Source organism: Sphingomonas sp. UV9 (assembly GCF_004101245.1).
Taxonomy (GTDB): Bacteria; Pseudomonadota; Alphaproteobacteria; order Sphingomonadales; family Sphingomonadaceae; genus Sphingomonas.
Map to the genome: position 1 here is coordinate 771,154 of NZ_SCIN01000001.1, position 56,301 is coordinate 827,454.

Sequence of the window (56,301 nt, forward strand, 5' to 3'; positions counted from 1 at the left end):
GCGTTCCAGCCCGCATCCCCTGCGTCACCAGCAACCGCGCACCACTATCCGCCAGAATATGCGCGACCTGAGCCCGCCGCAGCAGCGGGTTCACCGGCACATGCACGAGCCCCGCGCGCGCCACGGCCAGCGGCATCAGGCAGGCGATGCGCGTCTTGGGCAACCACGTCGCCACCCGGTCTCCCGCCGACAGCCCCCGCCCCGCCAGCCACCCGGCCAGCGCCGCGACCCCGTCCTCGATCTCGGCAAACGTCATCGCGCCCGCCTTGTCGATCAGTGCCACGTCCTCCGCGGCACCGCGCAAGGCGACATGGTCGATAGGGTACGGAACGGGGTCTAGAGCGATCATCCGCCCCTAATAGCGCCAAGCGATTGCCGAATTCACCCCCACACGCTAGCGGGGCCCGGTTCGTAACGGTTCAGGCGATGCTCGTGATCTTCGAAGGTACCTCTCAAGTCGAAACGACGGTACGCGCCGTCCTTGCCGATATCCTTGGCCTGAGCGCCGACCGTGTCGCCACCTTCACCGCCGACACCCCGCTGTTCGGCGCGCTGCCCGAACTCGATTCGATGGCGGTGGCGAGCGTGCTGACCGAACTCGAAGACCGGCTCGGCATCCTGATCGAGGACGACGAGATCGACGGCGAAATGCTCGAGACGTTCGGCGCGTTGGTCGCGTTCGCTGCGAGCAAGGCACTGGTCTAGATGGCGTCGGGGGCTTAGCTTCCGCCGGGATGACTGGCCTTCGCTTCGATACCTATGACTGGAGCGGCGGCCGCGAGACGATGCTGCGCTTCGGCCCCGATGGCGGCCCGATCGTCATCGCCGCCTTGCCCCTGTTCGAGGAAGCGAACCGGACACGGCGGTTCGCCTGCACGATCTTGCGCGCGCTTGCGGAGAGCGGGATCGGCAGCGTGCTCCCCGACTTTCCCGGCGCCGGTGAAAGCAGCGTCGCGACGGTGGACGCGAAACTGTCCGATCAACGCCAAGCCTATATCGCGCTGGCACAACAACTTGGCGCCCGTAGCTATGCACTGTCGATAAGAAGCGGCGCGCTGCTCGATATCGATGTGGCTTTAGCCGGGCGCTGGCACCTCGCCCCGCAACCCGGTGAAGATCTCGTCCGCGAGCTGGAGCGCACGCGCGCCGCCGCGGGAAAGTCCGATGGTGAATATGCAGGCAATCTCCTGTCTCCCACTATGCTTGCCGAGTTGCAGGACGCCGTGCCGCACGCTGGCGGGCGACGCCGGATCGTGCGTCTCGAAACCGATCCCCGCCCCGCCGACGCGACCTACATCGGCGCGCCACTCTGGCGTCGATCGGAGCCGGGAAATGATATCGTTCTAGCCCAGCATCTTGCGGCCGATATCTCGCACTGGATCGCATCATGCGAAAGCTGATCGCATTCGCTTGCGAAGGCGAAACGCTTGCTGCCACGCTGGACGAAGCCGCCGGCACGACCGGATTGCTGATCGTATCCGGCGGCAACGAGATCCGCAGCGGTGCGCATCGCGGGATGGCACTGCTAGCGCAACGGCTGGCCGCAACCGGCACGCCCGTGTTCCGCTACGACCGGCGCGGCGTGGGGGATTCGACCGGCGACAATGACGGGTTCCTGAGCGCGCAACCCGACCTGATCGCGGCCGCCGCTGCGTTCCGGCAGGCAGCGCCGCACGTTACGCGCTTGATCGGCTTCGGCAATTGCGACGCGGCCAGCACGCTGGCGCTGTTCGGGCGATCGGCGGGGATCGATCGGGTCGTCCTCGCCAACCCCTGGGTGGTCGAGCCGATCGACGAGCTCCCCCCCGCCGCCGCGATCCGCGCCCGCTATCACGCCGCGCTCCGCGACCCCGCAACGTGGCGCAGAGCCGTCATGGGAAAGATAGACTTTGCCAATTTTATCAGAGGTTTGAAAAAGCTATCTCACCCGAAAAATCAGGAAAAGAACTCGCTTTCCGCCCGCGTTCTGACCGCTCTCGCCGCCTGGAAAAGCGATGCTACGGTTATCCTGGCCAGCGGCGACGCAACCGCGATCGCCTTCGCAGCAGCAGCCGGCAAGGCCGTCGCCGTCGAAACGATCGAGACCGCCTCGCACAGCTTCACCGGCGAGGCCGGCACCGCGCTAGAGACCGCGATCAGGCGCACCCTAGCCTAACCCGCTTTTGCTATTCGGCGGCCTCGGCCATTTCCGCGAACTCGGCCGCCGCGAGGAAGCGCTCTGCATCCAGTGCCGCCATGCAGCCCGTCCCCGCCGCGGTCACCGCCTGGCGATAGATCTTGTCCGCGACGTCGCCGCACGCGAACACGCCCTCGACATTGGTGCGGGTCGAGCCCGTCTCGACCGCGATATAGCCGTCCGAATCGAGTTCGAGGTGACCGCGGAACAGCTCGGTCGCCGGATGATGGCCGATCGCCACGAACCCGCCATCGACATCGAGCCGCGACCGCTCGCCGGTCACCGTGTCCTCGAGTTCGAGCGCGACCAGCCCGGCATTGCCACCACCGTCGACGAATTCGCGGACTTCCTTGTTCCACAGCACCGTCACGCCCTTGTGCGCGAACAGCCGCTCCTGGAGAATCTTCTCCGACCGCAGCGAATCGCGGCGGTGGATGAGCGTCACGTCGGGCGAATGGTTGGTAAGGTACAGCGCTTCCTCGACCGCGGTGTTGCCGCCGCCGATGACCGCGACCTTCTTGCCGCGGTAGAAGAAGCCGTCGCAGGTCGCGCAGGCGCTGACGCCCTTGCCCTTCATCGGCTCCTCGCTGTCGATGCCGAGCCATTTCGCTTGCGCGCCGGTCGCGATCACCAGCGTGTCGCCCTCGTACACGTCGCCGCTGTCGCCGATCAGGCGGAACGGGCGGCTGGTCAGGTCGACCTGCGTAATCGTGTCCCACATCATCCGCGTGCCGACATGCTCGGCCTGCGCGGTCATCTGCTCCATAAGCCACGGGCCCTGGATCACGTCCTTGAAGCCGGGATAGTTCTCGACATCGGTGGTGGTGGTCAGCTGGCCGCCGGGCTGGATGCCCTGCACGACGATCGGCGCCATCCCGGCACGCGCGCCATAGATCGCGGCGGAGAGCCCGGCGGGGCCCGAACCGAGGATAAGCATGCGGGTCGTGTGCGTCGTCATCGGAGTTCCTTGGAGATTCGGGATTGCATCTAGGGGATGCGCGCCCGGATTTGAACCGTCGGTAAATCTGTGCCGCCTGCATCGAAAGCTTTGCCGCTTCGTTGGGGTATGAAAGCGGAGATGAGCATGAGCGACGACCGGACCGTAGAGATCGAGGACTACACGGCACCAGCAGGCGGCTGGGGCTCGATGAAGTCACTCGTCGAGATATCGGTGCGCGAGAAGGTAGGCCCCGAAGTGGTCCGCGAACTCGCGCGCCAGAACAAGCCGGACGGCTTTGCGTGCGTGAGCTGCGCATGGGGCAAGCCCGCGCATCCGCATGTCGCCGAGTTCTGCGAGAATGGGGCCAAAGCGACCGCGTGGGAGCTGACCTCGTTCCGCGTGACCCCAGCGTTTTTCGAAGCGCATACGGTCACCGAACTGCTCGGATGGAAGGATTACGACCTCGAACAGGCCGGGCGCCTCACGCACCCGCTGAAATACGATGCCGCGACCGACAAATATGCGGCGTGCAGCTGGGACGAGGCGTTCGCCGGCATCGGCGCCAAGCTGAAGACGTACGATCCGACCAAGGTGATCTTCTACGCCTCGGGACGCGCGAGCCTCGAAACCTCGTACATGTATAGCCTGCTCGCGCGGATGTATGGCAGCCAGAACCTGCCCGACAGCTCGAACATGTGCCACGAGACCACGTCGGTGGGCCTCAAGTCGGCGATAGGCTCGGCGGTCGGGACGATCCACCTGTCCGACTATGAGAAATGCGATGCGATCTTCTATTTCGGGCAGAATCCGGGAGTGAACAGCCCGCGGTTCCTGCATCCGCTGCGCGATTGCGCCAAACGGGGCGTCGAGATCGTCGTCTTCAACCCGCTCAAGGAGCGCGGGCTGGAGAAATTCCAGGATCCGCAGAACCCGATCGAGATGGTGACGGGCAAGTCGACGCCGATCGCCTCGCAATATCACCAGGTGAAGACCGGCGGCGACGTCGGGGCGATCATGGGGATGTGCAAATATCTGATCGAGGCCGACGACCACGCCCAGCGGATCGACGGCCTGCGGGTGCTGGATCATGCATTCCTCGCTGAGCACACGACCGGTTTCGAGGCGTTCGCGGACGTCGCACGCAAGACCGAATGGTCGACGATCGAGCATGAGAGCGGCCTCGCCCGTAGCGAGATCGAGGCGGCCGCGAAGGTCTATGCGAAATCGAAGGCGGTGATCGCGGTCTACGGCATGGGGCTGACCCAGCATGTCGGCGGGATCGACAACGTGCATATGGTCGTAAACCTGATGCTGCTGCGCGGCAACATCGGCAAGCCCGGCGCCGGCATGGGGCCGGTGCGTGGTCATTCGAACGTGCAGGGCCAGCGGACTGTCGGCATCACCGAGAAGCCCGAGCTCGCACCACTCGACAAGCTTGCCGAGCAATACGGGTTCGAGCCGCCGCGCGAGCTTGGCTGGGATACGGTTGCGTCGTGCGAGGCGGTTCTCGACGGTAGTGCGCAGGCGTTCATCGGGCTCGGCGGGAATTTCGTCCGCGCGATCCCCGATCACACGCTGATGGAGCCGAAGTGGCGCGGGCTCGACCTGACCGTCCACATCGCGACCAAGCTCAATCGCTCGCATCTTCTGCCCGGCGAGACGTCGTACCTGCTGCCATGCCTCGGCCGGATCGAGACCGACATGCAGGGCACCGGGCCACAGAGCGTGTCGATCGAGGATTCGTTCAGCCAGATCTACGGATCGAAGGGCAAGGCGACGCCCGCCGCTGAGACGTTGCTGTCCGAGCCTGCGATCGTCGCGGGGATCGCCAAGGCGACGCTCGCGCGCAATCCGAAGCTCGATTGGGATGCCTGGGTGCGCGATTATGCGCGCGTTCGCGATGCGATCGAGGTGACGTATCCGGAGATGTTCAAGGACTTCAACGCGCAGATGTTCACGCCCGGCGGATTCTGGAAGGGTGTCCCTGCCGCGCACCGCGAGTGGCTGACGGAGAGCGGCAAGGCCGAAATCAACGTGCCGCAGGCGCTCAACGTAACCGGGTTCGAAGAGGCGGAGGGCCGCTTCCGACTGATGACTCTGCGGTCGAACGACCAGTTCAACACGACGGTCTATGGCTATCACGATCGTTTCCGCGGCGTGAAAGGCACGCGCGACATCGTGTTCATGAACAAGACCGACATGGCCCGGATGGGCATCGCGGACGGCGAAGACGTCGATCTGGTCGGTGACGCCGGCGGCAATTCGGACCGCCGGTTGAACAAGCTGCGGGTGGTCGAATATTCGATCCCCGAGGGGTGCATCGGTGCCTATTACCCAGAGTGCAACCTGCTCATGCCGGTCGCGCACCACGCGCGCGAAAGCCATGTTCCGGCGGCGAAATCGGTGCCGGTGCGGATCGAGAAGACGCGCTGACCGAAGCACGCATCCTCGGCGTCGTGCTGGCGGGTGGGCGATCGTCGCGATTCGGTTCGGACAAGGCGCAGGCTCTCTTCCGGGGTCGCTCGCTGGCCGAACACGCGCGCGACCTGCTCTCGCCCTATGTCGAGACGGCGGTGATCGTTGGCCGGGACAGTCCAATCGTGGACCTGCCCCGGTCCGATCTCGGCCCGCTCGGGGGTATTGCCGGGGCGCTGTCGTATGGCGCGACCCGGGGTTTCGCGTCGGTCGTGACGATCGCGTGCGACATGCCGTCCTTGCCTGATGGGCTGTTAACGGCGCTTTCGCGTCAGGCGCCCTCTTACTGTCCCGATGCGCCGGTTCTCGGACACTGGGAAACCGCATCGTTGGCGGCGTTGCTGGCGCATATCGAGGCATCGCCTCGCCGATCCGTCCGCGGCTGGGCGGAGGCGATCGGCGCCTTGCCGATCCCGGCGAATACGCCGATCCCGAACGTCAACACGCCGGAAGACATCGCCGCCTTATGACGACTTCGAAAACGCTGCCGATCAAGATCCTGCGGCCCGACGCGATAACCTCCGGGGAGCGCGCGATCGCGGTCGAGGTACCCGTCGCGATCGAGATCGACGGGCTCGGCTATGCGGTGATGATGATGACGCCTGCCGACCTGCCCGAATTCACCACCGGCTTCCTGCTGACCGAGCGGCTGGCCGACAGTGCCGAGGACGTGCGCGACATCGATGTCTTCGAGGCGGATTCGGGCTGGATCGTCCGCGTGGGTCTGTCCGACCGGTGCAAGGGCCGCATCCACGACCGCGTCCGCCACCGCACCAGCGATACGAGCTGCGGGCTGTGCGGGATCTCCGGGCTCGAGCAGTTGCGGAAACCCGTCCCGATGGTGCCGCCGAAGCCCGCCACGCCTGTCACTGCCCTGTTTGGGGCTCTGGCTGGCTTACGTGCTCATCAGCCGCTCAACGCCGCTACAGGCGCGATCCATGCCGCCGCGGCGTGCGATCGTGAGGGTCGGATTATTGCGGCGTTCGAGGACGTCGGTCGCCACAACGCGCTCGACAAGCTCGTCGGCGGTCTGGCGATCGAGGCACAGCCGATCGGCGGCTTCATCCTCGTCACGTCGCGGATCAGCTTCGAAATGGTCGACAAGGCGCTGATCGCGGGCACCCCGATGCTGGTCGGGATCTCCGCGCCGACCAGTCTGGCGATCGATCACGCGCGCACGCATGGCCTGACGCTGCTCGCCCTTGCGCGCAGTGATGCGATCCTCGTGGTCAACGATCCCTGGAAGATCTTCGACTAGCCGCGGACGATGCGGCTAGTCGAAGCGCCTCACTTGGTGGCGGTCACGACGTCGGTCTTGGCGGCGGCAAGATAACCGCCAACGACAAACACCAGCCCGCCGATGATGTTGCCGACGCTGACGATCGCGAGATTGCGGACCATGCCGGCGAGATCGATCGACGGGTTGGGCGCCAGCAGCCCGAGCGTCAGCGCGGTCATGTTGGCGACCGAATGCTCGAAGCCAGCCGCGACGAAGGCCAGCAGGATCCAGGCCATCGCGATGCACTTGGCGGCGTCGCCGGTCATCCGCGCCGCGGTCCAGATCGCCAGGCAGACCAGCCAATTGCACAGGATCGCACGGGCCATCAGGGCCACCGCGCTTGCCTCGACCTTGTGTTGGACATAGGCGTGGAACATCGTGTCCGCGTTGGCGAACACGGCGCCGCCGCCGCCGGCCGCGAACACCGCCGACAGGACCAGCCCGCCGACAAGGTTACCGACCCAGACAACGATGGTCAGCTTCACGGCGTCCGCGACGGTGATGGTCCGCTTGGCCAGACCGAAGCCGAGATACATCACATAGCCCGTGAACAGTTCGGCACCGGCGAACACCGTCAGGATCAGCCCGAGCCCGAAGGTCGCGCCCATCACCAGCGGGCGCACACCCGGTTCGAGCCCCGCCGCCGTGCTGATCGCCAGGATCATCGCGATGCCGATATAGGTGCCGGCGAGGATCGCGCCCGCGAAGAACCCCGCGGGAGAGCGCCGCAATGCCTCCGCCTTGGTCGCGGCTATCGTGGCGTAGGTGTCGATCGTCGCGGTGTAACCGGTACTCATGCGTCGATCGTGCTCTTCTGGCCGACGATACCCGCGCGCACCACGCCACGATCCGAACCCAGATCGGCCGCCGCGGGACGGACGGTCACCGGAATGGATTTGTAGGACGGCGTGAAGCTCTGCGGATCGTGATCCTCCAGCGCGATCAGCGGCTGCGTCTCGGGGTAATAGGAGGCGACGCACCCGTCCGGCAGCGCATAGCGGACGATCATGAGCTTCTGCACGACGCGGTCGGGGCGGGCGAACTGGAGCGCGGTGGCGATATCGACGACATCGCCCTCCTTGTGCCCGAGCCGCGCCATGTCGCGCTCGTTCATGAATAGGATATCGCGGCGACCGAACACGCCGCGATAGCGGTCGTCGAGGCTGTAGACGGTCGTGTTATACTGGTCGTGCGCGCGCAGCGTGGTGAGCCGGAGCACGTTGGGATCGCCCGCGGTCTCGTCCTGCTCGATTCCGGCGGTGACGATGAAGTTCGCCTTGCCGCTGTCCGTATTCCACTCCCGCATCGCCGCCGAGTTGGGGAGATGGAAGCCGCCCGGCTTGCGGATCCGCGCGTTGTAATCGGCAAAGGCAGGGAAGACCGCCTCGATCTTGTCGCGGATCAGGCTGTAGTCGCCGACATAGGCGTCCCAGTCGACGTCGATCGGCGCACGGCCCTTGGCGGCGAACGTCGCCTTGGCGATCTCGCCGACGATCCAGATTTCCGACTTCACGTTCTCGCCGGGCGGCATCAGGAAGCCGCGCGAGGCGTGGACCATCGACATCGAATCCTCGACCGTCACGGACTGCTGGCCGGTCGCCTGCATGTCGAGTTCGGTCCGGCCGAGACACGGCAGGACGTAGGTCGCCTTGGCCATCAGCAACTGGGTGCGGTTGAGCTTGGTGGTGATGTGGACCGCGAGATCGAGATTGCGGAACCCCTCCGCGCACGCCTGCGGGTCGGACGACGCGATGGCGAGGTTGCCGCCGAGGCAGACGATCGCCTTGGCCTTGCCGTCACGCATCGCGGCGATGCTCTCGACCACCGAATGGCCATGCTCGCGCGGCGGCTCGAAGCCGAACACGTCGCGCATATTGTCGAGCAGCATCGTCATCGGCCGCTCGGTGATGCCGACGGTTCGGTCGCCCTGCACGTTGCTATGACCGCGAAGTGGACAGATGCCGGCGCCGGGGCGACCCATGTTCCCGCGCAGGAGCAGGAGGTTGGCGATCTGCTGCACGTTGCTGGTGCCCGTGCGGTGCTGCGTCACGCCCATGCCGTAGCAGCAGATCGTCGCCTTGGACGCGGCATAGACGCGCGCGATGTCTTCGAGATCGCTGCGCAGAAGACCACTCGCCTGCTCGATATCGGCCCATTCGCTGGTCGCGAGATCGGCGATATAGGCATCGAGCCCGGCGGTATGCTCGGCAATGAAATCATGGTCGAACGCGGGTGCGTCACCCGACGTCTTGGCCGCCTCGTCGAGTGCGAGCAGCGCCTTGGCGATGCCCTTCAGCGCGGCCGCGTCGCCGCCGACCTTCACCTGATAATAGCTGCTGGCGATCGGCGTCGCCGACATCGTCGCCATCTCGACCACCGACTGCGGCGATTCGAAGCGCTCGAGCGAGCGTTCCTTGAGCGGGTTGAGAACGATGATCTTGCCGCCGCGCTTCGACACTTCGCGCAGGGTCGCCATCATCCGCGGATGGTTGGTGCCGGGGTTGTGACCGATCGAGAGGATCATGTCGGCGTGATCGAAATCCTCGAGGCTGACGGTGCCCTTGCCGATCCCGATCGACTTGGGGAGGCCGACCGAGGTCGCCTCGTGGCACATGTTCGAACAGTCGGGGAAGTTGTTCGTGCCGTACATCCGGACGAACAACTGGAACAGGAACGCCGCCTCGTTCGAGCAGCGCCCCGAGGTGTAGAATTCGGCCTGGTTGGGGTCGGGCACGGCGGCAAGGCCTGCGCCGATCTCGCGCATCGCGTCTTCCCAGCTCACCACCTCGTAGTGATCGGTGGCGGCGTTGTAGCGAAGCGGCTCGGTGACGCGGCCCTGGTCCTCGATCCAGTGATCGCTCTGTTGCCAAATGTCGGACACGCTGTGCTTGGCGAAGAAATCCGCACCGATCGTCTTCGCGGTCGACTCCCACGCCACGGCCTTCGCGCCGTTTTCGCAGAATTCGAACGAGGACGTGTGCTTCGGATCGGGCCATGCGCAGCTCGGGCAATCGAAGCCATCGGGCTGGTTCGATTTCAGCAGCGTCTGTCCGCCGCGCACGACGATCTGCTGTGCCTTCAGCGAAACGGCGACCGCCTTCAGCGCGCCCCAGCCGCCAGCCGGCCCGGTGTAATCGGCGATCCCCTCGGGACGTTTCTCACGCATACTCGTATCTCCGGTGGAGCCAGACCCGCGCGTGCGCCGAAAATGCGTCATGCAGGCTGACCAGTAACCTGAGGCAATAGAAGCACATTTTGCGATTGCGAAAACGAGTTTCCCGCAGTTGGTGATCGGTTGCGTCTGTCGGCGGGATGAGGACCGCGAGCGCCGCGCGCCGGGTCCGAAATGGTAGCGAAGGAGGGACTTGAACCCCCGACCCCAGGATTATGATTCCCGTGCTCTAACCAACTGAGCTACTTCGCCGTACCGTCCGTCAGGGAAGCATTCTTCCCTGCGAGGCGCGGCCTATAGGAAGCGGTTTCGAGACGGTCAAGCGAACATGTGACGGGAAATCGCTTCCCAGGGTCCGCCGCGATACCACCACGCGCCCAGACCAGCGATTTCGACATCCTTCGGCGTGAAGTCGCGCTGCAGATTGCCGAGCAGGATCTTCGCCACCGAGGGGCTCACCTTGTTCTGGATCGTGACGTGCGGACGCCAACCACCCGCGTCCTGCGGCGTCAGCATGCCCGTGAACGCGTCGGCAAGGCGCGCACGGATGCCGACAAGGTCCGGGGACTCGATCCGGTAGGCGACGCCGCGACCGAGCGACATGAGCCCGCCGATCCGCGCTTGCGGGGCTCGGATGCCGCGCGTCTCCTGGTTGAGGCGGTGCTTCAGCTCGTCGAGGCCCGACGGCGGAAGGTGGTGGAACAGAGTCAGGTGCGCGTCGAGCTGGTTGCGCTCGGGCGGGAAATGCTCGCGGCGCATCGCGTCGAAGAACGCGGTGTCCTGCCGGCCGAACAGCGCGGTGACGATGATCGGGGCTACTTCGGTCGTGCCCGCCGTCATAATGACACACCCCCGGCGAAGGCCGGGGTCCAATTGGGAAACGTCGATGGCGAAAGCTGCGCTCCGTTACTGGAACCTCTCCAATTGGGCCCCTGCCTCCGCCGGGGTGGTACGACCGAAGGAGAGGTAGAACTGCCCAACCTGCTGAGCGGAACGGGGTGGACCAAATAAGCCATCAAATCTCGATCTGGCTGCCGAGTTCGACGACGCGGTTGGTCGGCAGGCGGAAGAACTCCATCGCGCTTTCGGCGTTGCGCAGCATCCAGGCGAACAGCTTTTCGCGCCAGAGCATCATCCCGGGGTTGTCGGACGCGAGCAGCGTCTGGCGCGACAGGAAGAAGCTGGTGTCCATCATTTTGAAGTCCGCCCCGCAACTATGGACCTGGCGGAGCGCCGCGGGCACGTCGGCGTCCTCCATGAACCCGTAGCGCAGGATCAGCCGGTGGAAGCCGTCGCCGAGCTCCTCGCGCACCGCGCGGTCGTTGGCGGGCCAATAGGGCTGGCCGACGATCTTCACGGTCAGCAGGATGACGCGCTCGTGCAGCACCTTGTTGTGCTTGAGGTTGTGGAGCAGCGCGTGCGGCACGCCGTCCGCGGTCGAGGTCATGAACACCGCCGTTCCCGGCACGCGCGACGCGGAGCCGGCCGCCGAGCCGATGAACACCTTGATCGGCATCGCCGCCTCATGCATCCGGTCGATCATCAACTGCCGCCCCTTCGACCAGGTCGTCAGGAAGGTGAAGATGATGAAGCCGACCAGCAGCGGGAACCAGCCGCCAGCGGGAACCTTGGTCAGGTTCGCCGCGAAATAGGCGCCATCGACGGTAAAGAAGATCGCCAGCAGCGGGATCGCCGCGATCTTTGGCCAGTTCCACAAGCGGAACAGCACTACGCCGAGCAGGCAGGTATCGATGAACATCGCGCCGGTCACCGCGATCCCGTACGCGCTCGTCAGGTTCGACGACGTACGGAAGAACAGCACGAGCAGGATTACCATCACCATGAGCGCGCCGTTGACGAGCGGGATGTAGATTTGGCCCGCGGTCGAGGCGCTGGTGTGCTCGATCCGGAGGCGCGGGATGAAGCCGAGCTGGATCGCCTGCTGCGTCACCGAGAACGCGCCGGAGATCACCGCCTGCGATGCGATCACCGCGGCCATCGTCGCGAGGATCACGAGCGGGAGCTGGAGGCTTTCGGGCGCGAGGTTGTAGAACGGGCTGACGAGCGCCGCCTGCCCGTCGCGGAACAGCAGCGCGCCCTGCCCCATGTAGTTCAGGATCAGCGCGGGGAGCACGAAGAACAGCCACGAGATGCCGATCGGCTTGCGCCCGAAATGGCCCATATCGGCATAGAGCGCCTCGGCGCCGGTGACCGCGAGGACGACCGAGCCGAGCGCGAGAAACGCACGCTCGGGATCGATCAGGAAGAACTGGACCGCATAGTGCGGCGAGAATGCCCAGAGCACTTGCGGAGTCTGGACGATGCTGAGGATGCCGAGCACCGCGATGACGCTGAAATAGACCAGCATCACCGGGCCGAACACAAGCCCGATCCGTGCGGTGCCGCTCTTCTGGACCCAGAACAGCGCGATCAGGATGACGATGACGATCGGCAGGACGAGCCCCCCGAACGCGGGCGCGGCGACCGCCAGGCCTTCGACCGCAGACAGCACCGACACGGCGGGCGTGATCATGCTGTCACCGTAGAACAGCGCGGTTGCAAAGACGCCGAGCAGGATGATCCCCTTGCTCCAGCGCCTGGTCTTGGTCTTGCCGGACACGAGCGCGAGGAGGGCGAGACTGCCGCCCTCGCCCTTGTTGTCGGCGCGCATGATGATGATGACGTATTTGACCGTCACGACGATCATCATCGACCAGAACATCAGGCTGATGACGCCCATGATGTGCGCCGCGTCGAGCGCGAGCTTGTGATGGCCGGCGAAGGTCTCGCGGAAGGCGTAGAGCGGGCTGGTACCGATATCGCCGAAGACGATGCCGATCGCGCCGAATGCGAGCTTCAGCATGCCGTCGGAATGGTGGTGGCCGGTTTCCGGATCGAGGCCGGCGGGGGGCACGGTCGAAGCCGCGGCGGTCTGGTCGACGCTCACTGGACGGTGAATCGACCCGGAAGTGCAGCAATTTTCATCGAATTTCCGATTTCACCCTGTGCCCCAAGCCGGCGCATTTAGCATGAGGGGTAGAGGGCGGCAACGGGATGGCTGGCAACGTGGATTAACTGGGGCTGATCGGTAGGGAGCGTAGAGGGCAGAACACTCCCGCAACTCCGTTCTCCTGCGCACGCAGGAGCCCAGGGTAACGGGGGATATCGCACTCGATCCTGGTTTCCTGCGGTCGCAGGAAAACGCTAGCGTGTGACGACCTCGCGGATCACGAAGTGCGACGCCAGCCGCGTCACGCCCGGCAGTTGCGACAGCGTCTCGCGGTGGATGCGTTCGAAGGTCTCGCCGTGGCGAATTTCGACGTGGAGCATGTAATCCGCCTCGCCGCTCATCAGGAAGCATTGCACGACCTGCGGGCAGTCGACGATCTCCGCCTCGAACGCCGCCATCGTCTCCTTGCGCTGGTCGCGGAGCGTGACGTTGACCAGGACGATGCTCGGATCACCGCGCGCCGCGCGCGACAGCACGGCGCGGTAGCCGGTGATCGCGCCGCTTTCCTGCAATTGCGCGACCCGCCGATGCGCCGCGCTCGCCGACAGCCCGACCGCGTCGCCGAGTTCGGCGCTGGTCAGGTCGGAATTGGCGGCGAGCAGGTCCAGAATCCGGCGTTCGATCGTCATGCTCAAGATTTTCTCATTTATGGCGGACATACTGCAAAGAACTTGCAGCTGCGCTATCGTCATAGGACGAGTTTGCGAACCCTTCCCGTTCAAGGCGCGCTACAATCGCGCAAACGATAATGGAGTGGAATCAATGCGCGTCGGTGTCCCCAAGGAAATCAAGAACCACGAATATCGCGTCGGCCTGACCCCGCCCTCGGTCGCCGAACTGGTCGCCGCAGGCCATGAGGTCGTCGTCGAGACGCTCGCCGGCTCGGGCATCGACTTCGAGGACCAGGACTATATCGACGCAGGCGCGACGATCCTGCCGACCGCTGCCGCCGTATTCGCCGGTGCAGACATGATCGTGAAGGTGAAGGAGCCGCAGCCGAGCGAGATCGCGATGCTCGAACCGCGCCATCTGCTGTTCACCTATCTCCACCTTGCCGCCGACAAGCCGCAGGCCGAGGGGCTGATGAAGTCGGGCGCGACCTGCATCGCCTACGAGACCGTCACCGACAACCGCCGCGGACTGCCGTTGCTGAAACCCATGTCCGAGGTTGCAGGCCGCATGTCCGTCCAGGTCGGCGCGCATTACCTGGAGAAGGAACAGGGCGGCCGCGGTGTCCTGCTCGGTGGCGTGCCCGGTGTCGCCCCGGCCAAGGTCGCGATCCTCGGTGGCGGCGTCTCGGGCGTCAACGCCGCGCAGATGGCGGTCGGCATGCGCGCCGACGTGACGATCTACGACATCTCGAACGACCGGCTCGCCGAACTCGACATGTTCTTCTCGAGCCAGATCAAGACCGCCTACGCGTCGAAGGCGGCGATCGCCGCGGCGGTGAAGAACGCGCATCTTGTCATCGGCGCGGTGCTGGTGCCGGGGGCCGCTGCGCCCAAGCTCGTCACGCGCGAGATGCTCAAGACGATGAAGCGCGGATCGGTGCTGGTCGACATCGCGATCGATCAGGGCGGCTGCTTCGAGACGAGCCACGCTACCACGCATGAGGATCCGGTGTTCGAAGTCGACGGCGTGATCCATTACTGCGTCGCCAACATGCCCGGCGCAGTCGCGCGCACCTCAGCGTTCGCGCTCAACAATGCGACCCTGCCGTTCGCACTGAAGCTCGCCAACCTGGGCGCCGAGGCAGCGATGAAGGCGGACCCGCACCTCGCCAACGGGCTGAACGTCTACAAGGGCAAGATCGCGTACAAGGCGGTCGCAGATGATCTAGGTTTACCTTACGAAGCATGGGCCGGCTGATCGGGAACGGATGCGGAACACGGGTGTTGGACACGGGAAAGGAATTTCCGATGTCCGACACCCCGAACCCCAAGTCCGAGCCATTCTCCAACGCCGAGAAGGACCCGCACGACTGGACGACCGGCGACGAGAAGATGACCGGCGCACAGGCGAGCTACCTCAAGACGCTGTCCGAAGAGGCGCACGAGGAATTCGACGAGACGCTGACGAAGGCCGATGCATCGCTGAAGATCGACGAACTTCAGGGAAAGACTGGTCGGGGCCAGTAAGCGAGGCGTCGGCTGACGCCCACCTCCGCGACCTTATCGATACCGTCATCCCCGCCCGCGCGGGGATGACTGATTCAGGGCCTAGCCGGAACGTCCTGCGCGATCAGCAATTGATCGAGCAGTGCGAGTCGAATTGCGATCTCGCCACGATATGAGATGTCGGCGGGTGTCAGTGCCAACGCCTTCGCCCAATAGGGCCGCGCGGTAGCGAACTCACCGGCCCGCACATATGCCAAGCCCAGAAAGAACGGCGGCGCTGGATGCTTGGGCGCCAGTCGCATCGCCTGCTGATAGGCGAACAGCGCTGGCGGTGACACCTGGTTGCCGTCATGCGCCGCCAGCGCATTGGCCAAGCCCGTCCACAGCACGAGGCTTTTCGGCGCAACGCGGATACCGCCAAGCAGTACCTGCACCGCGGCGCGCCGATCGCCGATCCGGGTCATCGCGTCTGCGGCCACCAGGTACGCTGCCGCACCCGTATAGCGCTCCAGCATCTGATCGCGCAGTTCTAGCATCGCGCCATCGTCGGGCGTCGCTGCCAGACCGGTCGTGACCGGGTGCCCGACGAGCCCCGGCTGCCCCTGCAACGCGTACCCCGCCGCGCCCAGCATCAACGCCGACGCGACCATCGTCCACAACAGCCGATCGACCTTCAGCACTGCGAGCAGCGCGAAGACGCCCGCACCGATCGCGGCAAGCCATACCCAGCCCATCAGCGCGTCCTCCGCCGGAAACTCGATCGCGCGATCCAGCCGCCGACGCCCAGCAGCAGGATCGGCGCGAGCCACAGTGGCCAGGTCAGCCCCGACAGCGGCGGATCATAGGTCACATAGTCGCCGTAGCGCGCGATCAGCCAGTCGCGGATCGACGCGGGCTTTTCGCCGCGTTCGATCCGCTCTCGGACGAGGGCGCGCATGTCCGCGGCCATGTCGGCATCGCTGTCCGCGATCGACTGGCCCTGGCAGACGAGGCAGCGCAACGTCTCCATGAGCGCGCGCGCGGAGGCCTCCTTGGTTGGGTCGGCGAGTTGGACGTTGGCGTAGTGCGCTGGCGGCGTGACGGGTTGGGCAACGGCCGGCACGGCCAGCACCATCGCCAAAATCCACATCGCCATCCCGGACGTGCTCCGGGATCCACGATGCCGCGCACTCATCGACCGAGGATCAAGCCCTACGGTGGATGCCGGAACCAGTCCGGCATGACGGAGGCGCGAAATCTTCACCGCGCATCCTTCACGGCTTGCGCGATCTCGGCCACATTCTCCGGGCGAATGTCGCCGATGATCTGCTTCACGACGATCCCGCGGCCGTCGATCACGAACGTCTCCGGTACGCCCGACGAGCCCAGCGCAAGCTGCACCTGGCTCGCCTTGTCGCTGCCGATCCGATCGTAGGGATCGCCGTTGCGGCGCAGGAACCCGGCGATCGCGGGGGCGGTATCGCGGATCGCGATCGCGTCGATCGGTATGCCCATCGCCTTCAGCCGCATCAGTTGCGGGGCCTCGGCGATGCACGGGATGCACCAGCTCGCGAACACGTTGAGCAACCGCGGCTTGCCCTGCCGGAACGAGGCGCTGGTCAAGCCCGGTTTACCCGAGACCATCGCCGGCAGTGCGAAGTCGGGCAGAGGTTTGCCGACCATTGCCGAGCGAACCACCTTTTCCGCCGGCCGAAACAGCCCGCTCGCCACCACCGCGAACAGCAGCGCGAAGATCGCCAGCGGTGCCCAGAGTGCGAAACGCTTCATGCCCATTGATTCCGCATCGTCGTCCGACGCTCTCGCCGCACGCGACCTAGCAGCGACAGCATCCCGCCGAGCGCGATCAGCACGCCACCGAACCAGATGAGCGTCACGAACGGCTTCCACCACAGGCGAAGCTGCCACCGCCCCTGCCCGTCCGGCTGGCCGAGCACGGTGTAGAGCTGCCCGTCGAGCACTGTCAGGATCGCGGACTCGTTGGTGCTGGTCGGCGGATTGGCGAAGAAGCGGAGCTGCGGGCGGAGAATGCGCGCGTTGCCGCCGCGCGTCGCGGTCAGCCGCGCTTCGAGGGCGGACCAGTTTTCGCCGATTACCGGCGAGATGCCGTCGAGCGTCACGGTGTACGGCCCGACGCGCGCCGGCTCGCCCGTCCGTACCGCGACCAGCGTTTCCTGCGTGAAGGCACTGTCCGATGCCATGCCGGCGAGGCTGACCGCGATGCCGAGATGCGCGAGGACCATGCCGTAGGTGAACAGCGGCGTGCGCCTGAGGTTGCGCTTCCACAGCGGCGCGACGCTGGCGACGGCAAGACCGGCGGCGAGCGACAGCCCGGCCCAGGGAAGCCAACCCGGCCACACGAGCAGCAAGGCGATCGCTGCCACCAGCGTCGCGCCGATCGGGAGCCTGACGCGCGCGAGCACCGCCCTCGCATCGTCGCGCCGCCAGCGCAGCAACGGCCCGACCGCCATCACCGCGACCAGCAGCAACGCGATCGGCCCCGCCGCCTTGTTGAAGAACGGCGGCCCGACCGACAGCTGCACGCCGAAGCTCGCCGCGACGATCGGGTACAGCGTGCCGATCAGGACGATGCCGAGGATCACCGACAACAGCAGGTTGTTCGCGACCAGCCCGCCCTCGCGGCTGACCGGATCGAACGTCGTACCGGCCCGCACAGTGCCGATCCGCGCGGCGAACAACGCGAGCGCGCCGCCGATGTAGATCGCGAGCAGCGCCAGGATGAACGCGCCGCGCTCCGGGTCGACGGCAAATGCATGCACGCTCGTCAGGATGCCCGAGCGCACCAGGAACGTGCCGATCATCGACATCGAGAACGCGACCACCGCCAGCATGATCGTCCACGCGCGCAGACCGTCGCGCGTCGCCAGCACGGTCACCGAATGGAGCAACGCGGTCGCGGCGAGCCACGGCATCAGCGAGGCGTTCTCGACCGGATCCCAGAACCACCAGCCGCCCCAGCCAAGCTCGTAATACGCCCAGTAACTGCCCGCAGTGATGCCGAGCGTCAGGAATATCCACGCGATCAGCACCCAGGGCCGCATCGCCTTGGCGAACGCTGGCCCCACATCGCGCGTGACGAGCGCGCCGACCGCGAACGAGAACGCGACCGACAGGCCGACATAGCCGATGTACAGTGTCGGCGGATGGAACGCCAAGCCGGGGTCCTGCAACAGCGGGTTGAGGCCGAGGCCGTCGGGTGCCGCGGGGTTGAGCCTCGCGAACGGATTCGAGGAGAACAGCAGGAACCCGTAGAAACCGAGTGCGATCGTCGCCTGCGCGCCTAGAGTCGCAGTGAGTGTGCGTTCGGGCAACGAGCGTTCGAAGATCGCGACGGCGCCGCCTGCGAGCCCGAGGATCGTCACCCAGAGTAGCATCGAGCCTTCGTGATTGCCCCACGCGCCGGCGAACTTGTAGAGCCAGGGCTTGGCGGAATGGCTGTTCTCGACGACCAGCTTCACCGACATGTCGGAGTCTAGGAACAGCTCGATCAATAGCGCCATCGCGAGGAGCGCGAGCACACCCTGGACTATCGCCACCGGCCGAACCGCCGCCGCCACGTCGTCACGACCGCGCAAAATGCCGATTGCCGCCATCGCCAGCTGCAACGCCGCCAGCGCGCCCGCGAACCAGAGCGCGGCGAGGCCTGCTTCGGCGATCACTGTTTCGCGTCCGGTTCGAGGGTCTTGGTCTCGTGCATCTTGCCGGCCAGTTCCGGTGGCATGTATTTTTCGTCGTGCTTGGCGAGCAGGTTCGACGCGATGAAGCTACCGTTCGGCTGGAACTGGCCCTCGGCGACGACGCCCGATTTCTCGCGGAACAGGTCGGGGACGATGCCGGCGAAGACGACGGGGGTGGTCGCCAGCCCGTCGGTGACGACGAAATGCACGGTGATGCCGTCCGCGGCGCGCTTGATCGAACCGCCCTCGACCATCCCGCCGAGCCGGACCGCGCGACCGAGCGGCAGGCCGTCGCGGCGCACGTCGGACGGCGCGTAGAAGAACGCGGCCTGGTCCTTGAGCGCCGACAGCGCGAGCAGCCCCGCGACGACGACCGCGCCGAGCGCCAGCAGCGCCAGCGTGAGGCGTTGATGCTTGGCCTTCACTTCTCGGCCCTCCGCATCGCGAGGTAGCTCAGCAGCGCGAGGATCGCGCCGCCGCCGAGCGTCACGAAGTACGCGGCCGTCACGAATGGCCAGGGGTTCATGCTCTAGCCATCCTGCGCATGCGGGCTTCGGTCTTCGCAACGGCGAGCATCGTCCGCATCCGCATCAGGACGATTCCCGCGAATACGAAGGTGAAGCCGGCCAGCATGATCGGCAGCGGCCACAGGATCGAGCCGTCTATGGTCGACTTGGTCAGCCCGATGCTCGGCCCCTGGTGCAGCGTGTTCCACCACACCACCGAATAGCGGATGATCGGCAGCAGCACCGATCCGGCGATCCCGTACAGCGCCGGCACGCGTCCGTCGCCGCCACGATCCGCATCGGCCTTCGCCAGCGCCATGTAGCCGAGATAGACGAAGAACAGCAGCAGCATCGAGGTCAGCCGACCGTCCCATTGCCACCACGTCCCCCAGGTCGGGCGCCCCCAGATCGAGCCGGTCATCAGGCAGAGCGCGGCGAACACCGCGCCCGGCAGCGCGATCGCGCGCGCCGCGACGCTGGCGAGCGGATGGCGCCAGACGAGGAACATGATGCTGGAGATCGCGATCCCGCTCCACCCGCCCATGCCGAGCCAGGCGGCGGGGACGTGGATGTAGAGGATGCGGACCGTCTCGCCCTGGAGATAATCGGGCGGGGTTTGCGTCAGCCCAGCCCAGCAGCCGAGCACGATGAACGCGACGCCGAGCCAAAAAAATGCTGGCGTCAACGGCTTGGCGATCTTCAGGAAGAGCGCGGGATTTGCGAAGGCGTGTAGGGTGGCCACTGGGTGTAGTCTTATTGGCTTAATTCGCTGACGTCACGCGAGAGTTAGGCCCTCTCTCCCGTGGGGGCGCGCGCCTTTCCCCGTACGCCGTCGTCCTGACGGAAGTCGGTCCGCAGAGGGCGTCGCTTCGTTACGTCGTCATCCTGACTTTCGTCAGGATGACGACGTAGGTAGCGCGCGCCCTCAGCAGGCCAAACAATCGCCTGAATTCAGCGACCGATCAGGCGCTTGGCGATGCTGTCCGCGACATCCGACGACGGCTCGCCCGAGCGATCGCTTTCGTCCCAGACCTGGATCAGCCGCTCGGGAATACGGGCGATCCGTGCCTTCACCTCGGCCTCGTCGCCCTGCCCGAGATATTCGAGCCCGACGTTGATGATCCCGCCGGCGTTGATGACATAGTCCGGCGCGTACAGGATGCCGCGGGCATGCAGGCGCGCGCCGTCTTCACGGACGCTCAGCTGGTTGTTCGCGCCACCGGCGACGACCTTTGCCTTCAAGGACGCGATCGACATCTCGGTCAGGATTGCGCCGAGTGCGTTCGGGCTGAAGATATCCGCGTCGGTCGTCAGGATCGCCTCGGCCGCCACCGCGGTCGCACCGAGTTCGCCGGCCAGCTTCTGCGCGCGGCCCTCGTCGACATCGGCGAGCGTCAGCACCGCGCCATCCTTGGCGAGCAGTCGCGCGAGACCGCCGCCGACCGAGCCGACGCCCTGGATCGCGACGCGAACGCCCTTCATGTCGGTCGCGCCGAGGCCGCGCTGCGCCGCCGCCTTCACGCCGAGATAGATGCCGAGCGCGGTGTACGGTCCGGGATCGCCGCCCGCCGCACCGCTCGCGACCGGCAGGCCGGAGACGTAGCGCGTCTGCGTCGCGATCACCTTCATCCGCTCTTCGGACATGCCGACGTCTTCCGCCGTCACGTAACGACCGCCGAGCGAATCAACCGCGCGACCGAACGCCTCGAGCTGTGCGGTCGTGATGACGTCGCCGGGCTTGGCCGCGAGGACCACGCCCTTGCCGCCGCCGAGTTCGAGTCCGGCCATCGCGTTCTTGAAGCTCATGCCGCGCGACAGGCGCAGCGCGTCGGTCACCGCGCGACCGTTATCGGCATAATGCCAGAAGCGCGTGCCACCCGCGGCAGGCCCGAGCTTGGTCGAGTGCAACGCGATTACCGCGCGCAGGCCCGATTCGGGATCGGTGAAGGCATGAACGCCCTCGTGGTCGTCGAAATCGGGAAGGTCCCAAACCGCTGTCATCGCCGGCTCCTGAAGAGGAATAAAATTACCGGGAGACGAAATATTATTTTCCGGCCGGTTTTACCAGCCCAAAGCGCCCACATCGGGGAGGCTCAGGAAAATAACGAAAAAATGGGGCGACCGACGGGACTTGAACCCGCAACATCCGGCATCACAAGCCGACGCTCTAACCAATTGAACTACGACCGCCGCGTAGGCGTCGCCCCCTAGCGGGGGTCGGCGCTATCCGTCAACCGCCGACTTTCAAAAACGTGTCAAAAACGTCCCTCGATGGCGAGCCGATAGCCGTTCGGCCCGCGCACGAAGCCCGACTGTTCGAGCTTCTGGACGGCCAGCGGGTCGGACGGGCGCAGCGACAGTTCGGCGCGGTAGGTGCCAGCACCTTCGATCCTGAGCGCAATGCTCTCGGTCCCGGCCTGGCTCGCCAATGGCAGCAGCAAGGCGGTGCCGTCGCACCGTGCGGTGCCGCTCACCGATTGCGGCAAAGCGATGCCACCGACGTCGCCCGCCAGCGTCGCCCTTACGCGGCCCTCGGCGGCTTCGCACTGGCCGTCGCGGAAGCGGACCGACACGTCGTCGAGATCGAGCGCGGAGACGGGTACGGGCGCGAACAACCGACCGGTCGCGACGCTGGCGGTCATGTGATCGACGCCGAAGCCGTGGCGACTGACGCTTGCCGATCCTCGGAGAGGTTTGGCGGATACCGATTCGGGACCGGCGAAGACGATCGTCGCGCGACCGACCAGCAGCGGCAGGGGCGACAGCCGTGCGTGCAGGTTACCGAGCGCAAGATCCCCGAACCGTGCGTCGGTCAGCGTCGCGCCCCAGATCGTGCCCGACACGCGCCGCGCGACCAGCCCTTCGTCGCCGACACCGACCCAGCCGAGCACCGCCCGCATCGGCAGGAAGACGATCAGCGCGATCAGCAGCATGCCGCCGAACAGCGCCGCGGGGCCGGTCCGCAGTCGAATCCGCCTCATGCCGCGCGCGCCTTCAAGGTGAGTGCGACGCCGACGGTCTTGTCGCCCTTGTCGGTCATCGTCACCGAATCGACGAGGATGCCGAGCCGTTCGAGCCGCGCGAGCCACGCGGTCAGCGCGGCGGGTCGCGCCGACTGAATGCCGACACGGACGCGGTCCGCGCCGTCCTGATCGAGCGACGCGAGCGCGAAACCCGCCTGGTCCGCATCGGCACGCACCACGTCCGCGAGTGCCCCGGTCAGCGGGGTCGCGCGGGTCCGCTGGATGTCGCGCAACGTGGCGACCTGCGCGCGGGTCTCGCCAAGTCGCGTCACGGCATCGGCGTGGCGTTCGCGCGCGCTCGACAGGCCATCGCCGACCGGCCGGATGATCACCGCCCACAGCAACGTCAGCACCGCGAGCGCGGCCATTACGAGCAACAGGCGCCGCTCCCTGAGCGAGCGTCCCTCGAACCATGTCTTCAGGCCGGTCATCGTGCAGCTCCCGATGCTGGGCTAACCGTGAGCTCGCCCGTCACGCGACCGGCGGCGGCCTGGAACACGCCGGCGCGGACGGTGAAGCCTGTAGCCTCCAGCGCGCGCTTGAGATCGGTGGCCAACGCCTCACGCTCGACCGCGACCGACAGTCGGAGATCGCCGTTCGCCTGGAAATCGAGCCCGGTGACTTCGGTCCCGGGTGTGGCGCGTACCGCCGCGAACGCCGCCGCGGTCGTATTGGTGAAGCCGAGCCCCGGCCCGCGCACGCGCGACAGCCGCTCGTCGAGCTGGCGGGCGGCATCGACCACCGTCTCGCCGCGCGGCAGGCCGGCGACCGCCACCGTGTTGGCCTCCGCCTCCAGCGCATCCGCGCCGAAGCTGTATTTGGCGATACGGACGAGCGAGATGGCGAGCGTCACCGCGAGGATCGTCAGCGACAGGAGCGCGAGCCGCCGGATCAGCCGCCAGTCGATCGCGAACCGGCGGCGCCGCGCGAACGGGCCCTGGCGGAGATCGAGCGTGGGCGATGCGGCGGCGGCAACGATCGCCGCCTCCAGCGTGTCGCGGTCGATCGTGGCCGGCGCGCTGCCGCCGGTCACGAGCTCGGTCAGCCGCGCCTCGTCCGCAAACCCGCTGGAGGTGCCGCGCACCACGCCGCTGCCGGCGAGTTCGGCGCGCGCATACCCCTCTTCGGGTCGCGGCAGGAGCATCGGCGCGGGAATGACGGCGACCGGATCGACGCCCACCTCGGCGAGCATCCGCAGCCAGTCGCGCATCGCCGCCGCCCCGACGACACCGATCGGACGGTCGCTTGCGCCCTCGTCCCCGACCGCGACATGAAGTTCGACGAGCGGCGATGCGCTCGCCTCGGCCGCCAGTATCCGCGCGGCGGCGGTCGCCTGGGCCGTCGAGCGCGAGGGTAATTCCGCCCAATGCAGCGTCACCGCATCGGCCGGCGCGACAGCGATCGTCTCGTCGTCGATCGCTTCGGGAATGCCTTCCCCCTCGCCGACCACGCGCGCGTCCACGACGCGCATCCAGCGATATCCGGTCTCGCCGGCGGGAAGGAACAATAGCGTCGTCATGATGGCTCGCCCCATTGCCGCGATACGAGCTGCGCGGGAACCCTGTTCGCATCGATCAGCGCACGTTCCTGCATTTGCGTTGTCCCGAGCGTCACGTCGATATCGAGCGTGAACCATTTCGAGACGACGGTGGCTTCCGCGCCTGGCCCGATCGTCGAAGCCCCGAGCAGCGACAGGCTCGTCTGCATCTGGCCGATCTCGGCATAGCCCTGCACCGGCCGCCGCAGCAGCGCCTGCTGCGCGTTGCCGATCGACAGCGTATCGGGATACATCATCGCCAGCAGCACGGCCTGTTCGGGCAGCAGCGTATTGACGTTGATCGGCGATGGTTTCGCGATCGGCAGCGTGCAGATCCACGGCCGCAGCCTGGCGTAGATGTCCGGCGTCATGCCGAGCACCGTCCTGAGTTCGCTCGGATCGGTCATCAACGTACCAGCGGTACGATACGGCGTCTCGCGGCCGAGATAGGCGCCGTCCTCCGCCCCCATCTGTTGCTGATCCTGATCGGTGTCGATCCAGTCCGCCGCGCCCGCTGCAACCTGTTCGGCGACCTGAACCGGCACGTCGAGGAGCCGCATCAGGCGGACGAACTGCGGGCGGGTCTCGCGTTGCGTCATATACACGCCCGGTTCGGTCATCCGAACCAGGCTATTGAGGTTGAAGCAGTTCGCACCGTCGCGCACGCGCGCCGTCGCAAAGCCGCCGGGCACGGGCAGGCCGAACGGCGTATTGCTCCACCCGCCGGCCAGCGTGACGCGCTTGGGACTTTGCCCGAGCAGGTTGGAGATACGGGTGAGCGCCATCGTCTCCGCTGCCAGCGCATAGGCGCGCGCCTGCTCGCCGGTCGCGGCATTCCCCGCCAATCGAGTCGACAGCCGCAGCTTTTCGAGCGCGGCGCCCGCCATCACGGCGATGATCGCGACGAGCATCAGGACGGTCAGCAACGCTGCCCCCCGCTCCGACCCCCGCTCCGGCCCCCGCTGTGCGCCATGCGATGGCGCTGGATCAGTTTCGCGCACCCGACGCCCCCTGTTGCGATCCCGCGGGCGGCGTAACCGGCGCATCGCTGATGTCGGCCGGCATCGGTGTGTAGCCCGTGCCGACCAGGAACATCTGGCGAAACTGCGTCCCGTCGTCGCGTTGGACACGCAATTCCATCGCGTCGGGCAAGGGCACACTGCCTGCCCCGTCCCAGCGATCGCTCCAGGCGCCGGCGATCCGGTAGCGAAGCCCGACCTGGCGGACACGCGTCAGAAGCGCGGCCGGGGGCAGAGGCTGGGCACCATCGATCATCGGGTAGGCGATCCGCTGCAAAACGCCCGCATCGACGCGGTAGGCGACCTTTTGCAGGTTGGACCGCGCGGTACCGTCGATATTGCTCCAGCCGGCGCGCACGAGGCGGAGCATCGGCGTCACCCCGGATCCGCTCTCGCCGACGAACGCCGGCACGCGCGTCCCGGCTTCGTCGCGCGTGACGCGATTCGAGGCCTGGGCAAGATCCGCGGACAGGATCGACATCGTCCGGGTAAGCGCGCTGATATCGTCGAGCTTGGCGCCGGTCGAACTCTGCGCCCTCACGCTGAACGACAGGATGGCGACGCCCGCGGCGGCAATCATCCCGAATATCATCAGCGAGACCATGACCTCGATCAGCGTAAAGCCCGACTCCCCCGGCCGCCGATCGACGCTCATGTCGCCGACCGCGGCGCGGGGCGCACCATCGTCAGACGGCCGAGTTGGGTACCGGTACGGTCGGCGACCACCACATCGACACGCAGCACGCGGGAACCGCCGAGCGCGCTCACCTGCCGGGTCCAGGTCCAGGCCTGGCCGCCATTCGTCTCGACGCCGGTGACGCGGCCCGCGGTCGGCGGTTGCGCATCGGTTACCGCCTCGATCGCGACGTTGCGCGCGACCATCTGCGCAACGAAGGTTTCGTCGAGGATCGAGGCGCCGCGGATCGTCGCGCTTTCCAGACGCACGAGCGCCATCGCCGCGAGGCTGAAGACGGCCAGCGCGACCATGATTTCGATGAGCGTGAAGCCGTGTTCGGCGTAACGCCCGCAAGGATTGAAGCCGCGCTCAGCCTGCATCGGCGCGCACGCTGCCGTCGGCGTCGATATGCACGGTGGCCGCAACCCCGCCGCGGTCGAGCCGGATTTCCGCGGGGCGATCGACCAGTCCGGTCGGGTCGAAGGTCACGCGCATGCGACCGCTCGCGTCGCCTATACTGGCCCTGGTGCCGTCGTTCCAGCGGTCGACGCGCATCGGTTTCTCGGCGATCGGGGTCCAGCCCCCCGCGAGCCGTTGGTCGAAGCCATAGCCGCCGCCGGTGATCCAGACGCTGACCGGACGCGCGTCGACGATCGCCGAATCATGCGCAGCGCGGGTGCGCAGGGCAAAGCGCGTCGCCTCGTCGAGCACGCGGCCGCGCGGGTCCGGCATCACGAGCACGGCCACCGCCGATGCGAGACCGATGATCGTCACGACGACCATCAGCTCGACCAATGTGAAGCCGAGTTCGGCGGAACGCCTCACAGGCGTAAAACCGGCTTCGCGCTTATTGCCAGCTGCCGATATCGGCATCGATCCCCTCGCCGCCTTCCTTGCCGTCCGCCCCGAAGGTCCAGACGTCGGCCTCGCCGTGCGTGCCGGGTGACGCGTAGAGATACGGGCGACCCCAGGGATCATTCGGCAGCTTCTTGAGATAGCCGCCGCGCTGGTAGCGCGAAGGATCGGTCAGACCTGCGGGTGCGGTGACCAGCGCGTTCAGGCCCTGCGATGTGTTGGGGAAGGTCATGTTCTGGAGCTTGTAAAGCTCCAGCCCGCCCTCGATCTGGGCGATGTCGGCCTTTGCCTTCTGGATCCGCGCGGTGTCGCCGGACGGCAGCACGTTGAGCGCGACGATCGTCGCGAGCAGGCCGATGATGACGATCACCACCATCAGCTCGACAAGGGTGAAGCCGGCTTCGCGGCGACGCTTTTTGACTTCGGGACGCATGTACAACCTCATTGTCCGGCCAGCGTGTTGAGCTGAAGGATCGGGAGCAGGATGGATAGCACGATCGTCGCGACGATACCGCCCATCACGACGATGATCAGCGGTTCGAGCAGCGACAATGCGGTGGCGGTGAAGCGGTCGAACTCGCGTTCGAGATAGTCGGCCGCGCGCTCGAGCATCTCGTCGAGCCGGCCCGCCGCTTCTCCGCTCGCCGCGAGATAGGTGAGCAGCGGGGGGAAGACGCCGGCCCGGCGCATCGCGGCCGACAGCGAGCCGCCGCCGCGGATCGCCTCGACGATCTGGTCGGAGGCAAGGCGCAGGCGGCGATTGTGGATCGTGCTGGCGGTGAGGTTGAGGCCGTCGAGCAGCGGCAGGCGGCTCGCGACCATCGTCCCGAGCGTACGCGCCATGCGGGCCGCGTGGAGGTCGCGGAGCAGCCTGCCGAGCAGCGGAATGCGAAGCAGCCAGCCATCGAATGCCAGGCGGATCGACGGGTCCTTGAGTGCCCGCCACCCGATCAGGCCGCCGCCGACGACGATCAGCAGCATTACCCACCAATAGCCGACGAGGAACGCCGAGAACGCCATCACCATGCGTGTGAGCAACGGCAATTGCTGGCCGACCGTGTCGAATTGCTCGACCACCTGGGGGACGACGAACATCATCAGCGCGGTGACGACGCCGAAGGCGACGAGGGCAAGGATCGCGGGATACGCGAGCGCGGTGATGAGCTTGCCGCGGATTTCGGCCTGGCGTTCGAGAAGGGCGGCGAGGCGGTCGAGGATCGTCGGCAACGAACCCGAGCTTTCGCCGGCGGAGACCATCGCGCGGTAGAGCGGTGGGAAGCTCTTGGGCTCGCGGGCCATCGCGTCGGCGAGCCTACGGCCTTCGACGACACCCGCGTGGACATGCTGGACGATCGTGCGGACGCTGTCCTGCTCGGTCTGGCGGGTGATCGTGCGGAGCGATTCCTCAAGCGGCGACACGCGGTTGAGGGTGGCGAGCTGGCGGGTGAAGAGGGTCAGGTTCTTGCCCGACATTTTCGGCGTGCCAAGCTGGAGGCCGAACAGCGGGCGGCCCTTCTGGGCCTGGGGCGGTGCGCCGGGCGTGATCTTGACGACGTAGAATTTGCGTGCGTCGAGCGTGGCGCGCGCCACGTCGATGTCGGGCGCAGCGACGTGGCCGCGGCGTTCGGCGCCCTTCGTGTCGATGGCGATGTAATCGAAGTCAGCCATGTGGATGACCTGATGGACCAGATATCCCGTTCGTTGCGAGCGAAGTCGAGAAACCACTGTCCCCGCGCCTGGCCCCGGGTTCTCGACTACGCTCGCAACGAACGGAAATTTGCCGCGGCATCATGCTTCCGCCACTTCGGGTGCGACTTCGGTGGTGTCGCGGCGCGATACGCGGACGGCTTCTTCGGCGGTCGTCTGGCCCGACAGCACGAGCTCGCGCGCCGACTGCGCCAAATTCGGGGACTTGGCGAAGGCGTGTGCGGTGATCTCGGATTCGTGGCCGTCGGTGTTGATCAAGCGGCGGATCGTGTCGTCGATGCGGACCGCTTCGAACACGCCGATGCGCCCCTTGTAGCCAGTCTGGTTGCAATCCTCGCAGCCTTGCGCGACGTAGACGATCGCATCGGGGGCGATACCGAGCAACGGTGCAACCGTGTCCGAGGCGGGCACCGCCTTGCGGCAGGTCGGGCAGAGACGGCGAACGAGACGCTGGGCGATCACCGCGCGCAACGTCGAGGCGAGCAGGAAGCTCTCCACCTTCATGTCGCGCATCCGGGTGATCGCGCCGATCGCGTCGTTGGTGTGGACGGTCGACAGCACGAGATGGCCGGTGAGCGACGCCTGCACCGCGATCTCGGCAGTCTCGCGGTCGCGGATTTCGCCAACCATGACGACGTCGGGATCCTGGCGCAGAATCGCGCGAAGACCCGCCGCAAACGTCAGCCCAACCTTCGGGTTCACCTGTGTCTGGCCAACCCCGTCAACGGCGTACTCGACCGGGTCCTCGACCGTCAGGATGTTGCGGCTGCCGTCGTTGAGCAGGCGCAGCGCGGCGTAGAGCGAGGTGGTCTTGCCCGAGCCGGTCGGGCCGGTGACGAGGATGATGCCATTCGGCTCGCTCAGTGCTTCGTTGAGCAGCGCGAACAGCGCGGGCGGGAGGCCGAGCGCCTCCAGATCGATGCCGGCGTTTTCCTTGTCGAGGATACGCAGCACCACGCGTTCTCCCGCACGGCTCGGCAGCGTCGAGACGCGGACGTCGAGCAGCTTGCCGCCCAGCGTCAGCCCCATGCGACCGTCCTGCGGCACGCGGCGCTCGGCGATGTCGAGGCGCGCCATCACCTTGATGCGGCTGACGACGACGGGCGCGACGTTGGGCGGCATCCGCAGCGTCTCGCGCAGCACGCCGTCGATCCGCATGCGGACGACAAGGCCGGTCTCGTAGGGCTCGATGTGGATATCGGACACGCCGTTGCGTGCGGCGTCCGCGATGATGCCGTTGATGAGCCGGATCGCGGGCGCGTCGTCTGCGGTGTCGAGCAGATCCTCGGCGGTCGGCATGTCGCCGGCGAGAAGGTCGAGTTCGTCGCCCATGCCGACCGCGGCGAGCGCATTGGCCTGGCCGTCCATCGCGTAGACGTTGGACAGCAGGCGGTCGAAGGCGACCTGTTCGACGAAGGTCACGTCGAACGGGCGGGCGAGGTAGCGGCGGAGTTCGAGCAGGACCTTCGGGTCGGCGCCGGCACGCATCGCGATCGTGAGGTGCGAGTCGGTGTCGGTGTGGTCGATCACGACGCCGAACTTGCGGGCGAAGGCGTAGGGGATGGTGATCTGGGGGAAGTCTGCCTCACTCCCCTCCCGCTCGCGGGAGGGGTCGGGGGAGGGAATGACATATCCCCCAATCGCGTCGTCCGTGAGTAAGGCAGCCCCTCCCCCGACCCCTCCCGCAGGCGGGAGGGGAGCAGAGGAGTCGATCTCATGGCCTTCGCGGATGATCACTTCCTGGGCCGCACGACCATCGTCGAGGTTCGCACCGGCACCGCGACGCGGGGATCCTCGATGTTGCCGGGGATCGGCGCGCTCGGGATCGGGGGCGCCGCGCCCATATAGTCGCGAACGAGCTGGTCGATCGACGGCTCGGCGCCCGGCTCCTGCAGGCCCTGTTGCAGGCGGACATAGCCGTAGCGCTGCTCGGTCAGCTTGCGGCTGTCTTCCGCGGTGCGCAGGATCGTCGGGCGGATGAAGATCATCAGGTTGGTCTTCGACCGCTGCTTGGCCTTCGACGTGAACAAGCGGCCGAGGACGGGAATGTCGCCGAGCAGCGGGATCTTCTCGATCGTCCGCCGCTCGTTATCGTCGAGCAGACCGCTGATCACCGCGATCTGGCCATCGTCGACGGTGCGGACGGTTTCGACCTCGCGCTTGTTGAGGATCAGGTCGCTATTGTCGCTCGACACCGGTCCGGCGATCGAGCTGACCTCGAGGCGGAGGTTGAGCTTGACCGTGCCGCTCGAATTGACCTGCGGCCGGACGGTCAGTTCGATACCGACATTCTGCCGCTGCGTGGTGCGGAAGGCGTTGTCGAAATTGGTGCTGAGCGCCTGGCCCGTGGTGATCGGGATTTCCTGCCCAACGAGGCTGTGCGCCTCCTGATTGTCGAGCGTGACGAGGTGCGGGACCTGGAGCAGGTTCGACGTCGTGTCGCTCTTCACCGCGTTGATGATCGCGCCGAAGAAGGTGCTGCCGATCTTCCCACCGAACCCGCCAAAGCCGCCGGTCGCGGCGAGGATCGACGCGATCGCCGACTGTTGCAGCGCGTCCGCCGCGGCATTGGGCGTGTCCGTTTCGGTGCGCGTGCCATCGGGCGCGATGACCGTGGTGCCGTTACCGGTGATCGAGCGCGCACCGATCGCGCCGGCGATCTGGAGGATGTTGGGCGCGGAGTTGGAGAAGGTCGACGCGCCGAACGCGCCACCGCTAGGGTCGCCGACGATAAACTGCGCGCCGAGCGTGCGGGCGGTCGAATCGGAGACTTCGGCGACGATCGCCTCGACCAGCACCTGTTCGCGGCGTGTGTCGAGCTGGCGGACGACGTCGTTCAACTGGCGCTGGATCTCGGCGGGCGCGGCGATGACGATCGCGTTCGCGCCGGCAAAGCGCGTGACGACGGCGGCGGTCTTGCCGCCGGCCGCGGTGATCGCGGGCTGGCCCGAACCTGACCCGCCGCCGGACGTGGGACCGGACTGCGGGATCTGGGGTTGCGAGATGTTCGACTGCCCGCCCGCGCTGCCATTAGTGCTGCTCGATCCGAAATTGGAGCGGGAGAGCGCAGTCTGCACGGGCTGGGTCGGGGTCTGGCCGACGAGTTCCTGCAACACCGGCAGCAGCTGCTCGGCATCGGCGTTCTCGAGGAAGACGACCCTGATCTCGGTGCCGTTGCGCGCCTTCTGGTCGAGGTCGGCGGCGACCTGCGCGAGGCGGGCGACGGTGGTCGGATCGCCGCGGAGCGCGACCGCGTTCGAGCCTTCGACGGCGACCACCGAGGCGCTTGGCCCGGTCGCGGCCGCACCGCCCTGCCCTCCACCCGTTCCCGCGCCGATCAGGCCCTGGAGCGCGGTGGCGATCTCCTTCGCGCTCGCGTTCTTGAGCGCCACGACGCGGGTCGACGAAGTGTCGGTGTCGATCCGGCGGAGGACTTCGCGGATGCGGCGAATGTTGTCGGCGAAATCGACCACGACGAGGCTGTTGCCGCCGCGGTTCGCGCTGACCGAGCCTTGCGCGCTGACGAGTGGGCGGACCGTCTCGACCGCGGATTGCGCGTCGATCGCGCGGAGGCGGACGATCTCGGTGACGTAGCTGTTGCGCGCGGCGCCCGCGACACCGATCCGGCTCGGCTGCGAGGCGGCGTTGTCGAGCGGCTGGACGCGGAACGCCCCGTTCGAGGTCGGCACCGCGATGAGGCCGTTGGCGCGCAGGGTCGAGAGGAAGACCTCGAAATATTCGGAGCGCGACAGCGGGCGATCGGTGACGACGGTCACCTTCCCGGCGACGCGGTTGTCGATGATGAAGGTCCGCCCGGTGACCTTGGCGGCGTCTGCGATGAACGCGCGGATATCGGCGTCGCGGACGTTGAGCGTGGTCTGCGCGTGGACGCTTGCCGCAAGCGCAAGCGCGACGACCGGACCGAGAATGAGCTTTTTCATGTGGCCGTTTTCATTGGGGGGGCGCGATCGTGATGGCGAGCGGCAGGGTATCCTGGCCGCGTTCTACGGTGATGGGGACGTTGCCGCCGCCCGCGAAATCCTTGGCGATCCGGTCGAGATCGCCGGGACCGGAGACGGGGCGTCCGCCGATCGAGGTGACGACGTCGCCGTTCTTGAGCCCGGCCGAGCGGAACGCGTTGCCTGATCCCTGCGCGCGGACGGTGAGCCCGCTGATGCGGCCGCCGTCGATGCGCGGGATGAAACCGATCTCGCTGCGGAGTTGCGCGATCGGGATGCCGGCTGCGGGAGGCACCGCTCCGACCGCAGGAGCGCCGGGTGCGACCGGGGTGACGGCGCCGGACTGATCGAGGAACAGGTCTTCGTCGGCGCCGCCACGGTCGATCGTGACGTGATCGAACGCGACCGCCTTGAGGCGCACGCCGGGCTGGATCTCGTCACCGACCGCGACGCTTTGCTGCACGCCGTCGGGGCCGGCGATGATCGCCGAACTGCGGCCCATCGCCTCGTCCATCCGCGTGCCGAACAGCGTCAGTTGCAACGAGGTCACGGTGGAAGGCTGGCCGCTCGCACCACCGAGACGGAAGAACGGATCGAAGCCGCGCAGGATGTCGGCGGGCGATCCGACGACCATCGGCGCGGCGGGACGCCAGTCGCCGAGCGGCGTGATCGGCGTGACCACCGTCCACGCCAGCCGCGCGCACTGCACCGCCAGCCCGGCCAGCAGCGCGAGTTCGACGACACTATAGACATTCACGACTGGCATACGCCGTAAGATACGGCGCGCCCGCGCGTCCAGCTTCAATCGCATGCGCGACCCACCCCAATTTCCCGCATCTCGTCGCGTAGGCATGCCATGTTACAATTCCGCGTCAATGGCTTGTGCGTCGATAGCATGCGTTCCGCGGGGATAGCATGCGTTCCGCGGGGGGTAGCGGACGTTCCGCGGGGTAGCGCATCGCGCGCGGGGTTGGCAGAAGACGCGGATGTCTGAGCATCTCCCCTCCAGCGGCTCCGGCCTGCCCCCCGAACCGGTCGTCGCGCGGCTGTCGGTACCCGGCGTGCAGCGGGTGCCGAGCGCGAAGCTCGATCTGTTCGTGCGGAAGGACTTCCTGCCGCCCGAACTGTGCGCGACGCTGATCGAGCGGATCGATGCGGTGCGGCGACCGTCGACGATCTCCGATTCGAACGGCGATGCGAGCTACCGGACGAGCGAGACGGGCGACCTGTCGGCAGACGATCCGGCGGTCATCGAGGTCGAGCGTCGGATCCTCGCGCTGACCGGGCTGGACCCCGCGCACGGCGAGCCGTTGCAGGGGCAGCGCTATGCCGTCGGACAGGAGTTCAAGGGTCACACCGATTATTTCGAGCCGAACGGCGTCGATTATCAGCGCTATTGCGGCGTTGCGGGGAATCGGACGTGGACGGTCATGATCTACCTCAACCGACCCGAGGCGGGCGGCGCGACGCGGTTCAAGGCGATCGACAAGATCGTCCAGCCGGAGACGGGCAAGCTGCTCGCGTGGAACAACCGGCGTGCGGACGGCAGCCTGAACGCGGCGACGCTGCATCACGGGATGAGGGTGCGCGCAGGGGTCAAATACGTGATCACGAAATGGTTTCGGGAAAAGGAATGGCGCTAGGAGGGGCGACGGGCCGCACCTGATCCTCCCCCGCCAGGGGGAGGTGGCTGGCACTTTTGCCAGACGGAGGGGGCGGAAAGGATCGCCTCTGTTGCGTGTCCTCCCCCTCCGTCACCTTCGGTGCCACCTTCCCCTGGCGGGGGAGAATTGTAGAGTGGAACCCGAACGCCGTTAGAACTGGACGCTTGCCCCCAGTGTGAAGACGCGGCCCAGCCTGTAGCGGTTGATGTCGACTTCGTTGCCGTTCGAGAAGGTCTGGTACTCGCGGTAGCCGGTGCCGGTCAGGTTGCGCGCCTCGAACTTCACCTCGATCTGCTTGCCCGCCACGGGGATGCCCTGCCGCGCGACGACGTCGAAGCGGATGCCCGGCTTCTCGATCAGGTCGGGCAGGCGAACACCGCCGCCGCCGCCGACCGGACCACGGTTGGTCACGCGGTCGCTGGCGTAGTTGAACAGGAACGTCAGCTGCGACAGGCTCGCCTTGTCCTCGATCCCGAGCTGCAGATTGACCAGGTGATCCGACTGCCCGGTCAGCGCCGCGCCGTCCTGGAACAGCACGTTCGCCGGACGCAGGCTGGCGGTCGAGCCGTTGGACTGGATCGGGCTGGCGATCAGTTCGTCGCCGACTTCGAGCGCCGAGTGCGTGTAGGTGTAATTGGCGATCGCGACGAGGCGACGGGTTGCGAAGAAATCCCCGCCCAGGCCGTCGAGCGGGATATATTTCTGAAGCTCGACCTCGCCGCCGTACAGGTTCGCGCGCGGGGCGTTGGCAAAGCCGGTCTGGAGCGTATCGCTGCCCGCCGGGAAGAACGCGACCGCCTCGATCGGATTGTCGATGCGCTTGTAGAAGCCGGCCAGATTGAACTTCTGGTCACGCGCGAAATACCATTCGTAGCGCAGCTCGCCATTGTAGAGCTGCGAATCGGTCAGGAACGGGTTGCCGAAGAACAGGCGATCGCTCTCGAAATCCTGGTACAGCTGGGGTGCGAGTTCGCGGAACTGCGGGCGGGCCAGCGTCTTCGACATATGCCCGCGGATCTGCATGTCTGCAGCGAAGTTCCAGGTGACCGTCACCGCCGGCAGCCAGTAGGACCGCGCAAGATTGGTCTGCGCGAACGATACGCCTGCGCCACCACCCGGCAGCACCGTCTCCAGTGCGTCCTCGTAGCGGATGCCGACATTGGCGCGCAGGCCGTCGGTTATCTCGCCCTCGACCTGGGCATAGGCACCGTGGATCCGCAGCGATGCGTCATAGGTCGGTGCGCAGGTCGGTGCGACGCAGGTGTTGGCAAGGCCGATCCCGTAGGTCTGCAGATTGAAGTCCGACAGCAGGAAGTCGGGGCGTTCCTGCGCGACCGCATCGTTGAGCGCGACGTTGCCCGCGGTCTGGTAGCGGAAGGTGTAGCGGCTCGAGGTGCGATCGGTGTCGCTATAGGCATAGCCGACCGACAGCGCGAACGGGCGATCGAACGGCACGTTCCAGGTGAGGTTCGCCTGCCCCGACCACAAGGTCTCGTCGAGTTCGCTGAACGCCACGGTCGCGCTCTGCAGGCCGCTGAGGTTGTTGGTGTAGTCGCCGACGTTCGCATTGTACTGATAGGTGAACTGGCGCTCGTAGGGCGAGTTGCGCTGGGTCTCGGCATAGCTGCCGCGGGTATCGAGCGCGAAGTCGCCGAACTTGAACTCGCCGACCAGCTGCGTGTCGATCAGCTGGCGTTCGAACCAGCTGGTGTTCTGGACGATGAACGGCTGGATGCCGTCGACGTCGCCGATGTTCGAGGTCGATCCGGTGCTGAGACGTCCCTGCTTCAGCGTGTCGTGGATGTAGAGGTTGGTCCAGCGGATCTTGTTCTCGCCGAACTCCGCGCCGAAGCCGAGCAGGCCGTTGATGATCGAACGATTGTCGGTCAGCACCGTGCGGAAGTCGCGTGTCAGGATGCCTCCGACGTCGTCGGTCGACTGCTGGATCGTGTCGCGCGTCCGCCACGTGTTGCTGATCCCCGCGGCGGCGATCACGCCGACCCGGGTGCTGCCGATATCGGCCGAGGTGCCGAAGCTTGTCTCGCCCGACAGATTGGCCGGGATCTGGTTGTTCTGTTGGAGCAAGGTCGTCTTGGCGTTCGACAGCGCGGTGATCTGCGGGCCGGTCAGCGACGTACCGTCCGCGCCCGCCGTCTTGATGAAGCCCGGCACCTTGCGCTCGCCGCTGTCGAAACCGGTCCAGTCATGCTTGCCGCCATCATAGACATAACCGAGCTCGCTGGTCGTGACGGTGTCCGCCCCGACCGAGCCGCCGAACTGGAAGAACGTCTTTTCGGGGACCGCCTTGGTCGTCAGGTTGATGACGCCGCCGCCGAATTCGCCCGAATAATTGACCGAATAGCTCTTCTGGACGACCGCCGAGGCGATCACGTTGGTCGGGAAGATGTCGAGCGGGACCACGCGGCGCAGCGGCTCCGGCGACGGCAGCGGCGATCCGTTGAGCAGCGACGACGAGTAGCGATCGCCGAGACCTCGGACATAGACCAGGCCGTTGCCGACGACCGACAGGCCGGTCACGCGTTGCAGGGCGCCGGCGATATCGCCTTCGCCGGTCCGCGCGATGTCGGCGGACGACAGCACGTTGACGACTTCGGCGGTGGCGCGCACCGCGTTGGGCACGTTGCGCCCGATGACGACGATGTCTTCACCGCCGGAATTGCCGCCGGGGGTCGAAATCTCGACCTGCTCCTGCGCCTGCGCGGCCTGTGCCGTCGGGTCGACGCGGTCTTCGACCGGCGTACCCGCCTGGGGCGAAACGATGCTGCCGGCTGGAGCGCTTTGCGCGAACGACTGCGCCGGGACGAGCGTCGTCGTCGCGAGCAGGACGGAGACGAGAACGGATGACTTCATGGCTGCCCCGGCAACAAGAGGAATTCGGTAGGTAAAAGGCTGCGCGGCGGGCCCCCGCCCGTCGCGCAGCCTCAGGCTTGCGTCGGTATCAGCTGGTCGGCAGCGCGGTGCAGGCGGTGCTGGTCGTACCGAAGCTCGCGCGGTTCGAGTTGCAGGTCCAGCCGCGATACCAGGTGTCGGTGGTGCCGTTGACCGCACCGACATAGCTCGTGTTCACGAGGAACGAGCTGCCCGACGGGTTGAGCGTCGCCGCGTTGAACGCGGTGGTCGTGGTCGACACGCCGGCCGGGAGGAACGTTCCCGTGACGGCCGAACCGACGGCGGCGCTCTCGGTGTTGTTGCTGCCCGCGCGGAAGAGTGCCTGCTGCTCTTCGGTCGTCACGGTGATGCCGTTGACGGTGGTCGTCGCATACGGCGTCGCGCAGCTGAACACGACCGAGTTGAACACCGGCGGGCCCTTGTCTTCCAGCGTCGTGCTGGCGGGACGGATGGTCGTCTTGCCGCCGGCATCGGCGCCGGCGATGACGTTCAGGCAAGCGCTGCTCGGGTTGCTGACGATACCGTTGACGAAGGTCGCATCGGCACCACCGCGCAGACGGATCGCCGCGTTGGTCGCGGTCGAGGTCTCGATGAAGGTGAAGTTGGCGAGATTGTAGGACTGGCGCGGCAGCGCGTCTTCCGAACCGTTCGAATCGATCTCGGTCGAATAGTTGTCGGTCTGCGTGTTGGACGGCTTCTGGATCGCGAGCACGAACTGCACGAAACCCTGCCAGCCGACATCGGTATCCAGGCCGTCATCGTCCGAGCCGGTCAGCGCCAGATAGCGCAGGTTGCTGCGGCCGCCGAAGATCTCGATGCCGTCGTCCGAGCTGTTGTGGATCTGGATGTGATCGAGCGTCGTGCCCGAGCCGGTGCCGCCGAGCGTCAGGCCCTGCAACTCGTTGTTGGGGCTGATGACGGTGCCCGAATAGCGGATCTGGACGTAACGGATGGTGCCGCTGTTGTCGGTCGGGATGGCGCCGCCGTACAGCGCGGTGCTGGTACCCTCGACGACGTTCTCGCAGGCTGCGTTACCGCCGGGGACGGTGGTGTTGCAGTTCGAGATCGGCGCGCGACCGGCGAGGATGATGCCGCCCCACAGGCCCTGCGATTCGTCGGTCACGCCGCCGGTCAGGTTCGCCTGCGCGGTGAAGATGATCGGCTGTGTCTCGGTGCCCTCGGCGATCAGCTTCGAGCCGCGGTTGACGACCATGTAGTCGTTATCGGCGTTGGTGGTGTTCGCGTAGACCAGCGAACCGGCTGCGATCGTCAACGTGGTGGGGATGCCCGTCGGTGCGGTACCGGCGCCACCGATGTCGACACCGACGTCGACGCGGCCGTTGATCTCGTAGGCGACGCCCGAAACCTTCGGCAGGCTCAGCGCGGAGGTGATCAGCGACGGCAGGCGGCACGACCGGTAATTGCCAAGCACGCCGACATCGGTGGTGCCGGTCGGGCACGACGTGGCAGGCGTACCCGGGGTTGGCGTCGGCGTCGGCGAAGGGGTCGGGCTCGGCGTCGGCGTACCCGGAACGACGATCACGCCCTCACCCGGCGAGGCGACACTGTCAGCGCCATCGCAGGCCGAGAGTGCGAGACAGGCGGTGCCGGCCAGCAGAACAAGGCTCGTGCGCTTGAAGATGGTCATTCGAGAGACTCCCGGTCGAAATCGTTGATCTGATGGATCGACTCAGGCTCCCCCCTGCCGACCTCGATTAGGCGACTATGCGGAGCGCGTGACGTTACGATGCGATTTGCGTGACGCTTGCATGACCGGGATATGACCGTTCGATGACAGCGGGCCTGAACACGGGTTGAAATCGGCGCGCACGAACACATCTCTTCCGATCCGGCGCGCGATGATTTACAGGCGCAGCCAGAGTCACCGCTGGCGCATCCCTGCGACCGTGCGGCCAGACCATCATTACAGGATATCTCGACAACAATGGCCTCTTTCAAGGACCCCAGTTTCCAGGACCGCACGAGCAGCGCAGCCGCCGCCAAGCAGAAGGCGCTCGAAGCGCTGCGTGCCAAGCCACCGATCGACGAAGCCGTCGTCGCCGAGCGCCTCGCCGCGCGCGAAGCCAAGGAGCAGGCCGAGCGCGAGAAGCGCGCCGCCAAGCGTGCTGCCGAGAACGAAGCCAAGGCTGCGAAGAAGGCCGAGGCCGAAATCGCGGCCGAGAAGAAGCGGGAGGCCGAGGCCAAGGTCGAGCTGACCGATGCCGAGAAGAAGGCCATTCGCGACGCGAAATACGCCGCGCGAAAGAACAAGAAGAAGTGATTTCGGGGCGGCCATGGTGCCGCCCCGCTACGGCGGCGTTACTGACAGGTTGCCTAACCCGAACTCCACCCCGGCGAAGGCCGGGGCCCGATTGGAAAAGTTCCGGTGACGGAGCGCAGTAACGTCGCTAGCGACGTTACCCAGTTGGGCCCCGGCCTTCGCCGGGGTGGTTGCGTGTGGGGCGCCGCACGACCTTCTCCTACCAAATGTTCACCCGCGAAGGCGGGAGGCCAGACGGGACTCCCGCCTTCGTGGGAGAACAATTTAGGCCGGGTAGCGCGGTAGGCAGACCCTACTCAGCCTGTTCCCAACCGCCGCCGAGCGCCTTGAACAACGCCACCGTCAGCTGCCGCAACTGCGCATCGCTCGACACCAGCTGTTCGCGCGCGGTCAGCACGTCGGTTTGCGTGTTCAGCACCGTATCCTGCGCCACGAACCCGGTCCGGTATTGCGACTCCGCCGCCTTGGCGCTGCTCTGCGCATCCACCACTGCGCGTTGCAGTGCCGCATTGCGACGACGCTCCGCGGCGATCTGCGCGAGCGGGTCTTCGACATCGCGCAACGCCTGCAACACGGTCGACCGATAACGCTGATACGCTTGCGTGCGATCCTCCTCGCGCGACTTCACGGTCGACTTGCGCCGGCCCCAGTCGAGCAACGGGAACTGCGCCGCGCCGCTCGCGGTCAGCTGCAGACTGTCGCCCGAGAACAGATTGCCGAGCGCGGTCGAGATCAGCTGGCTCATGCCGGTCAGGCTGAACTTGGGATACAGATCGGCCACCGCGACGCCGATATCGGCGGTCGAGGCCGCCAGATCGCGTTCGGCCGCGCGGATGTCGGGGCGACGCCGCAACAGCTCGGAGGGCAAGCCGGCGGGGATCGCCGGGACGCCGAGCGGCGCCACCGACGGTGCCGCGAGTTCGGTCATCAGCGTCGCTGGCGGCTCGCCCAGCAGGATCGCGAGCGCGTGCATGCGAACGTCGATGTCGGCGCGGACCGGTTCGGCGCGAGCTTCGGTCGAGGTGATCGAGGCGCGCTGGCGGGTGACGTCGATCGATGGGACGAGGCCGACCTTGGCGATGTTGCCGGCGATCGTGAGCGCACGGCGCTGGTTGGCGATCTCGCTCTCGATCGTCGCGAGCTGCGCCTGGTCGAGCCGGAGCGCGATATAGGCCTGCGCGACTTCGGCGGCGAGCGTCACCGCGGCGTCGCGCTTCGACCAGACCGCCGCCTCGGTGCGGGCCCGAGCGCCCTCGGTGCTGCGCCGGACGCCGCCGAACAGGTCGAGCTCCCAGCTTGCGTCGAAGCCCACGGAATAGGTCGTGATGCCGCTGCCCGGCAGCGCGATGCCGCCGGTCGAGCCGGTGCCGTCTGCGCCCGTGCCGCCGCTGAAGGCGCGCGCGATCGACGAGAGGCCGGCGTTCTTGCTGAACTCGATATGGCTCGGGCTGGCGCTGGCGTTGACGCTCGGCAGGCCTTGCGAGCGCGCGACGATCTCCTGCAATCGCGCCTGGCGCACGCGCGAGGCGGCGATGGCGATGTCGGGATTGCTCTTCAGCGCACGCTCGACAAGGCCGTCCAGTTGCGGATCGCCGAACGCCGACCACCAGCGGGCCGGGTCGACAGTCGCACCGACGCTAGCTTGCGGCCCGACGAATGCCGGCGGCACCGGCAGCTCGGGCGCGACGTAATTGGGGCCGACGGTGCACCCTGCGAGCAGGGCTGCGACCGCAACCGCCATGAACCGCGAACGCATCAATGCATCCCTCCCGAGGGGGCGCCGCCGGTCTTGCCGGAGCGCATGAATAGAACCAGTGGCGCGACGCACAGCACGACCACCATCATCGCGCGGAACACGTCGAGGAACGCGAGCATCGTCGCCTGCCGCTGCATCTGACTGTAGAGCACGGCGAGTGGCGTGGTGGTCGGATCGCCCTGACCCGCAAACACGCCCGCCGCCTTCTGCATCCAGTCGTTATAGTTCGGATCGAGCGGGTTGAGCGTCTGCGTCAGTTCCGACTGGTGGCGCTGCAACCCGCCCGCAAGCTGCGTCTGCGCGAAGCAGATGCCGATCGTGCCGCCGAGATTGCGCGAGACGTTGAGCAGGCTTGAGGCCTGCGCGGTCTGCGTCTGCTTGAGCCCGACATAGGCGATCGCGTTGATCGGCACGAACAGGAACGGCAGCGCCATCGCCTGGAACAGCCGCGCGAACGCCGCGTCGGAGAACGCGATGTCGGCGGTCAGGTGGCTCATGTTCCAGAGCGCGAACGCCTGGACCAGCAGCGCCGGGAACAGCAGCAGGCGGACGTCGATCAGCCCGCTCAACCGCCCGGCGAACGGGACCATGACGAGCGTCGCGAGCCCCCCGGCAGTGAGCGCCAGCCCGGCGTCGAGCGAGCTGTAGCCGAGCACCTGTTGCAGCATCTGCGGAATGAGCTGGGTCGTGCCGAACAGGATCATGCCGGTCACGCCCATGATGCCGATCGTCAGCGCAAAGTTGCGGTTCTTCATCAGCTTGAGATCGATCACGGGGTCCTTGTGATTGAGCTCCCAGATGACGAGGCTGACCAGCGACACCGCGGCGATGATCGCCGACATGACGATGAAGCCGCTCGCGAACCAATCCTCGCGCTCGCCGCGATCGAAGGTGAGTTCGAGAAAACCGAGCCCCAGCACAACCAGGATGACGCCGATATAGTCGATCGTCAGGCCGTTCTTGAATCGCTCGTCACGGTCCTTCTTCACTTGGTCCGGCTCGTCGACGAACGTCTCGACCAGGAACCAGGCGAGGATGCCGACCGGCACGTTGATCAGGAACACCCAGTGCCAGCTCGAATATTCGACGATGTAGCCGCCCAGCGTCGGCCCGAGTACCGGGCCGACGACGACGACGATCGCGAAAGCGGCGAAGGCCATGCCGCGTTGCTTGGGCGGGAAGGTGTCGGCGAGGATCGACTGCTCGACCGGCGCGAGCCCGCCGCCGCCGATGCCTTGCAGCACGCGCGCGACCACCAAAGTGCCGATGTTCGGCGCGAGGCCGCACAGGAGGGAGGCGAACGTGAACAGCGCGATCGACAGCAGAAAATAGCGTTTCCGCCCGATCGCGTCCGACAGCCAGCCCGAGATCGGGATGACGATCGCGTTGGCGACGAGGTAGCTGGTCAGCACCCAGGTCGCCTGATCGGTGGTGATCGATAGCCCGCCCGAGATATGATCGAGCGCGACGTTGGCGATCGAGGTGTCGAGCACCTCCATGAAGGTCGGGATCGAGATGATGCCGACGATCAGCCACGGGCTGTACTTGCCCGCCGCCGACCGGCTCGGCGACCATGTATGGCCGCCGCCCGCATCGGCTTTCGCGGGCGCCTTTGCCGGGGCTTTCGCCACCTCAGCGCACCTTGACGGTCGGCACCACCGACATGCCGGGGCCGATCGGATAGCGCTTCGGATCGGGGCCGTTCTTGGCGTCGAACACGATCCGCACGGGGACGCGCTGGACGACCTTCACGTAGTTGCCGGTCGCGTTCTGCGGGGGCAGCAGCGCGAAGGCCTGGCCGGCGCCGCGCTGGATCGAATCGATGTGGCCCTTGAACTCGACGCCGGGATACGCGTCGACGTGAATGTCGACGGGTTGGCCGATCTTCATAAGCGTGAGCTGCGTTTCCTTGAAGTTGGCGGTGACCCACATCTGGTCGGGGACGATCGCCATCAGCTGCGTACCGGGCGCAACGTAGGAGCCGATATTGACCGAGCGGTTGACCACCTGCCCTGCGACCGGCGCGGTCAGACGGAGGTCGCTGATGCTGACGTTTGCCTGATCGACCAGCGCGCGCTTGGCGTCGATCACCGACTTCGCGGCGCCGACCTGCTTGCGCGCGACGCTGATCTGCGCAGTGGCGGTGTCGATCTGCTCGCGCGCGGCGGCGGCATCGGCGGCGGTCTGGCGCGCGGCGGCGCGCGCCTGATCGAGCTGCTGGCCGGCGACCGCACTCGGATCGAGCCGGAGCAGCGCCTCGTAGCGCGCGAGATCCTGCTGGGCCTTCACCGCCGCCGCCATCGGCACGCGCGCCTGGGCCGCGGCCTGCTGGCGTTGCGCCTCGGCCGCGGTGACCTGCGCCTGGGCCTGCGCGAACTGCGCGCGCGCCTGCGATTCGTTCGCCTGCGCCTCGGCGACCTGTGCGTCGCGGCCGGATGCCTTGATGACGGCGAGCAGGCGCCCAGCCTCGACGTGCCGGTTGTCAATGTCGGCGACCTGCACCAGCGTGCCCGCGACCTGCGGCGCGAGCCGGACGATGTGCGTGTCGACGAACGCGTCGTCGGTCGATTCGAACTGCCGCGCGTGGAGCCAGTAGAGCACGCCGCCGATCACCAGCGCGCCGACCACGACGACCAGGATCACCCAGAACAGCGGCTTCTTGAAGACAGACGGCTTCTTGTCGTCGTCGTCGGACCCGGACTCGTCGCCATTGTCTTCGGACCGTTGCGCCTCGCCGTCCTGGTCGACCTTGCGGGCGTCCTCGTCGTCGGTCTTGGGCATATTGGGATGGTCGTTCTGCTGGTCGCTCATGGCTGGCCCTGTTCTTCGGCACGCATCGAATCGAGGATGGCATCGATATTGGCGTCGATCCGCGCCTTGATATCGAGGATGTCTTGGGGCTCGAGCGACTCGCGCTCGAGCAGCTTGAGGCACGTCGCGCGGCTCGATCGCAGCGCCATAACCTGCCCCAGGAGGGTGATGGTGGCGATCCGCGCGCGGCGGACGTCGCCGAGACCGGTCGCGATGCAGACGAGGTCGACGAGCTTGCCGACCATCGGCCCGATCACGCCGCCGTAGATCCGCTCGAACGCCTCGCCCGGCTTCATCTGCTCGCGCAACACGAACAGCGTCCAGTCGGCGGTTTCGGTGTTCGCCATGTTGTCCGCGAGACGCCCGAGCGTGCGATGGACTGCCGCGCGAGCACCCGCCGCATCACCGTCGTCGATGACGTGGTCGCGCTCGAGCGGTTCGCCCATCAGTACCGCCATGCGCTCGGCGATCCGGTCGGCTGCGGCGAGGTACAACCCCTCCTTGCCGCCGTAATGATAGGTGATCGACGACATCGCGGTGCCCGCCGCAGCGGCGATGCCACGCGTGCTGGCGCCTTCGAGGCCCTTGGCGCCGAATTCGCTGATCGCGATGTCGAGAAGTCGAGACTGAACCACGCGGCGCCTTTAGTTCGATCGAACGAATGAGCATAATGAACAATGTGTCATGATGGTGTGTGCAAGAAAACATTCGACACACTACGCGCTTGTCATCCCCCCGCAGGCGGGGACGCATGCCGGCTAGCCTCAAGGATTTTCCGCAACTGGCGGAGTATCTGGGTTCCCGCTTCCGCGGGAATGACGGAGGCGAATTTACTACGCCGGAAACAGCAACGCCGGCCCCTTCGTGCGAAGAGACCGGCGTAAATCTGGTGGGCGCGGCTGGGATTGAACCAGCGACCCCACCCGTGTGAAGGGTGTGCTCTACCACTGAGCTACGCGCCCGAAACTGGTTCGGAAGCGGGCCTTTAGGCAGGGTGCGCCTGCCTGTCCAGCCCTTTCAATGGCGATCTCTTCGATCCTCACCCGCAAGGGGGAGGTGGCGCCGTAGGCGACGGAGGGGGAGGACCACGCAACGAAGGATTCGCTTACCGCCCCCTCCGTCAGGCTGCCGCCTGCCACCTCCCCCTGGCGGGGGAGGATTGGAGGTCGGTTAGTTGACCGCGTCCTTGAGGCCCTTGCCGGCCTTGAACTTGGGCTGGGTCGACGCCTTGATCGTCATCGGCTCGCCGGTGCGGGGGTTGCGGCCGGTCGATGCCTTGCGCTTCGAGATCGAGAACGTGCCGAAACCGACCAAACGAACTTCGTCGCCCTTCTTCAGCGACGCTTCGATCGCCTCGAATACCGCCTCGACCGCCTTGATTGCGTCGGCCTTTACGAGCCCGGACGTGTCGGCGACCGTTGCGATCAGCTCCTGCTTGTTCATCTGTATCCCCCGGAAAAACTCGAATCGGCCGCAATGGACTCGCGGCCGCAGTCAGCGCGCAATAATGCGGCGGCATCGCTTTGTGTCAAACGAAACCGCCGCATTCAGTCTTTTAGAACCAACGTAGATCAGTGGTGCAGGCCACCCCCGACCGGCGCGATCGGTGCCGGTGGCAGCGCCGCGAGCTCGTCCGCATCGGTCCACTCGATCGCTTCGAGCGGCTCGGTGAGGGCCAGACGAAGCACCTCGTCGACATGCTTAACGGGGATGATCTTCAACCCGGCCTTGATGTTGGCCGGGATCTCCGCGAGGTCCTTCTCGTTCTCGGCCGGGATCAGCACCGTCTCGATCCCGCCACGCAGAGCAGCCAGCAGCTTCTCCTTGAGGCCACCGATCGGCAGCACGCGACCACGCAGCGTGACCTCGCCGGTCATCGCCACCTCGCGCCGCACGGGCACGCCGGTCATCGTCGAGACGATCGACGTCACGATCCCAACGCCAGCCGACGGGCCGTCCTTGGGCGTCGCGCCTTCGGGCAGATGGATGTGGATGTCCTTGCGATTGAACAGCGACGGCTTGATCCCGTAGCTGGGCGCACGAGCCTTCACATAGCTGAACGCGGTCTCGATCGACTCCTTCATCACGTCGCCGAGCGTTCCTGTAAGCTTCGCAGCACCCTTGCCGGCCACCGTCACGCTCTCGATCGTCAGCAATTCACCGCCGACTTCGGTCCAGGCAAGCCCGGTGACCGCACCGATCTGGTTCTCGGTCTCACCGAGGCCGTGGCGGTATTTCTGCACGCCGGCATATTCGCCGACGTTCTCGGGCGTGATCGTGACGCTGGTCGTCTTGTTCTCGAGGATCTGGCGCAGCGCCTTGCGGCACAGCTTGGCGATCTCGCGCTCCAGCGTCCGCACGCCGGCCTCGCGCGTGTACTGTTGGATCAGCGTGCGCAGGCCTTCCTGCGTCAGCGTGAACTCGCCCGGCTTCAGCCCGTGCGCCTCGATCTGCTTCTCGACCAGGTGACGCTCGGCGATCTCGACCTTCTCGTCCTCGGTATAACCCTCAAGACGGATGATCTCCATCCGGTCGAGCAGCGCCTGCGGCAGGTTAAGCGAGTTGGCCGTGCACACGAACATCACGTCCGACAGGTCGATATCGACCTCCAGATAATGATCCTGGAACTTGCCGTTCTGCTCGGGATCGAGGACCTCCAGCAGCGCAGACGCCGGATCGCCGCGGAAGTCCTGGCCGAGCTTGTCGATCTCGTCGAGCAGGAACAGCGGGTTGGAGGTGCCGGCCTTTTTCAGGTTCGACACGATCTTGCCCGGCATCGAGCCGATATAGGTGCGGCGATGGCCGCGAATCTCCGCTTCGTCGCGCACGCCGCCGAGCGACTGGCGGATGAACTCGCGGCCCGTCGCCTTGGCGATCGACTTGCCGAGCGAGGTCTTGCCGACGCCGGGAGGGCCGACGAGGCACAGGATCGGCCCCTTCAGCTTGTTGGTGCGGGCCTGCACGGCGAGATACTCGACGATCCGGTCCTTGACCTTCTCGAGCGCGTAATGATCCTCGTCCAGCGTCACCTGCGCGGCGGCGATGTCCTTCTTGATCTTCGACTTCTTGCCCCACGGGAGCCCGAGCAGCACGTCGAGATAGTTGCGCACGACCGTCGCCTCGGCGCTCATCGGCGCCATCGTCTTGAGCTTCTTCAGCTCGGACGTCGCCTTGCCGCGCGCTTCCTTGCTCATCTTGAGCGTCGCGATCTTCTGCGTCAGCTCGGCGATCTCGTCGCCTTCACCCTCGCCATCCTCGTTGCCGAGCTCGCGCTGGATCGCCTTCAACTGCTCGTTCAGGTAATATTCGCGCTGCGTCTTCTCCATCTGGCGCTTGACGCGGCTCTTGATCTTCTTCTCGACCTGCAGGACGCCCAGCTCGCCCTCCATCGCCGTCATCGCCATTTCCAGGCGCTTCGACGGATTGGTCTCGATCAGCATCGCCTGCTTCTCGGCGACCTTGATCTGGACGTTGGCGATCACCGCATCGGAGAGCTTCGACGGCTCGTCGATCTCGGACAGCTGCACCGTCGTTTCCGACGAAAGCTTGCGGTTGAGCTTCACGTAATTCTCGAACTGCTCGATGACCGAGCGCATCAGCGCCGTGACCTCGGTGCCCTCGACCTCGACGTCGGCGACGGGCTCGACGGTGGCGGTGAGGAAATCGCCCGACTCGTCGAGCGTCTCCAGCGTCGCGCGCTGCTTGCCTTCCACAAGTACGCGGACGGTGCCGTCGGGAAGCTTCAGCAGCTGCAAGACGGTCGCAGTGACGCCCATCGAATACAGGTCGTCGCGCGACGGATCGTCCTCGGCCGGATCGACCTGTGCGACGAGATAGATCTCCTTGTCCGCCGCCATCGCCGCTTCGAGCGCGGCAACGGACTTATCGCGGCCGACGAACAGCGGCACGATCATGTGCGGAAAGACGACGATGTCGCGAAGGGGAAGGACGGGGTACTGGGTCATGAACGCTCCGGTGGGTGCCTGCATGGGGGCATGATCTGTAGCTTATATGGTGCGTTTGAGGCGTCCATCAATTGGTTGGTGGTGGTTCTGGCTTTTGGCGCGGTGAGCGCGCCGAACCGTTCTCCCGCGGAGGCGGGAGTCCAGGACCACGAACGATGGCACCCGCAACCCTGGACTCCTGCGTTCGCAGGAGAACAAGATGCCGGATCGGACTTGTAAGGGATCGGCCCAAGCGCGAGAACGTGGCATGATCTCGCATCTCCTCCTCGCCGCCAGCGCCACCGCGCTTCTCGCCGCCGCCCCGCTTCCAAAAAAGGGCGAGCCGGCGATCACCGCGCAGACGCAGCGTTCGGGGGGCGTGCTGACCCCGGAGCAGACTGCCCTGCGGTTCGACAGCGCGGATCTGGCGTTCGAGGTGCTGCCCGAAACCGAGAGCCTCAACGGCGTCGCGACGCTCGTCTTCACCGCGAAGGCTCCCCTCACCCGCCTGCCGATCGACCTCGATCGCAATCTGCCGGTCAGCGCGATCGCGATCGACGGCGTCGCGCTGCCGTCTTCCGCGTGGACCAATCCGGAGGGCCGGTTGACGATCACGCTGCCCGAACCCGTCGCGGCCGGCGGCAAGGTCACCGCGAAGATCACCTATGGCGGCACGCCGCACGTCGCGGTGAAGGCGCCGTGGGACGACGGCATGGTCTGGTCGAAGACGCCCGATGGCCGGACGTGGTTCGCGACCACTGCGGAGGGCTATGGCTGCGATCTGTTCTGGCCCTGCCTGGATTTCCCGACCGGCGAGCCTGCGCTGGTGACGCTGCACATCACCGTGCCGAAGGGCTTGAAGGCGCCCTCGAACGGCGTGCTGCTCGGTGTCGACACGCTGGCGGACGGCCGGACGACGTGGAACTGGCGCGCCAAGCATCCCAACACCTACGGCATCGCGCTGAACGTCGGGCCGTATGAGGAGATCAGCGGCACGTACAAGAGCCGCTACGGCAACAGCATCCCGATGTATTACTGGTACCTGCCCGGCGAGAAAGCGCAGGCTGAGACGCTGTTCGCCGAATTCGCGCCGACGCTCGATTTCTTCGAAAGCATGATCGGCCCCTACCCGTTCGGCGACGAAAAGCTCGGCGTCGTCGAGACTCCGCACAAGGGCATGGAGCACCAGACGATCAACGCCTACGGCAACGAATATGCCAAGGCGCCCGAGGGGTTCGACTGGCTGTTCCAGCACGAGTTCGCGCATGAATGGTTCGGCAACCAGCTGACCGCGGCGAACTGGGACGATTACTGGCTGCACGAGGGCTATGGCACGTACATGCAGCCGCTCTACGGCCAGTGGCGCGAGGGGCGTGCGCGCTATGCGGCGATGATGCAAGGCGAGCGCGCCTCGATCATGAACCTGAAGCCGATCACGCAGCAGCGCGTCACCACCGAGGAGGAGGTGTACGAGCTCGACAAGGGCGGTGCGGGGCAGGACATCTACTACAAGGGCTCGTGGATGCTCCACACGCTGCGGGGGCTGATCGGCGACAAGGCGTTCTTCGATGTGACACGGCTGGCCGTATATGGGCGCGCGGATCCCAAACCCGGTAATTTTGCGCCGCGGTTCGGCTTGACGAAGGAATATGAGGGGCTGGTGCGGAAGGTGACGGGGAAGGACTTTAAATGGTTCTTCGACGTGTATCTTCGTCAGGCCGCACTTCCCGAACTCGTCGAGACGCGGACCGCGAATACGCTGGCGCTGGCGTGGAAGGTGCCTGGCAACGGGCCTTTCCCGCTGCCGGTTGAGGTGCAGATCGATGGCCAGACCCGGAAATTGCCGATGACTGATGGGAAGGCGAGCCTGTCGGTACCGGCCGGCGCGCACGTCGTGATCGATCCCGACGCGCTCGTCCTGCGCCGAAGTATCGCGCAGGAAGAGGCCGCGGCCTGGAAATCCGCGCAAGCCGCGAAGGCCAAGCCCCAATGACCCAGCAGCCATTCCCCCGCGAAGGCGGGAGCCCAGGATTCCAAGCGACACCGCCCGAGACTCCTGGCCTCCTGCGTCCGCAGGAGAACGGGCCATGGCTTTCCCGCGCGACGGAAATGGCGGCGATCTTCATGGTCGGGGACGGCTTGATCGGCCTGCTCCAGCCGCGCCGGCACGTCGATCTCTGGAAGGACGATGCGCTGGGTACCGAGAAGCTGGTCGCGCCGTTCGTCGATCGCCCGGGTCGCCGCCGGCTCTACGCGGTAGTGCAGATCGCCGCGGGTCTCGCCTTGGCGGCGCGTCAGAAGCGATGAAGGCGGCGGGCTGGATTCTGTTGGCGCTCGCGCTGGCCGGATGCGGCTCGGGTCCTGATGCCGCGAGCGACCAGATCGCGCACGGCAAGCGAGTCTTCCAGCGCTGCACCGCGTGTCACACGATCGGCCAATATGCGACCGATACCGACGGCCCCAACCTCTACGGCGTGATGGGCGCGCCGATCGGCGAGCGGCGCACGCGCTTCTCGTACACCGCCGGGTTGAAGGCGCTCGGTGGCAATTGGGACAAGGAGCGCATGGACCAGTGGCTCGCCAACCCGCGTCGCATGGTGCCCGGCACGACGATGGCGTTCGCGGGCCTCCCCGACCCGAAGGACCGCGCCGACGTCATCGCCTATCTATCGACGCAAGGGCCCTGAATTTACGGCACAACGGTGGTGAACAGATAGGCGGCGAATATCACGAGGTGGACGACCCCCTGCAACACCGTCGTCCGCCCGGTGCCGAGGGACAGCGTGGCCACGAACAGCGACAGCGCGAGCAGCGTCATGCTCTTCGCATCGATGCCGAGCGCGATCGGCAGGTCGAGCACCAGCGACACGATCGCGACGCTGGGGATGGTCAGCCCGATCGTCGCCAGCGCAGAGCCGAGCGCGAGGTTGAGGCTGGTCTGCAACCGGTTGCGCCGTGCCGACTTGTAGGCGGCGAGGCTTTCCGGCGCGAGCACCAGCGCGGCGATCACGACGCCGACCACGGTCAGCGGCAGGCCCGCGCCGATCACTGCCGCCTCGATCGTCGGCGACAGCGTCTTGGCGAGCAGCACCACCGAGACGAGCGCGACCAGCAGCGCCGCGAACGCGATCCCCGTCGCGCAACCCGAGGGGGGCGCCGCGTGATCGTCCTTGTCGTCGGTCGCCGGCAGGAAATACTCGCGGTGGCGCACGGTCTGCACCAGCACGAAGGTGCCGTAGAGGATGAACGACACGACCGCGACGAACAGCAATTGCGAGGGCGCATAGGTCGGCCCGGGCGTCGACAGCGTGTAGTTCGGCAGGATCAGCGACAGCACCGCCATCGCCGCGAGCACGCCCAAGGCGGCGCTCGTCCCGGTCTGCGTGAAGCGCTGTTCGTGATGCCGCACCGCGCCCGCGAGCAGGCAGAAGCCGATGATGAAATTGAGGATGATCATGATCGCCGCGAACACCGTGTCTCGCGCCAGGGCGGTCGCATCCCCGGCATCGGAGAGCATGAGCGAGACGATCAGCGACACCTCGATCACCGTGACCGCGATCGCCAGTACGAGCGTCCCGAACGGCTCGCCGACCTTGTGCGCGATCACCTCGGCGTGGTGGACCGCAGCGAGCACGCTGCCGATCAGCACGACGACGGCGGCGACGGTGCCGATCACGCCCAGTTTGGCGAGCCCGACCAGCACCGCCAGAAGCCCAAGCGCCGGCGCGATCAGAGTCCAGACGGGGAGCGCCAGACGGTCGGGCATCGTCTCTGCCCCGTGGTCGTTCGGTCGTTCGGTCGCTTCTATCGTCATGCAGTCTCCTTCGTTCCGCTTGAACAACGAATGCATGATGGCGGGTTTGGGTCCGTTAAGGCGCGGTTGCCGACGGGTGGCGATCGGCTAAGCTTGCGGCACGCTGTCGTCCGAGCTCCGCCGAACGCTCGCGATGACGATCGACGTTTTGCAAGGCGCGCGTCTTAGCCGCTTCCTGAACTGTCCCACGCGGCAAGGGCCGGGCGGGGTTCTTGCCAAGCTACATCCGTCATCCTGACGAGAGTCAGGATTCAGAGCTACGACTGCCGTCTTACTTTACCCTGGGTCCTGACTTTCGTCAGGATGACGGAGGGGGTTTTGCGACGGCCTTCCCCCCTCTCCTTCTCCCAAACGAAAAAGGGCGCCGATCGCTCGACGCCCTTTCCCGTATCCTAATCCAGCAGAGCCTTACGCGGCGTCGCCGGTCTTCTTCTTCTCGGCATAGACGCGGATCGGTTCCTTGCGGCCTTCGATCACGTCCTTGTCGATCATTACCTCGTCGACGCCGTCCATGCCGGGCAGGTCGAACATCGTGTCGAGCAGGATGCTCTCCAGGATCGAGCGCAGCCCGCGCGCGCCGGTCTTGCGTTCGATGCCCTTCTTGGCGACCGAGACGAGAGCGTCGTCAGTAAAGCCGAGCGCGACGTCCTCCATCTCGAACAGCTTCTGGTACTGCTTGACCAGCGCGTTCTTCGGTTCCTTCAGGATCTTCACCAGCGCGTCGACGTCGAGGTCTTCGAGCGTCGCGATCACCGGCAAGCGACCGACGAACTCGGGAATAAGCCCGAACTTCAGCAGATCCTCAGGCTCGACCGACTTCAGCGTTTCGCCCGTCTTGCGCTCATCAGGCCCTGCGACATACGCGCCAAACCCGATCGACTTGCCCTGGAGACGGTCGCCGATGATCTTCTCGAGACCCGAGAACGCACCGCCGCAGATGAACAGGATGTTGGTCGTATCCACCTGCAGGAATTCCTGCTGCGGATGCTTGCGGCCACCCTGTGGTGGCACCGACGCGGTGGTGCCCTCCATCAGCTTGAGCAACGCCTGCTGCACGCCTTCGCCCGACACATCGCGCGTGATCGACGGGTTCTCGGCTTTCCGCGAAATCTTGTCGATCTCGTCGATATACACGATCCCGCGCTGCGCCCGCTCGACATTGTAGTCGGACGCCTGGAGCAGCTTGAGGATGATGTTCTCGACATCCTCGCCGACATAGCCCGCCTCGGTCAGCGTCGTCGCATCAGCCATCGTGAACGGCACGTCGAGGATGCGGGCGAGCGTCTGCGCGAGCAGCGTCTTGCCGCAACCGGTCGGCCCGACCAGCAGGATGTTCGACTTCGACAGTTCGACATCGGCACCCTTGGCGCCGTGGTTGAGCCGCTTGTAATGGTTGTGGACCGCCACCGACAGGACGCGCTTGGCGCGCTTCTGGCCGATCACGTAGTCGTCGAGGACGTCGCAGATTTCCTGCGGCGTGGGCACGCCGCCATCCTTCTTGGACACCAAGGCCGACTTCGTTTCCTCACGGATGATGTCGTTGCAAAGTTCGACGCACTCGTCGCAGATGAACACGGTTGGACCCGCGATCAGCTTGCGCACCTCATGCTGCGACTTGCCGCAGAACGAGCAATAGAGGGTGCTCTTCGAATCGCCACCGCTCAGCTTCGTCATTCAATCACCTCTCGCGCATGTCGGTGCACGTGCCGTTTCCGGGGCCACTACCGTAACGCGCCCCGGAGTTCCTTCAATCAAATAAACCCGCTTGGCGTACGATTCGCCTTACGCGGGCCTCGGTCAGGCCGGCTTGGTCGTATCGTCTGCCACGGCGGGGCGCTTGTCGAACACCTCGTCGACCAGACCGAAGCTCTTGGCTTCCTCAGCTTCGAGGAAGGTGTCGCGGTCCATCTTGCGCTCGATCTCCTCGATCGGCTGACCGGTGTACTTGGCGTACAGCTCGTTCATCCGCTTGCGGATGCGCAGGATCTCGCGCGCCTGAATCTCGATGTCGCTCGCCATGCCCTGTGCGCCGCCCGATGGCTGGTGGATCATGATCCGTGCATTGGTCATCGCGACCCGCATGCCGGGCTCGCCCGATGCGAGCAGGAAGCTGCCCATCGACGCCGCCTGGCCGACACAGACCGTGCCGACGCGCGGCCGGATGTACTGCATCGTGTCATGGATCGCCATGCCCGCCGTGACGACACCGCCCGGCGAGTTGATGTACATAAAGATGTCCTTCTTCGGGTTCTCGGACTCGAGGAAGAGCAGCTGCGCGGTGATCAGCGAGGCCATGCCGTCCTCGACGCCGCCGGTCACGAAGATGATGCGCTCGCGCAGGAGGCGCGAGAAGATGTCGAACGAGCGCTCGCCGCGGTTCGACTGCTCGATGACGATGGGAACCAGGCCTGCTTGCGTCTGCTGCAGGCCGAGCCCGGCGCTGGCCAACGGGCTCGCGAAATCGCCGGTCTCGAACGGATTGTGCATGGAAATCTCTCTTATGCCCCAGTGAACCGCTAACATCGGCGGTCCGGAAGGGGAGTTCAAGCCCTTCACACCTCTCCCACCGAGGAGTGAGAGACGCTGAGCGATCCTGCCCCCGCCAAGGGGAGGATCACAAGAATCTAGTCGCGATCCGACTTAGAGGCCCGGTGCGGGGTAGGCGAGGTACGCGAGGCGGCGGACTTCGCGGCGGCCTCTGACCACCGTGTCGAGAATCAGGCCCGTGAAGACGTTGAGCGCGGCGAAGATGCCGAGGCCAGTGATCAGGATCGCGGTCGGGAAGCGCGGCACCTGGTGGATCTCGATATACGTCAGCACCAGCGGGATGCCGAGGATCAGCGCGAGCACCCCGAACACGCCGCCAATCACCCCGAAGAACCACAAGGGCCGCTCGATCCGGTAGAGCGTCATGATCGTGCGGAGGATGCGCCAGCCGTCGCCGTACGTGCTGAGCTTCGATTCGGAGCCTTCGGGACGCGCGTAATAGGGCGTCTCGACCTCGCCGATCGGCATCTTGAGTTCGAGCGCGTGAACGCTGATCTCGGTCTCGATCTCGAACCCGGCCGACAGCGAGGGGAAACTCTTCACGAACCGCCGTGAGAACACCCGGTAACCTGATAGAATGTCGGTGAAACTCCGCCCGAACAGGCGCGCGAGCATGCCGGTGAGCAGCGCGTTGCCGAACCGGTGGCCGCGGCGATAGGCGAGCTCGATCTGGCTGATGCGCGAGCCGACGACCATGTCGAGCTGCTCGTCGAGGACACGCTTGACCAAGTTCGGTGCGGAGGCCGCGTCGTAGGTCGCGTCGCCGTCCGCCATGACATAGATGTCGGCATCGATATCGGCGAACATGCGGCGGACGACGGCGCCCTTGCCCTGGATGCGCTCGGTCCTGACGACGGCGCCAGCGGCGCGCGCGACCTCGATCGTGCGGTCGGCGCTGTTGTTGTCGTAGACGTAGATGATGGCGCTCGGCAGCGCTTCGCGGAACCCGGCGATCGTCTGCGCGATCGCGGCTTCCTCGTTGTAGCAGGGGAGCAGGACGGCGATTCTCGGTTCGGTCATGCCCTGTCCTCAGTATCAAAAACGACGCGCCGGCCGCATCGCCCAGAACGCACGTCCCCGGCGGAGGCCGAGGCCCAACTGGGAAAGGCCCATAACGGAGCTTTGCGGCTCGTTACAGCTACCTTTCCAATCGGGCCCCGGCCTCTGTCGGGGAAGTGCCCCTTTTACGGGTCGTACAGTGCGACCCGTCACCCCGGACCAGGCCTGGGGTGACGGGGAAGGCGTTACGCCTCGGTCTTGGTCGCCGCCTTCTTGGCAGCGGGCTTCTTCGCGGCGGGCTTCTTCGCCGGTGCGTCGGCGGCTTCGGTGCCCTCTGCGTTCTCGGCAGCGACCGGCGACGATTCCGTCACGGCCGTCTCGGCTTCGACAGGGGCCGCCTTCTTTTTGGCAGGCGCCTTCTTGGCGGGCTTGGCGTCTTCCGCCGCATCCGAAGCAGGCGCCTCTTCCGTCACGGCCGCGTCGTCGGCAGGCGCTGCCTTCTTCTTGGCAGCAGCCTTCTTCTTCGGCTTGTGGTTGTCGTGATCATGCGTGTGCGTGCCGCTGGCGAACCCGTCCTCGCTCTCGATCGCAGCCTCGAGCTCCTCGCGCGTGGCGTCGCGGTCGGTGATCTCGGCCTTCTCGAACAGGAAGTCGACGACCTTGTCCTCGTACAGCGGCGCACGCAGCTGGGCGGCCGCCATCGGCTCCTGCTGGATGTACTGCATGAACTGCTGACGCTGCTCGGCCGGATACTGCTGCGCTGCCTGCGCCATCAGACGCTGCATTTCCTGGTTGGAAACCTCGACGCCGTTCGCCTGGCCGATTTCTGACAGGAGCAGGCCGAGGCGCACGCGACGCTCGGCGATCTTGCGGTAATCGTCACGCTCGCCTTCCATCTCCGCCATCGCGGCCTCGGGATCGGCCTCGTGCGTGGCTTCGTGCTGGAGCTGCGACCAGATCTGGTTGAACTCGGCTTCGACCATCGACGGCGGCACTTCGAAGTCGTGACCCTCGGCAAGCTGGTCGAGCAGCTTGCGCTTCATGTGCGTGCGCGTGAGGCCGTTATGCTCCTGCTCGATCTGACCCTTGAGCAGGCCCGTGAGCTGCTCGAGGCTCTCGAGACCCAGCGACTTGGCCAGATCCTCGTCGATCTTGCTCTCGCCTGTGGTCTTCACCGACTTGACGGTGATGTCGAACGTGGCCGGCTGGCCCGCGAGCGACTTCTCCTGATACTCCTCGGGGAAGGTCACGTTCAGGACCTTGTCGTCGCCGGTCTTCACGCCGACAAGCTGATCCTCGAAGCCGGGGATCAGGCGACCCGAACCGAGCTCGACGCCCATGTCGGTGCCCGTGCCGCCGTCGAACGCGACGCCATCAGCGGTCTTGCCGACGAAATCGACGGTGACGAGGTCACCCATGGCCGCGACAT

52 protein-coding genes and 3 tRNA genes (2 of these 55 cut by a window edge) are annotated in these 56,301 nt (G+C 66.2%); 13 read left to right on the forward strand and 42 right to left on the reverse strand.

The window, feature by feature from the left end; translation table 11 throughout:
- Positions 1 to 349 carry the beginning of an acyl-CoA ligase (AMP-forming), exosortase A system-associated gene (locus tag EQZ23_RS03210; RefSeq protein WP_206364151.1) on the reverse strand. The gene continues 1,244 nt to the left of window position 1, outside the view, so 349 of the gene's 1,593 nt are visible here — the first part of the coding sequence; its start codon is at positions 347 to 349; the stop codon falls past the left edge of the window.
- Between the two features lie 77 nt (positions 350 to 426).
- On the opposite strand from EQZ23_RS03210, the gene EQZ23_RS03215 reads away from it, so the two are divergent.
- The 3 genes from EQZ23_RS03215 to EQZ23_RS03225 are packed head-to-tail and all read left to right on the forward strand — an operon-like array spanning position 427 to position 2,155.
- Positions 427 to 705, forward strand: a complete 279-nt coding sequence (locus EQZ23_RS03215; protein ID WP_128452998.1) for an acyl carrier protein — start codon at positions 427 to 429, stop codon at positions 703 to 705.
- A 29-nt stretch (positions 706 to 734) separates the two neighbouring features.
- Positions 735 to 1,400, forward strand: a complete 666-nt coding sequence (locus EQZ23_RS03220) for a hypothetical protein (protein WP_128452999.1) — start codon at positions 735 to 737, stop codon at positions 1,398 to 1,400.
- Complete coding sequence (locus tag EQZ23_RS03225) at positions 1,388 to 2,155, forward strand: hydrolase 1, exosortase A system-associated (RefSeq protein ID WP_128453000.1); 768 nt, start codon at positions 1,388 to 1,390, stop codon at positions 2,153 to 2,155. The genes EQZ23_RS03220 and EQZ23_RS03225 overlap by 13 nt, the downstream gene beginning before the upstream one ends.
- Before the next feature lie 10 nt (positions 2,156 to 2,165).
- On the opposite strand, the gene trxB is transcribed toward EQZ23_RS03225, so the two are convergent.
- Complete coding sequence (gene trxB / locus EQZ23_RS03230; protein ID WP_128453001.1) at positions 2,166 to 3,134, reverse strand: thioredoxin-disulfide reductase; 969 nt, start codon at positions 3,132 to 3,134, stop codon at positions 2,166 to 2,168.
- Positions 3,135 to 3,260: 126 nt separating this feature from the next.
- Here trxB and EQZ23_RS03235 point away from each other — a divergent pair, with 126 nt between their 5' ends.
- From EQZ23_RS03235 to fdhD, 3 genes are read left to right on the forward strand one after another with little or no spacing between them, the layout of a single operon-like run.
- Positions 3,261 to 5,549: an FdhF/YdeP family oxidoreductase gene (locus EQZ23_RS03235; RefSeq protein WP_128453002.1), complete on the forward strand. Its 2,289-nt coding sequence runs from the start codon at positions 3,261 to 3,263 to the stop codon at positions 5,547 to 5,549.
- Positions 5,550 to 5,572: 23 nt separating this feature from the next.
- A complete protein-coding gene (locus tag EQZ23_RS03240) occupies positions 5,573 to 6,061 on the forward strand; it encodes a molybdenum cofactor guanylyltransferase (RefSeq protein ID WP_240663169.1) in 489 nt (162 codons plus the stop codon).
- Positions 6,058 to 6,849 carry a formate dehydrogenase accessory sulfurtransferase FdhD gene (gene fdhD, locus EQZ23_RS03245; protein WP_128453003.1) on the forward strand — a complete coding sequence of 264 codons (792 nt, stop codon included), beginning with the start codon at positions 6,058 to 6,060 and terminating at the stop codon, positions 6,847 to 6,849. The genes EQZ23_RS03240 and fdhD overlap by 4 nt, the downstream gene beginning before the upstream one ends.
- Before the next feature lie 29 nt (positions 6,850 to 6,878).
- On the opposite strand, the gene EQZ23_RS03250 is transcribed toward fdhD, so the two are convergent.
- The 6 genes from EQZ23_RS03250 to EQZ23_RS03275 form a co-directional block, all read right to left on the reverse strand.
- A complete protein-coding gene (locus EQZ23_RS03250) occupies positions 6,879 to 7,667 on the reverse strand; it encodes a formate/nitrite transporter family protein (protein WP_128453004.1) in 789 nt (262 codons plus the stop codon).
- Positions 7,664 to 10,036: an FdhF/YdeP family oxidoreductase gene (locus tag EQZ23_RS03255; RefSeq protein ID WP_128453005.1), complete on the reverse strand. Its 2,373-nt coding sequence runs from the start codon at positions 10,034 to 10,036 to the stop codon at positions 7,664 to 7,666. Before EQZ23_RS03255 ends, EQZ23_RS03250 begins: the two co-directional genes overlap by 4 nt.
- Positions 10,037 to 10,217: 181 nt before the next feature.
- A tRNA-Met gene (locus tag EQZ23_RS03260) sits at positions 10,218 to 10,294 on the reverse strand.
- Between the two features lie 66 nt (positions 10,295 to 10,360).
- The gene (locus EQZ23_RS03265; protein ID WP_128453006.1) at positions 10,361 to 10,882 is read right to left on the reverse strand and encodes a 2'-5' RNA ligase family protein; all 522 of its coding nucleotides are present in this window, start codon (positions 10,880 to 10,882) and stop codon (positions 10,361 to 10,363) included.
- A 175-nt stretch (positions 10,883 to 11,057) separates the two neighbouring features.
- Positions 11,058 to 12,956 (reverse strand): potassium transporter Kup, encoded by a 1,899-nt coding sequence (locus EQZ23_RS03270; protein ID WP_240663338.1) that lies wholly within the window; start codon positions 12,954 to 12,956, stop codon positions 11,058 to 11,060.
- Between the two features lie 290 nt (positions 12,957 to 13,246).
- On the reverse strand, positions 13,247 to 13,681 hold the full coding sequence (locus tag EQZ23_RS03275) for an Lrp/AsnC family transcriptional regulator (RefSeq protein WP_346427805.1): 435 nt from the start codon (positions 13,679 to 13,681) through the stop codon (positions 13,247 to 13,249).
- Positions 13,682 to 13,814: 133 nt separating this feature from the next.
- On the opposite strand from EQZ23_RS03275, the gene ald reads away from it, so the two are divergent.
- Both ald and EQZ23_RS03285 read left to right on the forward strand, forming a co-directional pair.
- Positions 13,815 to 14,921 carry an alanine dehydrogenase gene (gene ald, locus EQZ23_RS03280; protein WP_128453008.1) on the forward strand — a complete coding sequence of 369 codons (1,107 nt, stop codon included), beginning with the start codon at positions 13,815 to 13,817 and terminating at the stop codon, positions 14,919 to 14,921.
- Between the two features lie 50 nt (positions 14,922 to 14,971).
- A complete protein-coding gene (locus EQZ23_RS03285; protein WP_128453009.1) occupies positions 14,972 to 15,190 on the forward strand; it encodes a DUF3072 domain-containing protein in 219 nt (72 codons plus the stop codon).
- Between the two features lie 74 nt (positions 15,191 to 15,264).
- Here EQZ23_RS03285 and EQZ23_RS03290 read toward each other — a convergent pair whose 3' ends face one another.
- From EQZ23_RS03290 to EQZ23_RS03385, 20 genes are all read right to left on the reverse strand, one after another.
- The gene (locus EQZ23_RS03290; protein ID WP_128453573.1) at positions 15,265 to 15,903 is read right to left on the reverse strand and encodes a hypothetical protein; all 639 of its coding nucleotides are present in this window, start codon (positions 15,901 to 15,903) and stop codon (positions 15,265 to 15,267) included.
- Positions 15,903 to 16,304, reverse strand: coding sequence for a cytochrome c-type biogenesis protein (locus EQZ23_RS03295; RefSeq protein WP_128453010.1), 402 nt, complete (start codon positions 16,302 to 16,304; stop codon positions 15,903 to 15,905). The genes EQZ23_RS03290 and EQZ23_RS03295 overlap by 1 nt, the downstream gene beginning before the upstream one ends.
- A gap of 104 nt (positions 16,305 to 16,408) precedes the next feature.
- Positions 16,409 to 16,936, reverse strand: a complete 528-nt coding sequence (locus EQZ23_RS03300; RefSeq protein WP_128453011.1) for a DsbE family thiol:disulfide interchange protein — start codon at positions 16,934 to 16,936, stop codon at positions 16,409 to 16,411.
- The gene (locus tag EQZ23_RS03305; RefSeq protein ID WP_128453012.1) at positions 16,933 to 18,846 is read right to left on the reverse strand and encodes a heme lyase CcmF/NrfE family subunit; all 1,914 of its coding nucleotides are present in this window, start codon (positions 18,844 to 18,846) and stop codon (positions 16,933 to 16,935) included. The genes EQZ23_RS03300 and EQZ23_RS03305 overlap by 4 nt, the downstream gene beginning before the upstream one ends.
- Positions 18,843 to 19,289, reverse strand: a complete 447-nt coding sequence (gene ccmE, locus EQZ23_RS03310) for a cytochrome c maturation protein CcmE (RefSeq protein WP_128453013.1) — start codon at positions 19,287 to 19,289, stop codon at positions 18,843 to 18,845. Before ccmE ends, EQZ23_RS03305 begins: the two co-directional genes overlap by 4 nt.
- A gap of 97 nt (positions 19,290 to 19,386) precedes the next feature.
- On the reverse strand, positions 19,387 to 20,112 hold the full coding sequence (ccmC, locus tag EQZ23_RS03315) for a heme ABC transporter permease CcmC (RefSeq protein WP_128453014.1): 726 nt from the start codon (positions 20,110 to 20,112) through the stop codon (positions 19,387 to 19,389).
- A gap of 209 nt (positions 20,113 to 20,321) precedes the next feature.
- Positions 20,322 to 21,371: a Glu/Leu/Phe/Val dehydrogenase dimerization domain-containing protein gene (locus tag EQZ23_RS03320; protein ID WP_128453015.1), complete on the reverse strand. Its 1,050-nt coding sequence runs from the start codon at positions 21,369 to 21,371 to the stop codon at positions 20,322 to 20,324.
- Positions 21,372 to 21,483: 112 nt separating this feature from the next.
- Positions 21,484 to 21,560, reverse strand: a tRNA-His gene (locus EQZ23_RS03325).
- Between the two features lie 65 nt (positions 21,561 to 21,625).
- Positions 21,626 to 22,351 (reverse strand): type II secretion system protein N, encoded by a 726-nt coding sequence (gspN, locus tag EQZ23_RS03330; protein ID WP_128453016.1) that lies wholly within the window; start codon positions 22,349 to 22,351, stop codon positions 21,626 to 21,628.
- On the reverse strand, positions 22,348 to 22,824 hold the full coding sequence (gene gspM / locus EQZ23_RS03335) for a type II secretion system protein GspM (protein ID WP_128453017.1): 477 nt from the start codon (positions 22,822 to 22,824) through the stop codon (positions 22,348 to 22,350). The genes gspN and gspM overlap by 4 nt, the downstream gene beginning before the upstream one ends.
- Positions 22,821 to 23,912 carry a type II secretion system protein GspL gene (gene gspL / locus EQZ23_RS03340; protein WP_128453018.1) on the reverse strand — a complete coding sequence of 364 codons (1,092 nt, stop codon included), beginning with the start codon at positions 23,910 to 23,912 and terminating at the stop codon, positions 22,821 to 22,823. Before gspL ends, gspM begins: the two co-directional genes overlap by 4 nt.
- Positions 23,909 to 24,931 (reverse strand): type II secretion system minor pseudopilin GspK, encoded by a 1,023-nt coding sequence (gene gspK / locus EQZ23_RS03345; protein ID WP_276318450.1) that lies wholly within the window; start codon positions 24,929 to 24,931, stop codon positions 23,909 to 23,911. The genes gspL and gspK overlap by 4 nt, the downstream gene beginning before the upstream one ends.
- Positions 24,918 to 25,604 (reverse strand): type II secretion system minor pseudopilin GspJ, encoded by a 687-nt coding sequence (gene gspJ / locus EQZ23_RS03350; protein WP_128453020.1) that lies wholly within the window; start codon positions 25,602 to 25,604, stop codon positions 24,918 to 24,920. Before gspJ ends, gspK begins: the two co-directional genes overlap by 14 nt.
- Positions 25,601 to 26,005, reverse strand: coding sequence for a type II secretion system minor pseudopilin GspI (gene gspI, locus EQZ23_RS03355; protein WP_128453021.1), 405 nt, complete (start codon positions 26,003 to 26,005; stop codon positions 25,601 to 25,603). The genes gspJ and gspI overlap by 4 nt, the downstream gene beginning before the upstream one ends.
- Positions 25,995 to 26,450: a GspH/FimT family pseudopilin gene (locus EQZ23_RS03360; protein ID WP_346427806.1), complete on the reverse strand. Its 456-nt coding sequence runs from the start codon at positions 26,448 to 26,450 to the stop codon at positions 25,995 to 25,997. Before EQZ23_RS03360 ends, gspI begins: the two co-directional genes overlap by 11 nt.
- A gap of 22 nt (positions 26,451 to 26,472) precedes the next feature.
- Complete coding sequence (gene gspG, locus EQZ23_RS03365) at positions 26,473 to 26,913, reverse strand: type II secretion system major pseudopilin GspG (RefSeq protein ID WP_128453023.1); 441 nt, start codon at positions 26,911 to 26,913, stop codon at positions 26,473 to 26,475.
- 8 nt (positions 26,914 to 26,921) lie between these two features.
- Complete coding sequence (gene gspF / locus EQZ23_RS03370; RefSeq protein ID WP_128453024.1) at positions 26,922 to 28,148, reverse strand: type II secretion system inner membrane protein GspF; 1,227 nt, start codon at positions 28,146 to 28,148, stop codon at positions 26,922 to 26,924.
- Between the two features lie 120 nt (positions 28,149 to 28,268).
- Positions 28,269 to 29,675 (reverse strand): ATPase, T2SS/T4P/T4SS family, encoded by a 1,407-nt coding sequence (locus EQZ23_RS03375; protein ID WP_240663340.1) that lies wholly within the window; start codon positions 29,673 to 29,675, stop codon positions 28,269 to 28,271.
- Between the two features lie 245 nt (positions 29,676 to 29,920).
- A complete protein-coding gene (gspD, locus tag EQZ23_RS03380; RefSeq protein WP_128453025.1) occupies positions 29,921 to 32,128 on the reverse strand; it encodes a type II secretion system secretin GspD in 2,208 nt (735 codons plus the stop codon).
- A gap of 10 nt (positions 32,129 to 32,138) precedes the next feature.
- Positions 32,139 to 32,957 carry a type II secretion system protein N gene (locus EQZ23_RS03385; protein ID WP_128453026.1) on the reverse strand — a complete coding sequence of 273 codons (819 nt, stop codon included), beginning with the start codon at positions 32,955 to 32,957 and terminating at the stop codon, positions 32,139 to 32,141.
- Positions 32,958 to 33,132: 175 nt separating this feature from the next.
- Here EQZ23_RS03385 and EQZ23_RS03390 point away from each other — a divergent pair, with 175 nt between their 5' ends.
- Entirely contained in the window at positions 33,133 to 33,789 is a 657-nt protein-coding gene (locus EQZ23_RS03390; protein WP_128453027.1) for a 2OG-Fe(II) oxygenase, read from the forward strand.
- Positions 33,790 to 33,960: 171 nt separating this feature from the next.
- Here the strand turns inward: EQZ23_RS03390 and EQZ23_RS03395 are convergent, their stop codons facing one another.
- Both EQZ23_RS03395 and EQZ23_RS03400 read right to left on the reverse strand, forming a co-directional pair.
- Positions 33,961 to 36,681 carry a TonB-dependent receptor gene (locus EQZ23_RS03395; protein WP_128453028.1) on the reverse strand — a complete coding sequence of 907 codons (2,721 nt, stop codon included), beginning with the start codon at positions 36,679 to 36,681 and terminating at the stop codon, positions 33,961 to 33,963.
- A gap of 88 nt (positions 36,682 to 36,769) precedes the next feature.
- Positions 36,770 to 38,368 carry a hypothetical protein gene (locus EQZ23_RS03400; RefSeq protein ID WP_128453029.1) on the reverse strand — a complete coding sequence of 533 codons (1,599 nt, stop codon included), beginning with the start codon at positions 38,366 to 38,368 and terminating at the stop codon, positions 36,770 to 36,772.
- A 297-nt stretch (positions 38,369 to 38,665) separates the two neighbouring features.
- On the opposite strand from EQZ23_RS03400, the gene EQZ23_RS03405 reads away from it, so the two are divergent.
- On the forward strand, positions 38,666 to 39,001 hold the full coding sequence (locus tag EQZ23_RS03405) for a DUF6481 family protein (protein ID WP_128453030.1): 336 nt from the start codon (positions 38,666 to 38,668) through the stop codon (positions 38,999 to 39,001).
- A gap of 292 nt (positions 39,002 to 39,293) precedes the next feature.
- On the opposite strand, the gene EQZ23_RS03410 is transcribed toward EQZ23_RS03405, so the two are convergent.
- The 7 genes from EQZ23_RS03410 to lon form a co-directional block, all read right to left on the reverse strand.
- On the reverse strand, positions 39,294 to 40,757 hold the full coding sequence (locus tag EQZ23_RS03410) for an efflux transporter outer membrane subunit (protein ID WP_128453031.1): 1,464 nt from the start codon (positions 40,755 to 40,757) through the stop codon (positions 39,294 to 39,296).
- Positions 40,757 to 42,388, reverse strand: coding sequence for a DHA2 family efflux MFS transporter permease subunit (locus EQZ23_RS03415; RefSeq protein WP_128453032.1), 1,632 nt, complete (start codon positions 42,386 to 42,388; stop codon positions 40,757 to 40,759). The genes EQZ23_RS03410 and EQZ23_RS03415 overlap by 1 nt, the downstream gene beginning before the upstream one ends.
- Position 42,389: 1 nt before the next feature.
- The gene (locus tag EQZ23_RS03420) at positions 42,390 to 43,568 is read right to left on the reverse strand and encodes an HlyD family secretion protein (protein WP_128453033.1); all 1,179 of its coding nucleotides are present in this window, start codon (positions 43,566 to 43,568) and stop codon (positions 42,390 to 42,392) included.
- The gene (locus EQZ23_RS03425) at positions 43,565 to 44,203 is read right to left on the reverse strand and encodes a CerR family C-terminal domain-containing protein (protein ID WP_128453034.1); all 639 of its coding nucleotides are present in this window, start codon (positions 44,201 to 44,203) and stop codon (positions 43,565 to 43,567) included. The genes EQZ23_RS03420 and EQZ23_RS03425 overlap by 4 nt, the downstream gene beginning before the upstream one ends.
- 252 nt (positions 44,204 to 44,455) lie before the next feature.
- Positions 44,456 to 44,530: transfer RNA gene (locus EQZ23_RS03430), tRNA-Val, on the reverse strand.
- A 208-nt stretch (positions 44,531 to 44,738) separates the two neighbouring features.
- Entirely contained in the window at positions 44,739 to 45,011 is a 273-nt protein-coding gene (locus EQZ23_RS03435) for an HU family DNA-binding protein (protein WP_055872709.1), read from the reverse strand.
- A 128-nt stretch (positions 45,012 to 45,139) separates the two neighbouring features.
- A complete protein-coding gene (lon, locus tag EQZ23_RS03440; protein WP_128453035.1) occupies positions 45,140 to 47,533 on the reverse strand; it encodes an endopeptidase La in 2,394 nt (797 codons plus the stop codon).
- A gap of 247 nt (positions 47,534 to 47,780) precedes the next feature.
- Between lon and EQZ23_RS03445 the strand changes: the two genes are divergently transcribed.
- The 3 genes from EQZ23_RS03445 to EQZ23_RS03455 are packed head-to-tail and all read left to right on the forward strand — an operon-like array spanning position 47,781 to position 50,199.
- The gene (locus EQZ23_RS03445; protein ID WP_128453036.1) at positions 47,781 to 49,505 is read left to right on the forward strand and encodes a M1 family metallopeptidase; all 1,725 of its coding nucleotides are present in this window, start codon (positions 47,781 to 47,783) and stop codon (positions 49,503 to 49,505) included.
- A complete protein-coding gene (locus EQZ23_RS20155; protein ID WP_240663174.1) occupies positions 49,502 to 49,819 on the forward strand; it encodes a hypothetical protein in 318 nt (105 codons plus the stop codon). Before EQZ23_RS03445 ends, EQZ23_RS20155 begins: the two co-directional genes overlap by 4 nt.
- Positions 49,816 to 50,199, forward strand: coding sequence for a c-type cytochrome (locus EQZ23_RS03455; protein ID WP_128453037.1), 384 nt, complete (start codon positions 49,816 to 49,818; stop codon positions 50,197 to 50,199). Before EQZ23_RS20155 ends, EQZ23_RS03455 begins: the two co-directional genes overlap by 4 nt.
- Positions 50,200 to 50,201: 2 nt before the next feature.
- Here EQZ23_RS03455 and EQZ23_RS03460 read toward each other — a convergent pair whose 3' ends face one another.
- The 5 genes from EQZ23_RS03460 to tig form a co-directional block, all read right to left on the reverse strand.
- Positions 50,202 to 51,326, reverse strand: a complete 1,125-nt coding sequence (locus EQZ23_RS03460) for an ionic transporter y4hA (protein ID WP_128453038.1) — start codon at positions 51,324 to 51,326, stop codon at positions 50,202 to 50,204.
- Positions 51,327 to 51,734: 408 nt separating this feature from the next.
- The gene (gene clpX / locus EQZ23_RS03465; RefSeq protein ID WP_056048170.1) at positions 51,735 to 53,000 is read right to left on the reverse strand and encodes an ATP-dependent Clp protease ATP-binding subunit ClpX; all 1,266 of its coding nucleotides are present in this window, start codon (positions 52,998 to 53,000) and stop codon (positions 51,735 to 51,737) included.
- A 123-nt stretch (positions 53,001 to 53,123) separates the two neighbouring features.
- Positions 53,124 to 53,813: an ATP-dependent Clp protease proteolytic subunit gene (locus EQZ23_RS03470; RefSeq protein WP_128453039.1), complete on the reverse strand. Its 690-nt coding sequence runs from the start codon at positions 53,811 to 53,813 to the stop codon at positions 53,124 to 53,126.
- 153 nt (positions 53,814 to 53,966) lie between these two features.
- Positions 53,967 to 54,893 (reverse strand): glycosyltransferase family 2 protein, encoded by a 927-nt coding sequence (locus tag EQZ23_RS03475; protein WP_128453040.1) that lies wholly within the window; start codon positions 54,891 to 54,893, stop codon positions 53,967 to 53,969.
- 224 nt (positions 54,894 to 55,117) lie between these two features.
- Positions 55,118 to 56,301 carry the 3' portion of a trigger factor gene (gene tig, locus EQZ23_RS03480; RefSeq protein ID WP_128453041.1) on the reverse strand. 475 nt of this gene lie beyond the right edge of the window, so 1,184 of the gene's 1,659 nt are visible here — the last part of the coding sequence; its start codon lies off the right edge, out of view — the gene reads right to left on this strand; it ends in the stop codon at positions 55,118 to 55,120.

Bases quoted from the DNA above. Each gene is read 5' to 3' on its own strand.
- EQZ23_RS03215 (WP_128452998.1), top strand. From the start codon at position 427: ATGCTCGTGATCTTCGAAGGTACCTCTCAAGTCGAAACGACGGTACGC.
- EQZ23_RS03220 (WP_128452999.1), top strand. From the start codon at position 735: ATGACTGGCCTTCGCTTCGATACCTATGACTGGAGCGGCGGCCGCGAG.
- EQZ23_RS03225 (WP_128453000.1), top strand. From the start codon at position 1,388: ATGCGAAAGCTGATCGCATTCGCTTGCGAAGGCGAAACGCTTGCTGCC.
- trxB (WP_128453001.1), bottom strand. From the start codon at position 3,134: ATGACGACGCACACGACCCGCATGCTTATCCTCGGTTCGGGCCCCGCC.
- EQZ23_RS03235 (WP_128453002.1), top strand. From the start codon at position 3,261: ATGAGCGACGACCGGACCGTAGAGATCGAGGACTACACGGCACCAGCA.
- fdhD (WP_128453003.1), top strand. From the start codon at position 6,058: ATGACGACTTCGAAAACGCTGCCGATCAAGATCCTGCGGCCCGACGCG.
- EQZ23_RS03250 (WP_128453004.1), bottom strand. From the start codon at position 7,667: ATGAGTACCGGTTACACCGCGACGATCGACACCTACGCCACGATAGCC.
- EQZ23_RS03255 (WP_128453005.1), bottom strand. From the start codon at position 10,036: ATGCGTGAGAAACGTCCCGAGGGGATCGCCGATTACACCGGGCCGGCT.
- EQZ23_RS03265 (WP_128453006.1), bottom strand. From the start codon at position 10,882: ATGACGGCGGGCACGACCGAAGTAGCCCCGATCATCGTCACCGCGCTG.
- EQZ23_RS03275 (WP_346427805.1), bottom strand. From the start codon at position 13,681: ATGACGATCGAACGCCGGATTCTGGACCTGCTCGCCGCCAATTCCGAC.
- ald (WP_128453008.1), top strand. From the start codon at position 13,815: ATGCGCGTCGGTGTCCCCAAGGAAATCAAGAACCACGAATATCGCGTC.
- EQZ23_RS03285 (WP_128453009.1), top strand. From the start codon at position 14,972: ATGTCCGACACCCCGAACCCCAAGTCCGAGCCATTCTCCAACGCCGAG.
- EQZ23_RS03290 (WP_128453573.1), bottom strand. From the start codon at position 15,903: ATGGGCTGGGTATGGCTTGCCGCGATCGGTGCGGGCGTCTTCGCGCTG.
- EQZ23_RS03295 (WP_128453010.1), bottom strand. From the start codon at position 16,304: ATGGCGATGTGGATTTTGGCGATGGTGCTGGCCGTGCCGGCCGTTGCC.
- EQZ23_RS03300 (WP_128453011.1), bottom strand. From the start codon at position 16,936: ATGAAGCGTTTCGCACTCTGGGCACCGCTGGCGATCTTCGCGCTGCTG.
- EQZ23_RS03320 (WP_128453015.1), bottom strand. From the start codon at position 21,371: ATGACAGCGGTTTGGGACCTTCCCGATTTCGACGACCACGAGGGCGTT.
- gspN (WP_128453016.1), bottom strand. From the start codon at position 22,351: ATGAGGCGGATTCGACTGCGGACCGGCCCCGCGGCGCTGTTCGGCGGC.
- gspM (WP_128453017.1), bottom strand. From the start codon at position 22,824: ATGACCGGCCTGAAGACATGGTTCGAGGGACGCTCGCTCAGGGAGCGG.
- gspL (WP_128453018.1), bottom strand. From the start codon at position 23,912: ATGACGACGCTATTGTTCCTTCCCGCCGGCGAGACCGGATATCGCTGG.
- gspJ (WP_128453020.1), bottom strand. From the start codon at position 25,604: ATGAGCGTCGATCGGCGGCCGGGGGAGTCGGGCTTTACGCTGATCGAG.
- gspI (WP_128453021.1), bottom strand. From the start codon at position 26,005: ATGCAGGCTGAGCGCGGCTTCAATCCTTGCGGGCGTTACGCCGAACAC.
- gspG (WP_128453023.1), bottom strand. From the start codon at position 26,913: ATGCGTCCCGAAGTCAAAAAGCGTCGCCGCGAAGCCGGCTTCACCCTT.
- gspF (WP_128453024.1), bottom strand. From the start codon at position 28,148: ATGGCTGACTTCGATTACATCGCCATCGACACGAAGGGCGCCGAACGC.
- EQZ23_RS03375 (WP_240663340.1), bottom strand. From the start codon at position 29,675: ATGCGTGCCGGCGCCGACCCGAAGGTCCTGCTCGAACTCCGCCGCTAC.
- gspD (WP_128453025.1), bottom strand. From the start codon at position 32,128: ATGAAAAAGCTCATTCTCGGTCCGGTCGTCGCGCTTGCGCTTGCGGCA.
- EQZ23_RS03385 (WP_128453026.1), bottom strand. From the start codon at position 32,957: ATGCGATTGAAGCTGGACGCGCGGGCGCGCCGTATCTTACGGCGTATG.
- EQZ23_RS03390 (WP_128453027.1), top strand. From the start codon at position 33,133: ATGTCTGAGCATCTCCCCTCCAGCGGCTCCGGCCTGCCCCCCGAACCG.
- EQZ23_RS03395 (WP_128453028.1), bottom strand. From the start codon at position 36,681: ATGAAGTCATCCGTTCTCGTCTCCGTCCTGCTCGCGACGACGACGCTC.
- EQZ23_RS03400 (WP_128453029.1), bottom strand. From the start codon at position 38,368: ATGACCATCTTCAAGCGCACGAGCCTTGTTCTGCTGGCCGGCACCGCC.
- EQZ23_RS03405 (WP_128453030.1), top strand. From the start codon at position 38,666: ATGGCCTCTTTCAAGGACCCCAGTTTCCAGGACCGCACGAGCAGCGCA.
- EQZ23_RS03410 (WP_128453031.1), bottom strand. From the start codon at position 40,757: ATGCGTTCGCGGTTCATGGCGGTTGCGGTCGCAGCCCTGCTCGCAGGG.
- EQZ23_RS03420 (WP_128453033.1), bottom strand. From the start codon at position 43,568: ATGAGCGACCAGCAGAACGACCATCCCAATATGCCCAAGACCGACGAC.
- EQZ23_RS03435 (WP_055872709.1), bottom strand. From the start codon at position 45,011: ATGAACAAGCAGGAGCTGATCGCAACGGTCGCCGACACGTCCGGGCTC.
- lon (WP_128453035.1), bottom strand. From the start codon at position 47,533: ATGACCCAGTACCCCGTCCTTCCCCTTCGCGACATCGTCGTCTTTCCG.
- EQZ23_RS03445 (WP_128453036.1), top strand. From the start codon at position 47,781: ATGATCTCGCATCTCCTCCTCGCCGCCAGCGCCACCGCGCTTCTCGCC.
- EQZ23_RS20155 (WP_240663174.1), top strand. From the start codon at position 49,502: ATGACCCAGCAGCCATTCCCCCGCGAAGGCGGGAGCCCAGGATTCCAA.
- EQZ23_RS03455 (WP_128453037.1), top strand. From the start codon at position 49,816: ATGAAGGCGGCGGGCTGGATTCTGTTGGCGCTCGCGCTGGCCGGATGC.
- EQZ23_RS03460 (WP_128453038.1), bottom strand. From the start codon at position 51,326: ATGACGATAGAAGCGACCGAACGACCGAACGACCACGGGGCAGAGACG.
- clpX (WP_056048170.1), bottom strand. From the start codon at position 53,000: ATGACGAAGCTGAGCGGTGGCGATTCGAAGAGCACCCTCTATTGCTCG.
- EQZ23_RS03470 (WP_128453039.1), bottom strand. From the start codon at position 53,813: ATGCACAATCCGTTCGAGACCGGCGATTTCGCGAGCCCGTTGGCCAGC.
- EQZ23_RS03475 (WP_128453040.1), bottom strand. From the start codon at position 54,893: ATGACCGAACCGAGAATCGCCGTCCTGCTCCCCTGCTACAACGAGGAA.